This window comes from Desulfosarcina alkanivorans (assembly GCF_009688945.1).
GTDB lineage: Bacteria > Desulfobacterota > Desulfobacteria > Desulfobacterales > Desulfosarcinaceae > Desulfosarcina > Desulfosarcina alkanivorans.
Window position 1 is genome coordinate 5064402 of sequence record NZ_AP021874.1, and the last position, 57671, is coordinate 5122072.

Consider the following 57671-nt stretch of genomic DNA (forward strand, 5'->3'; position numbering starts at 1 on the left):
CGCAATTATGATTTTGACGGGTGAGTTCCGCTGGAGATCAACTGCTCCGGCCGCGCACGTTGACGTTCATGGAATCGTAAGAACGGAATACCAGCCGCTCCCTGGGCAGTCGGTCGGGTGCGATCGGCGGCAGCGGCTCCGCCCGGGCCAGGCCGATCGCTTCGGTGCGATCGGGAATGGCCGCCAGGCCCGATGCTTTTTGCTTTCCGGTGGCCACATCCAGAACCGTTGCGTCGGAGCCATCGGATACCACCGCCAGCGGTAGCGGAGTCGTGCCATAAAGCCGCGCCGCCGAAACGATTTCCCGCTCCCTCGACCCCAGTGACCCGGCGGCGCATTTAACGGCAATCAAAGGCCTGCCGTCGATCTGCACAATCAGGTCCACCGTGGATCGGTACACCTCACCGTCGATATCCACATCAATCGGGGCATCCACCGTCACATCTTCACGCCGGTAGCCTTTTTTTTCAATCAGATAGCGTTCCACCTGCTGGCGATTGGCTTCGGGCCCCACATGGGGTACCGCTTGTCCGGTAATAAAATCGACAATGACGTCTGCATCGGTGTTTTTTTTCATCGGATACTCCCCAGGGCATTGATGGCTTCAATCGGTTGCTGCATTTCACAATCGCCGGCCATTGTCAAACGGTCGTCCGTCGGGACATGGCCGCGATGGTGGTGATCAGGATCACCGTCCCTCCGGCAAGGGTGGGGGGCGACGGTGTTTCGTCCAGCAGCAAATAGGCAAAAACAATCCCATAAACCGGCTCCAGGCAGGCGATTACGGATGCCAGCTGGGCGCGGATAAAGGTGAGCCCGCGAATGAACAGGGCGTGGGACAGGGCCGTGCAGACCACACCCAAAAAGGCCAGCATCGCCCATTGGCCGGCTCCCAGGTGCCCATGGAACCCTGCCAGCATCGGCATCAGCAGCAGGAAAGCAAATCCATTCTGGTAGAAGGCGATAACGACCGGGGGATGTTCCCGGACCCATTTCCGGTTCAACAGGGAAAGGATTGCAAAGGTGAATCCGGAGAGGATCCCCCAGGCGACCCCGGAAAAAATCTGTCCGCCGAAAGGGGACGGGTAGACCATGATGCACACCCCCACCATGACCAGCAGTGCCGTGATCCCGTCGAATGCCCGACGTTTTTCTTTAAACCACCAGGGCTCGATACAGGTGATGAATACCGGAAAGGTGGAAAATGCCAGCAGGCCCACGGCGACGGTGGAGACCTGAATGGCCAGGAAAAAAAATATCCAGTGTACTGCCAAAAGGGCTCCCAGCAGGGCGAAGAGCAAAATAGTTTTGGCGTCCCGGGGCATTTTCCCGGGTCCGGCGACAACCATCACCATGCCCAAGGCTGCCGTGGCGAAACCGGTGCGGCCCAGGACGATGGTCCACGCGGGAAGGTCCAGGTATTTGCCAAACAGTCCGGCAAGGCCGAAAAGCAGCACAGCCGCATGGGTTTCGAGAAGTCCGGTGGTGTTGATGTTTTTCAAGTTGATTCTTTTCTGGAAAGAAGGGACACCATGCGGCTTGTACACCGAACCCAGCCGGCGATCAATGGTTTAATGGCGTTCCCGGATATGCTCCTGCGCTAGTGAGATCAAGAAGAACGCATGCCCGGCCAGCGGCTTGGCCGGGCTGACGAGGAGATCATGCAGCCTGGTTCCGGCCGGCTTTTCGCCGGTGGCCGGTGTCGGGGATATCCTCACCGGCCGAACCGGTTGACAAAAAAACGGGAACCGTAGTATGAAATACCCACATTTCATTTCATATCTAATGGTTAGGCAATGTCGCCGAGATGGTGTCAGCCCCGGTTCTCCGTTGGTTTAAACGGTCAGCCGGAGTGATGCAGATACAGAACAACGCAGGTGACAGACATCAGAATGAACAGGTGGGAATCGCCTTCACCCGAGCACGGCGCCTCCCGTGGAAGACCGGCAGAACTGAACGATCGATTCACCGGCTGGCTGACCATGCCCGATTGATTCCTATCGGTTCAGCCAGCGACTTCCATCATTTCATCGACACGGGTCAATCGATGGATTGGCCCTGTTTCACAACGGGGAGGCCAGACAGCCCATGAGCATACTCTGCAGACGCCTGATCCTTCTCCTGTATTGGTCCGTCGTCCTATTTTTTGCCGCTTCCATTCAAGGGCCTGCGTCGTGGGCAGCCGATCCGCAGCAGACGTCGACCGGCCATCATGAAATTCAGCCTCACGCCGCCGCGAACGCCAAAGGGGACCATCTTGAGGAAGCGGGGCACCGCGATGCTCAGCAGGGGGGGCACCACGGTCATGAGGAACTGGGACCCGTTCTGCCGCTGTGGAGCTGCATCCCTTTCGCCTGCATGCTGCTTTCCATTGCCCTGTTCCCTCTGCTGGCACCGGAATTCTGGCACCATCATTTCGGCAAGGTCTCCGCATTCTGGGCGGTGGTGATGGCCGGACCGTTTCTTTATGCCTACGAGGGCACCGCCCTGTATGAAATCATCCATATTCTTCTTGCCGACTACGTGCCTTTTATCATTCTGCTCTGGTCGCTGTATACCGTATCCGGCGGCATCCTTTTGAAGGGATCGCTTCGGGGCACACCGGTGGTCAACGTGGTCATCCTGACGCTGGGGACCCTGCTGGCTTCGTGGATGGGAACCACAGGGGCGGCCATGTTGCTGATCCGTCCCTTTCTACGGGCCAACGATTTTCGAAAAAATCGTACATTCATGGTGGTTTTTTTTATTTTTCTGGTCGCCAATGTGGGCGGTTCCCTGACCCCGCTGGGAGACCCGCCGCTTTTTCTGGGGTTTTTGCATGGCGTCTCCTTTTTCTGGACGTTTAACATTCTTCCCCACATGCTCCTGGTGGCCGGAATTCTGCTGGTGGTCTATTTTTTCCTGGATCTTTACCATTTCAGGAAGGAAACCGGGCGCGTCCCGGCGGAGGAGGCGGAGAAGACGCCGCTGCGGCTGGAGGGGATCCATAATTTCATCTTTCTGGCCGGCATCATCGGCGCCGTATTGATGAGCGGCATGGCAGACTGGGGGCAGGTCAATGTGATGGGGGTTCACCGCGGTCTCCAGGACTGGGTCCGGGATGGATTGCTGGTTGCCATGGGGGTCCTTTCCATGGCCACCACCCGTGTGGAAATCCGGGAAGACAATGACTTCACCTGGTTTCCCATCATCGAGGTGGCTTACCTGTTCGTGGGGATCTTCATCACCATGATTCCCTGCCTGCTGATCCTCAAAGCAGGTGCCAACGGCCAGCTGGCCTTTTTGATCAATGCCGTCAAGGCCCCGGTCCACTATTTCTGGGTGACCGGCGCCCTCTCCGGTTTTCTGGACAATGCGCCCACCTATCTGACCTTTTTCAATACGGCCCTGGGCAGCCACTATCCGGGGATGGCCGAATCCCAGGCGGTTCCGTTGCTGATGACGGAAAACGCCCTATACCTGAAGGCCATCTCCGCCGGAGCGGTTTTTTTCGGTGCCTGCAGCTATATCGGCAATGCCCCCAACTTCATGGTTCGCTCCATTTCTGAGGAGGCCGGGACGCCCATGCCCAGTTTTTTCGGTTATATCCTGAAATATACCGTTGTTTTTCTGTTGCCGACGTTTGCGGTGGTAACCCTTATTTTCTTTTAGGGACGGGAGATCGACCATGCGATTCGAAACCCTGCTTTTTCACACCCGGTTCAGGGAGCTGGCCTTCAACTCCCTGAAGACCGTTCTCGAATTGAAAGCGGCCGGACTCAAAAAAGTCGTCCTGGCCCACGTGATTCCGCGGGAGGATGTGGCTTTCGTGCCATATGGCGGAATGTTGAAGGAAGACCTGAAACGCATGCGCGAGGAGGCACGAATCAAATTCGAGGACTGGATCCGGACCATCGACGACCCGCAATTGGAATTTCACCAGCGTGTCGTGGTCGGGGCCACCAATGCCCAGATTCTGGACATGGCCAAGGCGGAACGGGCCGACCTGATCATTGTGGGGCGCAAGAAACGATCGACCCTTGAAAAGATATATGTGGGCACCCACGTGCTCGACATCCTGCGCCGCAGCAATGTTCCGGTGCTCATGGGCAAATACATGGTGCCGTACCAATGGCAGGGAGAGTCCCAGATGCGCACCAACGAAGGAATCTGGAAACGCCCGCTGCTGGCATCGGACTGGTCGGAACCTTCCCGGCGGGCCCTCGGCGCAACACTGGCGTTGAAGGGGCTGGTGGAAAAAATTATCGTCATCCATGTACTGGGTGCCCGACGCGTGAAGAATCTGGAGCCGCCGGCAGTCAAACGCCTTGAGGACGAAAGTGACAGGCGCCTCCAATCCTATTGCCGTCAGATTGAGGACGCCGGCATTCAGGGTGAACCCCATCTGGCCATGGGCCGCACGGTTGAAGAGATCCTCCGGATGTCCAGGGACTATGGTGCCACCATGATCGTTTTGGGTCGAACCGGAAAAGACTGGTTCCGTGAGTATTGGCTGGGGGGCGTTTCCCATCGGATCGCCGAGTTGAGTGAGCTGCCGGTATTATTAATTCCTTGAAATAAAAAAAGAAAAGTGTTTCGACCAAGGTTTCCATGATCCGTAAAGTTGAAAATGCCAAAATTGCCATCGTCGGCGGAGGCCGGTTCTGCGACAAACTGCTCCGGCACCTGCTGGGTGATGGTTTCAAGGGCCGGCATCCGGAGGTTCTGGGCGTCGCCGACCTCAACGATCAAGCAGTGGGTATGAACTATGCCCGGTCTCTGGGTATCCACACGTGCAGTGACTACCGTGAAATTTGTCGGCTGGAAGGACTGGAGACCATCATCGAGGTCACATGGGATCTCGACCTGGCCCACATCATATCACAGGCCAAGCCGGCGGCGGTCGAGCTGATCGACCACCAGGATTCCCGGTTTTTGTGGGACCTGCTGCAGCTGGAAACCATCCGGCAGGAGGCCCTGGATTCCCTCGGCACCGAAACGGTTACCGTCGAGACCGTCAAGGATAGAATTCATCAATGCTTTCGAAAAGCCGCGGATATCGTGATGCAGCGCAACCGCCGGTTCAAGCAGATCGAAACGGAACTCTACGAAAAGGAGAAATCCCTTTCCCAGATTATCCAGGGCAGCACCATTCCCACCTTTGTCATCAACCGCGACCATGTGGTGACCCACTGGAACCATGCCGCAGAAGTTCTTACCGGCTACCGTGCCAACGATATGGTCGGCACCCGGGATCACTGGAAACCTTTCCGGAAAAAAGAACGGCCGATCATGGCCGACGTGATTCTTGACCAGCTGGAAACCGGCGAAATCAACCACTACTATGGCTCCAAATGGCAGCCGTCCACGCTGGTGGACGGGGGCTATGAGGCCGAGGAGTTTTTCGGGCATTTAGGCGACGGCGGCCGGTGGCTTTTTTTTACGGCCGCGCCCATCAAGGCGTCGGACGGTACCATCATCGGCGCCATCGAAACGCTCTGGGACAATACCGAAAACCGGCTGGCCGAAGTTGAACGCCGCAATTATACCCGCCGGATCGAAGAGAGTGAAAGAACGCTTTCCCAGATTATCCAGGGCAGCACCATTCCCACCTTTGTGCTCAACCGGGATCACGTGATCACGCACTGGAACCATGCCCTGGAGCGGCTGACCGGCTTCCCCGCAGCCAGGATGGTGGGTACCCGGCACCAGTGGGAACCCTTTTGGGAGAGCGAACGGCCCACCATGGCCGACGTGATCATGGAAGAGCACAGTGAAGCCGAGCTTGGCGGGCTTTATGGCGAGTATTGGCGAAAATCGACCCTCGTCGAAGACGCCTACGAGGCCGAGGTTTTTTTTCCCAAGCTGGGCAAAGCGGGGCGATGGTGCTGGTTTACGGCAACACCCTTGAAAACATCGGATGGCACTGTCGTCGGGGCCATCGAGACATTTTGGGATACCACGGAAAACAAGCGGGCGGAAACGGAAAGCCGCCGGTATGTCAAGGAACTGGAGGAGACCGAGCAGGCCCTTTCCCAGATCATTCAGGGAAGCACGACACCCACGTTCGTCATCAACCGGAACCACATCGTGACCCATTGGAACCACGCTCTGGAACAGCTCACCGGCTATGCCGCCAACGAAATCGTGGGAACCAGCCACCACTGGAAACCGTTCCGAAAAAAAGCGCGCCCCATTATGGCCGACGTGATTCTCGACCAGCTGGAGACCGGTGAAATCAGCCAGTATTACGGGGCCAGATGGCGACCGTCAACCCTGGTCGAAGGGGCCTATGAGGCCGAAGAGTTTTTCGAACATTTAGGGGATAACGGCCGATGGCTGATCTTTACCGCCGCTCCCATAAAGTCCTCGGACGGCACCGTGGTGGGTGCCATCGAAACACTGTGGGACACCACGGACAAAAAACGGATCGAGGCCGAACGCCGCCGGGATCTCATCCGGATCGAAGAGAGCGAGAACCGGCTCACCCAGATTATCCAGGGCAGCACCATTCCCACCTTCATCCTCAATGAGGAGCACGTTATCACCAACTGGAATCATGCCTTGGAAAGGTTGAGCGGCTTCTCGTCCATGAAGATGGTGGGCACCCGCCACCAGTGGGTTCCCTTCTGGGACAAAGAACGGCCCACCATGGCCGACGTCATTCTGGACCAGCGCAGCGAACCGGAACTCTGGGAGCTTTACGGCGGCAAGTGGAAAAAATCGGACTTGATCGACGGTGCCTACGAGGCGGAAGTTTTTTTTCCCAAACTGGGACAGGGGGGCAAGTGGCTCTTTTTTACCGCCGCACCGATCCGGGCCACCGACGGCAGTGTTATCGGCGCCATAGAGACCTTCTGGGACACCACGGAGAAAAAAGAGGCCGAGGCCCAGCGAAGGCGGTATACCCGAGAGGTAGAAGAGAGCCGGCGGGCATTGTCCCAGATCATTCAAGGCAGCACCATTCCCACTTTCGTTCTCAACCAGGATCATGTGGTTACCCATTGGAACCGGGCCGTGGAACAGCTGACCGGGTACCCGGCATCCCAGATGGTCGGCACCAACCACCAGTGGGCCCCTTTCTGGGACAGTGAGCGGTCTACCATGGCCGATGTGATCCTCGACCAGAAGAGCGACCAGGATGTCTGGGAGCTTTACGGCGGCAAATGGAAAAAATCGGACTTGATCGACGGTGCCTACGAAGCGGAGGTCTTTTTCCCAAAACTGGGCAATGGGGGCAAGTGGTGCTGGTTTACCGCGGCCCCCATCAAGGCTGCCGACGGCACCGTGGTGGGAGCCATCGAAACCCTGTGGGACACCACGGACAAAAAAAGGGCCGAATCAGACCGCCGGCAATACACCCGCAAACTGGAGGAGAACCAGCGTACCCTCTCCCAGATCATCCAGGGCAGCACCATTCCGACCTTCGTATTAAACCGGGACCATACGATTACGCACTGGAACCAGGCCCTGGAGAACCTTACCGGCCATCCCTCGTCAGAGATGGTGGGAACCAACCGCCAGTGGGCGCCCTTCTGGAACAGCGAGCGCCCGGCCATGGCCGACCTCATTCTGGACCAGAAGAGCGACCAGGAGATGTGGGACCTGTATGGCGGCAAGTGGAAAAAATCGGCCCTTATCGACGGTGGGTACGAGGCCGAGGTCTTTTTCCCCAGACTGGGCGCCGGCGGCAGATGGTGCTGGTTCACCGCGGCCCCCATCAAGGCGGCCGACGGCACCGTGGTGGGGGCCATCGAAACCCTCCTGGACACCACGGCGGCCAAACAGGCCGAGGATGAGCAGCGCCGGCGCAACCTGGAACTGACCACCTTGTGTTCCATCTACACCGCCCTCAACGCGCCGTTGACCCTGCAAAAGCGCATCGAAGGCGCCGTGTTGGAAATCCGTGATTTCATGAAGGCGGAAAGTGTCTGTCTGTACATGGCTGAAGCGGGGGGGCGGTTCGACCTGCGCTATTTCAACACCTGTTATGCGGATCCGGGATACGGCCAGGCCGGGCCCGAATCGGAAGGGGAAATTATCCGCAAGGTGTCCCGTACCGACAAGCCCGTCATCTATAACGCGGGGGACCACCGGGGGCGTTTTTCGAATGAGGCGGAAATGGAAGGGGCCACCTTCGCCTATATTCCCATCAGCGCCAAGGAGACCAAGGGGCTCGGTGTCATGCGCATCGAAAGGGAGACCGAACGGTTCTCTTCGGAGGAACTGCACCTGCTGGACCTGATGGGCAACCGCATCGGGGCCACCATTGAAAATGCACTCCTGCACGAGGAGATCACCCGAAAATCCAATTTCCAGGCCAAACTGATCAAAAGCGCCAACGACGGGATCATCGCCACGGACGATGACTGGAACACGATCATCTTCAACCCGGCTGCCGAGCGAATTTTCGGATACTCCGCCGATGATGTGGTGCCGAACAAAGATGCCAGGGATTTTTTGCCGCAATGGGTGCAGGAGACGCTTGCCCGGACGGGGCTTGGTGCGGATGTCGATGAACGCTCGCCCTGGGCGGAAACCGAAATCAAGGCCAGTACCGGCGAGTCGATCCCGGTCAGATTCTCCGGGTCGGTCCTGCGGGAAAAGAGAAAAATGATGGGCACCGTGGCTTTTTTTCAGGACCTGCGTGAGATCAAGCGGCTGGAGCGGGATCTGGTGAACAGCGAGCGATTGGCGGCTGTCGGCCAGACCGTTGCCGGCATGGCCCACTGCATCAAAAATATCCTGCATGGTTTCAAGGGCGGCAGCTATCTGGTTGATGTCGGGCTGTCCCGGGACAACACCGAAAAATTGAAAAACGGCTGGGAGATGATTCAGCGCAACATCACCCGGACCTCAGACCTGGTGATGGACCTGCTCTCCTATTCCAAGGAGCGGGAGCCCGAGTACGAGCGCTGCAATCCCAATGATATCGCCGACGATGTCTGTGAGTTGCTCAACACCGTTGCCCTGGATAACGATGTGGCGCTCGTTAAACAGTTTTCCGATGAAATGAAACCGTTTTACATGGACCCGCGCACCGCCCACCGCTGTTTGATGAATCTGGTGACAAATGCCATCGATGCGTGTATCTTTGATCCCGGTGTCGATAAAGCTCACCGGGTGTCGGTGGTCACCGGCATTGAAGCGGACGGTGACCTTCGCTTCGAGGTGAAAGACAACGGGTGCGGCATGACCGAGGAGGTCCGGTCCAAGCTTTTTTCATCTTTTTTCAGTACCAAGGGGGTGAAGGGGACCGGGCTCGGGTTGCTGGTGACGGCCAAATTGGTGGAAGAGCACAAGGGGACCATCGATGTCGTCTCCACGGAAGGCGAGGGGACCGCGTTCATCCTGAGGTTTCCCGCCCAGTTGCCGGACGCGCTCAGCCTGGCCCAAACGACCGGCCCATGATGGGTTTCAATATCGGGGTAAACCTTCAAGGAGGGATAAGATGAGTAAAAAAGTGTTGATCGTTGACGACGACCCGGATGTGCGATTGTTTAACACGACGGTCGTGGAAGAGAGCGGCCACACGCCCGTGGAGGCGGCAAATGGTGAGGAAGGGTTGAAGATCATCCGTAAAGACCCACCGGACCTGGTTGTCCTGGATGTGTTGATGCCCAAACAGAGCGGTATACGGCTCTATCGGGAACTCAAGTCCGATAAAACCCTGATGAAAATTCCCGTGATCATCCTTTCCGGGGTGGCCAAGCGAACCTTTCTGCGTTCGCAAAAGGCGCTTACGGAATTCGGTGACAAGCCGGTGCCCGAGCCGGAAAACTATCTTGAAAAACCGGTGGAGCCGGACGAACTGGCCGCGGAAATCAAGAAGTTTTTGGGATAGCATCCGCTCGGTCGGGAACTGGAATGATCGATACGGCGGGCAAGGATAGGATACCATGGAGATAAAAAAACTACTGTTTGTCACCCGGTTCGACAAGCTCCGTTTCGATGCGTTGCAGTCTCTGATGGACCTGAAGAAGGCCGCCCTGAACCACGTGGTGTTCCTGAATGTCATCGAGCGGGACAAGGTGGCCATGCGGCGGGGCAAAGGCTACGAGAAAAGCGCTGAAATCAGGCTCCGGGAGAAAGCCAACATCCGGTTCATCGACTGGGCGGAAACCCTTTTCGAGCAGGGTATGGAGGTGGGGGTCTACATTGTCGTCGGGAGCTTCGCCGGCCAGGTGATCCAGGCCGCCGAGAAGGAGTCGGTGGACCTTATCGTCCTGAGTCCGGAGAAGAAAGGGCGTATCGAACAGCTCTACTCCGGCTCCGACATCACCGAGATCGTTCACCGGTCCGCGACCCCCGTGCTGGTCTACAAATACCTGTCGCGCAAGGGACCGCTTGCGGAAAATCCTTTTGAAAAACCGCTGCTGGCCACCAACTGGTCCGACGCCAGCCGGCGGGCCATCGATTATCTGAAATCGCTGAAGGCCGTGATTCGGGAGGTCGATGTGGTCCATGTGGCCAGTGAGAGGGATTTAAAGGAAACGTCTGCCATGGGCATCCAGAAAACCCGCAAGGAAAACCGCAGGAAACTGGAGGTCCTGTGTGACGACCTGGAAGATGACGGCATCATGGCCAAATCCCATGTCTATATCGGGGATACGGTTTCGGAGATCGACAAGGCGGCACGGGAATGCCAGTCATCCATGATCATTGCCGGCTCTCCGCGCAAAAGCCTGTGGAAGGAGCGCTGGGGGACGAGTATCAGCAAAGGACTGGCGGAACAGTCGATTTTTCCGGTCCTGCTCATTCCCCCCAAAGAGGGGTAACGGCCGGAGCAGCAGTGGAAAACGATTCTAACCCGCAACGAGATTGAGGAGGCACCTATGGCGGTCATCACCATTTCGAGGCAGTTCGGCGCAGGCGGTATCACCCTTGGCAAAATGGTTTCCGAATCCCTGGGTTACACCTTTGCCGACAGTGACATCATCCAGCGCGTGGCCAAAGAGGCCAATGTCTCCACCAACTGGGTCGAATCCTTTGAAAAAGAGGCCGGCAGCAAGCTGTCCAGAATGATTTCCAGTATGGTCTCCAAGCGGTGGCTGGACCGGGTGCTCGCCGATGAGCGCGGCTATCTGGACGAACAGATCTATCTCGATTACCTGGTGCTGATTATTGCCCAGTTCGCGGATGAAGGCGACGTGGTGATACTGGGGCGGGGGAGCCAGTATATCCTCAACGACCATCCCGATGCCGTCCACATCATGCTGGTGGATGAATTTGAAAACCGGGTCAAGTTCATGATGGAGCGCTATGACATGCCCCGCAAGAAGGCCGAACGGATGGTGGCCAACGAAGACCGCCGGCGGGTGAACCTGTTCAAGCGGCTGGGTAAAAGCGACTTTGAGAATCCACACCTATACCATATGGTGCTGAATATGGGGCGGCTGGATCTCGAAGCAGCCCGGGACATGGTCTGCAAGCTGGTGGAAAAAAAGGCGGCCTCGCTCCCGATCTGATCGATCTCAAAGGATTTCAAACGCTTGCTGTCATAGGGAAACCGTCAGCCGGCGGCATGAATCGTCATTGTCCCCAAGCAAAGCCGGGTTCCGGCTTTGCTTTTTTATAAAACGATGTCATTATTGACATTTTTTGACATTTGCTCTATTTCTGGCCTGCCCGATCGTATTGCCCGGCTTTCATTGAAATGCACGGGGCACAGGTCGATTCGGCATCGGCGGCCAACGGTAATAAAAGGAAATTGTCATTCATATTTTTCGCACCATCAGCCGGATGCGCGCTTTTTCATCCGGCCTGCACCGTTCGGGAAAGACCATCGCCCTGGTACCGACCATGGGATTTTTACACCAGGGACACCTCTCCCTGATGGAAAAAGGCAACGCCCTGGCCGACCATGTGGTGGCCAGTATCTTCGTCAACCCGACCCAGTTTGGTCCCAACGAAGACCTGTCCGCCTATCCCAGAGACGAGGCCCGCGATCTGGAGATGACCCGCCGCACCGGTGTGGATGCGGTTTTTATGCCCGATGTCCAGCAGATTTATCCCCATGGCTTCCAAACGACGGTATCACTGAAGGTTCTGCCCAACCACTTATGCGGCCTTTCGCGTCCGGGCCATTTTGACGGCGTGGCAACGGTGGTTGCCAAACTGCTGGGTATCGTCATGCCCCAGGTGGCCATATTCGGCGAAAAGGATTTCCAGCAACTGGCCATTATCCGCCAGATGGTCCGGGATCTGGATATGGGCATCGATATTGTGGGCGCGCCCATTGTCCGGGAAGCCGACGGGGTTGCCATGAGTTCGCGGAATATGTATCTCAGCGCCGATCAGCGACGATCCGCCAGATGCCTTTATCGGGCACTCAAGGCCGCCCGGCAGGCGGTCGCGGACGGCGAGACGGATGCCGATACCATTATCCGTTCCGCGACTTCACGTATCAGCGCCCATCCGGAAGCGCACATTGACTATATCACCGTTTGCGACCCCCGGACCCTTGACGACATGCCGGTGATCAACGGCCCGGCACTGATGGCCCTGGCAGTTAAAATTGGAGCCGCACGACTCATCGACAACATGATACTCACCCCGTGATTCAACGCGGGTTATTCTTTATGGAAAGAAGGAGACCACCCATGACCAACCGATTTCTGTTTACCTCCGAATCCGTTACCGAAGGCCATCCGGATAAAGTGGCCGATGCCATTTCCGATTCGATATTAGATGCCATCATGGGCCAGGACACCCGCTGCCGCGTGGCCTGTGAGACCCTGGTCACTACCGGCCTGGCCTTTATCGCCGGGGAGATCACGACCGAATGCTACGTGGACATGCCCCAGATCGTCCGGGACACCATCAGGGACATCGGCTACCATTCCTCACAGATGGGATTTGACTGGCGCACCTGTTCGGTCATCACCAGCATCGACCACCAGAGCCCGGACATTGCCCAGGGAGTCAACACCGGCGAGGGGTTGTACAAGGACCAGGGGGCCGGAGACCAGGGGCTGATGTTCGGATTTGCCACCGATGAAACGCCGGAACTGATGCCCATGCCCATCATGTACGCCCACAAGCTGACACGGCGTCTGACCCAGGTGCGCAAAAACGGGGCCATTGACTTTCTGCGGCCCGACGGAAAATCCCAGGTGACCATCGAATACGAGGACGGCCAGCCCAAGCGGGTGGACACCATTGTGGTTTCGAGCCAGCACAAACCCGATGTGACCCATGAAAATTTACGGGAAGCGATCATCGAAGAGGTCATCAAAAAAGTCATTCCCGCCGATATGATCGACGGTGATACCCGCTATTTTATCAATCCCACCGGGCGTTTCGTGGTGGGCGGTCCCATGGGCGACTGCGGGGTTACCGGACGCAAGATTATCGTCGATACTTACGGCGGTCAGGGAAGCCATGGCGGCGGGTGTTTTTCCGGCAAGGATCCCTCCAAGGTGGATCGCAGCGCCTCCTACATGGGGCGGCATGTGGCCAAGAATATTGTGGCGGCCGGCCTGGCAAGAAAATGTGAAGTCCAGATCGCCTACGCCATCGGCGTGGCCGAACCGGTATCGGTGATGATCGACCTCATGCACACGGGAAAGGTGCCCAAGGAACGGGTGGAGGAAATCGTCAAGGAGGTCTTCGACCTCCGGCCCGCGGCCATCATCGAATACCTCGACCTGCTGCGCCCCATCTATAGGAGCACCGCTGCCTACGGCCATTTCGGAAGGACCGAGCCGGAATTTTCCTGGGAGCAGACCAATATGGCCGACATTATCCGTGAAAAGGCGGGCTTGTAATCGACCCAACATGGATTAATATTACCATTTAAAACCAAGGGGGCCGACGGCCCCCCTCATTTATGGAGGAACAGCGATGACACGTGCCGAAAACGTTGTGGCGATTGATGGCCCAGCGGCTTACGATCCGGCCCTGCCCTATAAGGTTGCCGACCTGGCCCTGGCCGACTTTGGCGACAAGGAGATGCAGCTGGCGGAAAACGAAATGCCCGGCCTGATGGCCGTTCGGGAAAAATACGGGCCGCGTGAACCGCTCAAGGGGCTGAAGGTGACCGGCAGTCTGCATATGACCATCCAGACCGCCATGCTTATCGATACCCTCAAGATTCTCGGTGCTGACGTCCGCTGGGCTTCGTGCAATATTTTTTCCACCCAGGATCATGCGGCCGCGGCCATCGCCCGTAAAGGGTCCGCCGCCGTCTTTGCCTGGAAAGGGGAAAATCTGGCGGAGTACTGGTGGTGCACCGAACAGGCGCTGATCTGGCCGGACGGCAGCGGGCCGGACCTGATCGTGGATGACGGCGGTGACGCCACCCTGTTCGTCCACCAGGGCGTGGCAGTGGAGAAAGACCCGTCCCTGCTGGAAAAAACCTACGATTCCGACGACATGCGCCTGTTGATGGCCCGTCTGGAACCCGGTACCGGAAAGGAACACGGGTTCTGGACCCGAATCGCCCGATCCATCAGGGGGGTTTCCGAAGAGACCACCACCGGTGTTCATCGGCTTTACCAGCTGGCCCAGAGCGGCGACCTGCTTTTTCCCGCCTTCAACGTCAACGATTCGGTCACCAAATCCAAATTCGACAATCTGTACGGCTGCCGTGAGTCCCTGGCCGACGGCATCAAGCGGGCCACGGATGTCATGATGGCCGGCAAGGTGGTGGTGGTCTGCGGATACGGTGATGTGGGCAAAGGCTGTGCCCATTCCATGCGCGGTTACGGTGCCCGTGTCCTGGTTACGGAGATCGATCCCATCTGTGCCCTGCAGGCGGCCATGGAGGGCTTCGAGGTGACCACCATGGAAGATGCCGCGTCCCAGGGTGATATCTTCGTGTCGGCCACCGGTTGCTACCAGGTGATCACCGGCGCGCACATGGAGCAGATGAAGGACGAAGCCATCGTCTGCAATATCGGTCATTTCGACAACGAGATCGAGATGGGTTATCTGGAAAAAAGCGCCGACTGCAAAAAAACACCCATCAAGCCCCAGGTGGACAAATGGACCCTCAAATCCGGACGGTCCATCCTTATCCTTGCCGAAGGGCGGCTGGTGAACCTGGGATGTGCCACCGGTCACCCCAGCTTTGTCATGAGCAACAGTTTTACCAACCAGTGCCTGGCCCAGATTGAACTGGCCTCCGGCGCATATGAAAAGAAGGTCTATACCCTGCCGAAAAAACTGGATGAAGAGGTGGCGCGTCTCCACCTGGCCCGGCTGGGTGTGAAGCTGGGAACGCTGACCCAGGTCCAGGCTGACTATCTGGGGGTTCCCGTAGACGGTCCCTTCAAGCCGGACCACTACCGCTATTGATTTTGCGGTTCAATCCAAACGATATGGCGGTGGCATACAGCGGCGCCGGTGGAGGTGAGCAGGGGACCCGTGCTGTGCCGATACGGATCCAGGGACGGGCCCTCGAATAACACGTGGCGTGAAAATCAACGGGGCAGGGACGTCGCCCCCTGCCCTGTGGCGTGTTCAGCCGATATCCGGCTCCTGAGTTGGTCGTCAGTCCTGCGCTGTCGCGCGCATTTCTTCCAGCAGGTTGAATCCCTGATCCACAGCCCCGGTTTCTTCCGGCGTGTCCGCCAGTTCTCTGGCCAGGTTCAGAATTTTCAGTCCGCCATCGATATCCCCCCGATGCCCCTTGACCAGGGCAATGCCGATGTACGCGGGGGCATAGGCATCGTCCAGGATTTTGGCCCGTTCGAATTCGGCGCTGGCGGCGTCAATTTTTCCGCGGGCCAGAAGATTGTGTCCATTTTTTACATGCTGGTCGGGGGTATCCAGCGCCGGTCGGAGAAAAATGGTATCCGGGCCGCAGGCCCCCAAAAGCATCAAGGATAGAACCAGCAGGGCAAGACGGATGCACTTGGCCATGATATCTCCTCGCTTGCGTCCATTCAGGGATCCGGTTTCAGATCCATCACGATGCTTACCCGGCACGCTTTCAAGAAATTCAGATGGACCACCGAACTTCGTAACCGTGCCGCATCGGTTTTAGAGACCACAATGTCCGTTTTTCCCGTAGAACGGGTCCGAAGGGCCTTGATCACCAGGGGGTGGTCCCCCACCCGCTTGTGGCTGCGGGCTGCCGCCAATGTGGTGGCAAAGCCGCTCATGCCGCTGGATACGGCAAATTCCCGGCTGACAAAGGCCGGGCCGTAGACCACTTCTTCGGACTCATCGACGACCACCGGCACCAGGGACGGTGCGGCGCCTATGCCGGTGGCATCGATGATCAGGCCCGTGTAGGGGCCGCCCTCAGCCCCATCCGTCCGTGCTGGCGGCTGATTCGCATCGGGCATGGCAGAGGACATGGTGACCACCGAATCCACCTGGCGGATTTCTTCCGGCAACACGAACTGCCCGAACCCTCCGGTCAGCTTCATGGTCAATTCAATTTCCACCGTCCCGTCGGAAAGGTATTCCTGGCGGGTAATCGGCGCGTTTCGGGCAAGTGCGACCAATCCTTCCTGAAAATCAGGGTTCCGGGCCGCCCGGTCCGCCACCCGGGACACGGCATTGATACGAATGGCGTTTACCGTCTGCAACAGGTTGGACTCGGCCATCCGCCGAGCGGCATCCAGGCGTCCCGACAATTGTCCGGGCAACTCGCTGTCATCACTGTCCACGGGCGCGGCGATACCGTTGACCCGGACGATTCCGATGCTCCAGTTAACGCAGCCGCTGTCCAACTGCTGAATCAGCATGCCGTTGGCGGCCATGCCGGGAGCGGTCCGGGACAACACGAGCAGCAGCGTGAGCCCCACGATAGTAGAAAAGGTAAATTTTGCTTTCAATTCTTGATAGTTAACCCTATGCTATTGACCCACTCGGATTATATATTGTAAGAATCCCGATAAGTCAACAAGGGGCCATTTCCCATCTTGGCAAAGAAAACCCGAGGCATCATGAAACGTTTCGTCGGCGCGCTGGGCAGGAAAACCATTCAATCCGTCAATCGACTGATGGATCTGTGCGCGCTGACTTACCGCCTGGCCGGCATCGCCTTGCCGCTGCCCCGAACCGGCAGGGTCCTGATCAGGCGCGTGGTCGTGGAACAGGTCTATTTTACGGCCGTTCAGGCGTTGCCCGTGATTATTCCGGTGGCGCTGATCATCGGCACCATGATGATCATTCAGTTTTCCCAACTGTCCGGCCAGGTGGATCTGGGCAAGCTGGTGGTGCTGCTGATATTACGGGAAATCGGCCCGCTCATTACCGCCATCATCGTGATCCTGCGCTCCGCCACCGCCGTGACCATCGAGATGTCCTACATGAATGTCCTCAATGAGATAGACGCCCTGGAGATGGCCGGTATCGACCCCCTTCACGCCCTCTGTTTTCCCCGGCTGGTGGGTATCACCTCAGCCATCGTCAGCCTGATCCTGGTGTTTGACCTCATGGCGATCATCGGAGGCTACGCCATCGTCAAGGGGGTCACCATCTTGCCGGTGGAAGGCTTTTTTCAGCAGATTGCCAAAGGGGTCGTGGGGTCTGACATCACCGTCGGAATATTGAAGGGAATTTTTTTCGGGGTCACCATCACCGTGACCTGCCTCTACCACGGACTCTCCCGGAAAAGCCAGATTACCCAGGTGCCGGTGGCCACCTCCCGTGCTGCCGTGGACTGCTTTTTTTACTGCCTGGTGATCAATATTTTCATTTCGTTTATTTTTTATGTGTAAAGGGAGTCGCCCTTGTTGCCGATTATTGAAATTACTGAATTGGCACTGGCGCTGGCGGGCGCACCGGGGCACTTTGCAACGAACCGGCTGGCGATTGCGCAGGGTGACGTGGTCGCCGTTGTATCCGACCCGCCGATCGATTGCCGGCATATGCTGCGCGTTCTGGCCACACTGGATCGGCCGGACCGGGGAACCTACCGGTTTAACGGCGACATGGTGAGCCTGACGGATTACCGGCGAAGTCTGGCCGTCAAGCGCCGGATCGGGTACGTGGCCGCCGATGCGGCCATGATCAGCAACCGGACGCTTTGGGAGAATTTTCTCTTAACCCGGTTTTACTACGAAAACGACCTGACCATCGATATCGATAAAACCACCGAGGCGCTGTGCCGGGATGCCGGTTTGTTTCCCCATCTCCACAGCCGGCCATCCGAGTTGAGTGACAGTGAGCTGTTAAGGGCCATCACGATTCGGGAGATGGGTAAAGAACCTGCGGTGATGCTGATTGACCGGCCTGAAAATTTTTTGGAAATGGTGGACGCCGATGGAATTTTTAACCATCTCAAAAATATGATACAGTCCGGAATGCCGGTGGTTTTTTCTTCTCATAACAGCAAGATGAACGACCTGGCCAACCGCCGCTTGACGCTGGCTGGCGGTGAGATTCGGAAATGGCCCCTCTGATGGTGCGATATCAGCCCACAGCAGACAGGTGACGATCGGATGGAAACCAGCTATTCGCGCGCGGAAAAAAGTGTCGGTCTATTTGTCATCGGCATCGCGGTTTTGATGCTGACCACCGTGGTGATTCTCGGCCGGGGAAAGGACTGGTTTGCCGAGGAAGTGACTTTTTACACCAGCTTCAAGGAGAGCTACAACCTGCAGGTCAATGCGGCAGTCAAGCTTTTCAAGGCCGACATCGGCAAGGTCAAGCGAATCTCGCTGGGTGAGGACAACGTCAATGTTCAGTTGGCCATCCTGGCCAAATACGCTTCCCGCATCCGCCAGGACTCGGTGGCCGTGGTGGACAGTCCCACGCTCATCGGGTCGGAATATATCTCCATCGTCCCCGGCGCGTCCAACTCCCAGAAAATTCCCGTTGGTGGCATGATTCCGTCCATAGAAAAAAAATCCATACCGGATATACTCAAGGAATTCGAAGTTGAAAAAACAGCCATGCTGACCGTTCGGACGATCCAGGACCTCGCTGGGCTGGTGACCCTCATGAAAGACCCGAAGGGTCCGTTGCTGACCACGTTGGCCAATATCAAAAAAACCACCGCCCATCTTGAGCAGATTACCCGTGGCATCGGACAGGGGCAGGGCTCGCTGGGCTCGCTGGTGGCCTCGCGGGAACTGGTTGACGGCGTTTTGTCAAACCTGGAACGGGTCGACGGCCTGCTGGATGATCTGCGGCTCACCGCCGGCAGGGGACCGGTGCTCATGGATCAGGTCAGTGACAATCTGGCCACGATCCGAACCGCCGGCGACGGAGTGGTGGAGAATGTGCGAACCCTGAAGGATATTCTGGAGGACGTCCGGGGCTCCCTTATAACCACCCGGGCCATTTTGGCAAACCTGAAGCAGGGCAGCCAGGACATCCCCCGCGTCACCCTGACCGCCAGGGAGGGAATCCGCGAAATCCGGGAGGGGGTGGAGAATATCGACCGGGTGGTGCAGAGCCTTCAGCGCAATGTGATCATCCGCTCCAATCTGCCCGACGAGCCCTTGTCGATGGACACCGACGCCGGCGTGCGTCCCTGAGACCGCCCCCGGTCTTTCATTCCAAGCTGTCCAGCAGTCCCTTGATGCGCTCACCGGCGGTCATGCCGGATATCCAGGGGTCGGGGATGGCCGCCATGCCGTGGGCGGCCCCAAGCATCATTCCCGCGATCATTCCCCGTGCCGACGAATCCCCGCCGGCCATCACGTTTTCCACCATGGCCGTCTTGAAATCGTCGGCATGGCGCGCGATAAGGTGAATGGCGCCGGGCAGACCCGCTTCAACGCTGCACATCTGACCAAAATCGGCAATGGTGTTCCGGGTGTTCCGGTCACGGCTTTCCAGTCCCATGGCGACCATGGATGCGATGGCACTGTCTGAAAAATGCGTTTCCAGGGTCGCTTCCATGGCCGTGATGGGCGGTGTTCCCCCGAGCACGGCAAATACGGACCGGGCAAAAAATTCGGCGCTCTGGATCACCCGCTCATCCCTGTGGGTGATGGCGGTCTGCCTGCACGCCGATTGGACCAGCTGGTCAAGGTTGTCGGCAAAGATGGATACCAGTGGCGCCATGCGTGCGGCACCGGCCAGGTCATCGGAATCCGAGCCGCTCTCCGTCAGGCTTTTTCCGGCATCCATGTTTTCCAGCGTCGCTTTGGTGGCCTGGTCGAAATAGCCGCCGTAGCCGGAGAAGAAATCCCGCCACTGTCCGGCGAAACGCAGGCCGTCGAATGGGCTGCCGCTATCCAGTGATTTCAGCAACACCAGCATCTGGTCCCCGTAATGGGTGAAATCCCCGGCTTGCTTGCCCTTGTGGTAGGACGTCAGGGGGTCGTGATACCCCTCCACCCGCCCGAATTTTTTATCGATCACCCCGGTGTTATAAACCCAGTGAACGCCAAGGGATAGGGCATCGGCAACAAATGCACCCACCACAGCCGCCTTTTTGTGCGTCGTCATCGGTGTCTCCTTTTTTCGATTGGGATCAGTCAATCCTGAACGATACCATAAACCACCTCAGCGGCATTTTCAAACCATAGCCACGAAAAGCGTCCGGGTCCGCTTTACGTCGAATCCTTTCCGTTTGGCCGCTTGCGCTAAAGTTCTCCGGGGCGCGCGCGATATAAAGGAAGTGGGCGATAGCCCGGGACCGACGTATTAATTTTCAATCCGAACCGGAATGACGATGCCTTTTTTATCCATTGACCAGCTTGAGCAGGGAATGATCCTGGCGGCCGACGTGACGGATACCAACGGTCGCCTTTTACTGTCCAGAGGGCAGCCCATCGCCTCCAAGCACCTGAATATTTTTAAAATGTGGGGTGTTCCCGAAGTGCAGATACAGCATGCCGAAGGGGGCGATCCGGAGGCGGGGCCGACGGTGGATCCGGAGGCGCTGCGGCGGGTGGCCCAGGCACTTCAACCTGTATTTGCCGACAACGACCTCGCCCATCCGGCCGTTGCCGAGATTTTTCGTCAGGCGGTGATACACCGGAGTCGGCGACCCGTCGACCCCAAGCCGGACAGGTGGGCTGCACCGGCCGGCGAGGCCCCTTCACCCGCCGCCGGCCGGGACCTGCGTAAAAAAATCCGCAACCGGGACATCAAACTGCCCGAAGTGCCATCCCTTATTTTCACCCTCAACGATACCATTGCCGATCCCTTTTCATCGGCCGATGATATCGCCCAGGTGATCAGCAAGAGCCCCGGCCTGTCCGCTCTGCTGCTGAGGATCGTCAACAGTGCGTTCTATGGCTTTCCTTCACGGATCGACAGCGTTACCCGTGCCGTTACCATCATCGGGTCCAAAGAGGTCTCGGCCCTGGCCGTGGGCATTACCACCATGGAGATTTTCAAGGACATCCCCAAAGCGGTGTTCGACATGCAGGCCTTCACCCACCACAGCCTGGCCTGCGGGGTGCTGGCCCGCATCCTGGCGGCCGGGGGAAACATCCGAAATACCGAGCAGCTGTTCGTATCGGGATTGCTCCACGACATCGGCAGGATGGTGATTTTCAAATATTTTCCCGGGCAGGCCGGTCTGATGATGTCAGGTGCGTCCCCTGGCAAGTCCTCTCTTTACGATATGGAAAAGGCCGTCCTGGGATTTCGGCACACCGACCTCGCTGCAGATCTTTTTGAAAAATGGAAATTTCCCGTGGCCCTGAGTCAGAACGTGGTTTGTCATCATCGGCCGCTGGCGGCTCAGGACCCGGCAAAAGCGGCCATCATCCACCTTTCGGATATCATTGCCCACAGTCTGGGTGAAGGCAAAAGCGGCGAGTGGCGGGTGCCCGCGCTGGATACGACGGCCTGGGACAAACTGCGGATTTCACCGCAAACCCTTTCCACGATCATTCCCCAGGCGCTTCATCACCTGGGTTTTCTGATGACCATCTTCAACGGCGGTGATTGACATGCCGACAGCAAGCAGCGTCGAAGCACTGAATGCCCGTATCGACCACCTGGAAAAGAACCGGCGCTACATTCAAAATGGGCTTGAGATGGTGCTCTCCCTGGAAGATTTCTATGCGGAAGTCGGTGGGGACAACTACAGCCTCGAGACGCTGCTGCCCGAAGCCAAGCGCCGCATCGACGCGATCTTTCCTTTTGAGGTGCTGGCGTTTTACATGGTGGAGGAATCGGATTTTTCATTCCAGCCGGCCTTCTGTCATCCGCAGGAACTGGCCGATATCGTCCAGCAGGAAGTCGATTTCATGATCGATGAGGGCTATTTTGCCTGGGCGATCCGCGAGCGCCGCGGTGTGGTGCTCTCATCCAAAGACCACTCCCGCCAGTATCTGCTGCACGTGATCGCCAATCACAACCAGGTCAGGGGGATGTTCGGCGGGCTGCTGCCGGCCGGCCGGACCGCGTTGCCCGACACGGCCATGACCCTGCTTTCCATTATCCTGCTGCATGTGGCCAATGCCTCAGAGAGCATGGCTTATACCAGCCTGCTGAAAAACCAGAGCCGGATCCTGGAGCGTCAGGTGGCCGAACGGACCCGGGCGCTGACCTTGTCCCAGCAGGAGCTGCAGCAGGCCATGGAGCGGTCCAACGCCCTGGCCGAAGCCGCACAGGCGGCCAGTCTGGCCAAAGGGGAGTTTCTGGCCAAAATGAGCCATGAGCTGAGAACACCGCTCAACGGAATCATCGGCATGACCGAGGTGGCCCTGTCCACCTCCCTGGACGACAACCAGCGCCGGGTTATCCAGATCATCGGGCGTGAATCCTTCTCATTGCTCCGACAAATCAATGACGTGCTGGATTTTTCCAAAATCGAGTCGGGGAAGATGGAGCTGGAACGGATCGGATTCGATCTTCGCACCCTCATGGAGGAAATCGGGGAGAGCTTTGTTTTCCAGACTTCCGAAAAAGGCGTCGAACTCAACGTTTTTGTCGCGCCATCCCTTCCGACCCAGCTGGTGGGGGACCCGGTGCGTCTCCGCCAGGTCCTGTTCAACCTGGCGGGAAATGCGGTCAAATTCACCCACGAGGGGGAAGTCTGTATTCAAGCCGAATCAGACCGGCAGTCGGGTGATCGTATCGTCATCCGGTTTTCCATCGTGGATACGGGCATCGGCATCGACCCGGAAAAGGTGGCGCGGGTGTTTTCCAGTTTCACCCAGGCCGACGATTCCACCACCCGCCAATTTGGCGGCACCGGTCTGGGAACGACCATCAGCAAGCAGCTGGTTGAACTGATGGGGGGAGAGATCAGTGTCGACAGCCGACCCGGAAAAGGCAGCACCTTCCGGTTTACGGCGGACTTCGGCTTACAGCCCGGCCAGCCGCCGCCGCCGCGAGACGACAGGTTCCGGCCGGCCGCCATGACCCTTCTGTTGGTGGACAATTGCGCCACCACCTGCCGGATACTCTCCGCCTATCTGGGCCACCTGGGTATGTCAGCCGTGACGGCCGCTGACGGAGAAGCCGCGCTGTCGCTGCTGGCCCAAAGGACCGAACAGGGGAGGCCGATCGATGCCATTATCACGGATGCGCGCATGCCGGGCATGAATGGGGTTACGCTCAAAGACCATATCCGGCGAATGCCCCCCTACGAAAAAATACCCATCATGGCCGCCACGAGCCTGAAACAGATGGTGTCCGGAAGGGATTTTCTCTCTCTGGGCTTTGACGGCTCTTTTTCCAAACCGGTCAAGCTCGGGGATCTGAAGGCGGTCCTCGACAAGGTGACGGGGGGCGCACCGGACGATCCGCCGAAAATCAATGCCCCATCGGAACCCACCGCCATCGAAAAAGACAATTACCGGGCTCCCGGGCACAAGGGGCACATTCTGGTGGCTGACGACTACCTGACCAATCAGCAGGTGGCTTTTATGCACCTGACAGCGGCCGGCTTTGCCGTGGACCTGGCGGAAAACGGTCAGCAGGCCGTGGATGCGTTTTCCAAAAAGCCCTACGATCTGATTCTGATGGACATTCAAATGCCGATCCTGAACGGTTTTGACGCCACCGGCAAGATCCGGATGCTGGAGGCCGCCACCGGCAGCGCGCGGCGAACCCCCATCATCGCCCTGACGGCCAACGCCATGAAAGGCGATGAAAAGAAATGCCTGGATGCCGGCATGGACGGCTACCTGACCAAACCGGTTCACCGGCATCAGCTGATCAAGACGGTGGACAATTGGCTTGGCCTCAGCGGCCGGCCGGGCAAGCGGCAACCATCACCGGCATCACAAGGGGCCATGACCTCCGGAACGGCCGACCGGGCCGTCATGGACATCGCCACGGCGGTCGACGAGTTCGGCGATGCGGAGACCGTTAAAATTGTCGCCCGCCAGCTTGTCGAGAACGTGGACCGGCAGCTTCAAACCATCCGGGACGCGATCGCCAGGGGAGACCGGGATCACATTCGAAAAGAGGCCCACGCCATCAAGGGGGGGGCGGCCACCATGGAAGCGGCCGCCCTGTCCGGGGCGGCCTCACATCTGGAAACAATCAGTCCCGAAGGCCCCGCGGCGGCACTTGACGCCGGGTTCGGCGATCTGGAGGCTCAATTTTATCGATTCAGGGAGTTTGTCTCCCAATGGAAAGGGAACGGATCATGAGAATTCTGTTGATTGATGATGAACCCATCGCCTTGACGAAACTGGAACTGATGTTGACCAACGTGGGAAACTGCGACTCGGCGGCCAGCGGTGTTGCGGCCACGGAACGCTTTGTAAAGGCGCTCGGAGACGATCAGCCCTATGACCTGATCACCATTGATATCGAACTGCCGGATATCACCGGTCTGGATCTGTTGAACCGATTCTGCCTGCTGGAAAAAAAGAACGGCATTGCCCCGGCCAAAAAAATCATGGTTACGGCGCACAGCAATGTGGACTATGTGGTCAAGGCCCGGGGGAAATGCGATGCCTTTGTGGTCAAACCGCTGCGCAAAGGGACGCTTCTGGAAAAAATCAACGAGTTGTTCCCGCCTGAACGTCGCCCCTCATGACCGGTCAGACCTGCGGATACCCAGTTCCTCCCTGCAAAAGCGGACACTGCGACGGATGGCGTCGATCTCCATGTCGAGGGCCGCATGCATGTCGTCCAGGGGGGTTTCCAGCTCGGTTTCAATGTTGATTCGATCCATGGGCGAATGGTCCCGGATGTGTTCGTAGGCCCGGCGCATATCGATGTCCCCTTCCCCCACGGCGGCGCCCACCAGCTTGAATCCCCATCGCTGAAATTCAATGCGGTCGTCCCGGAAATGGTTGGTGAAGGCCCGGGGCGCCAGACGTTCGATGGCGGCCATGGGGTCTTCGGTCACGTGCAGGCCGTTGACCGTGTCGATGCAGGCCCCGACCACCGGGCTGTCCACCCGGTCCAGCAGCCATATGATCTCCTCGGAAAAGCTGTCGCAATGGTTTTCCACGGCCAGCCGGATGCCGCAGTCGGATGCCAGCGGCGCCGCCTCCGTCAGCAGGCCGGCCACCATCTTCAGCTCCGCCATGACCTCGGGATGAAAGCGGCTGGCGGCAAAGGGCCGGGGGCGGCGAATGTCCATGCCCACTTTGACGATATCGGCCCCGAGGTGCCGGGCGGTGGTGATGGCCCCGGCCAGGTCATTCTGGACCCCGATCCCGAACCCGCCACGGTCCATGGAGAAATTGTACTCCAGATAGAGCCCGGCGTCCCTGGCTGCCGATCCTGCCTCCTGCAGGTATGTCGGATCCAGCCGTTCCAGCACCCCATCGTCGAGATGAACCCCTTCCAGGTCAAGGTCAACCATGAGGTCGAACAGCTGGAACGTGGACAGTTGGCGGGGCCAGGGGCTGGTGAACCCCGCCCAGGCCTGGCCGATGCCGTGCATGTTCAGGCTGTAAGTGTGAAGGCCAAGTTTCATGGCTGCCGCTCCTTGAGCATCTTTCCCACGACGGTCAGGCCGCCGGTTTACTCTGGGGAACCACGGGCGCCATCGCCGCCAGCTGTTCGACGGGAATGTGGCAGAAAATGCGGTGCTCCCCCTTGACCTTCTGCCACGGAGGCGGCTGCAGGGCACAGATGGCGCCGTTGTCCGGAGCCATCTCACGGCGGGGGCAGCGGGTGTGAAACCGGCATCCCGGCGGGGGGTTCAAGGCGCTGGGCACATCCCCGGAAAGCCTTATCTGGCGCCTTCTGGCGAGGGGGTCAGGGACCGGTACGGAAGAGAGCAGCGCCTCGGTATACGGGTGGTAGGGAGGCGGATAGATCCGGTCAACCGGACCGAACTCCACGATCTGGCCCAGGTACATGACGGCAATATAGTCGGAGATGAAGCGGACCACGGAAAGGTCGTGGGCGATGAAAATCATGGTGGTGCCGAATTCCTCCTTGATTTCATTGAGCAGGTTGAGCACCGCCGCCTGAACGGAAACATCCAGAGCGGACACCGGTTCGTCGCAGATCACCATGTTGGGGTTGCTGGCCAGGGCGCGGGCAATGCCCACGCGCTGTTTCTCGCCGCCGGACAGCTGCCGGGGGTAGCGGTCGTAGTAGTAGCCGGCCAGCTTCACGGACCGCAGCAGACGCTCCACCTCCTGGCGCACCGCCGCCCCCTGGCCCGTTTTGAACCGCCGGATGGGCCGGCCGATCTGCTTGCCGATGGAAAAGGAGGGGTTCAGGGTGGAATCGGGATTCTGAAACACCATCTGAAGCTCTTTGATCAGCGACAGATCCCGCCGGGATACGGGATCGGAGATGTCGAGTCCCATCAGTTGGGCTTTTCCGTCGGTGAGCCGTTCGAGCCCGATGAGCCCCTTGACCAGCGTGCTCTTGCCGCATCCCGACTCACCGACCACCCCCACCGTGCAGCCCTTGCGGATTCGCAGTGAAATGTCGTCTACCGCCTTGACGTAGCGCTTTTCCCCCATGCCGAACAGGCTTTTCAGGGAACTGCTTTCCTGTTCGTAGTAAACCTTCACATTTTCCAGACGGCTCAGCGTCTCCTCGGGAAGTTCGTCCGCATCGTTGTCCGACACGGCCAGGGTCCGGCGCTTTCCGCGGGAATATTCGCTCAGGGAATGCGCCAGCGTCTCTTTTCCCCGGAAGCATCGGGACTGATGGTCCGGGGAGATGTCCACCAGTTCGGGGTGTGACCGGCTGCACTGCTCGTCGGCCCAGTCACAGCGGGGCTGGAAAATGCAGCGGTCGGCGGCACGCTCGGCCGGCGGCGGCACGCGGCCGCGAATGGACCATAACTGGGTATAGGCCAGGTCGTCCGTCAGCCGGGGAATACAGCAGAGCAGGCCTCGGGTGTAGGGGTGGGCCGGTTGGGCGAACATATCGCCGATGGGGCCCTTTTCAACCATCTCACCGGCATACATCACGCACAGCCGGTCGCTGACACGGGCCACCACGCCAAGGTTGTGGGTGATGAAGATGATCCCGGTGTTGAAATCCTTTTTCAGGTCTTCGATGAGATCCAGCACGGCCGCTTCCACGGTGACGTCCAGGGCGGTGGTCGGTTCGTCCATGATCAGCAGGGCCGGGTTGTTGAGCATGGCCATGGCAATCACCACCCGCTGCTGCTGCCCGCCCGAAATCATGTGCGGGTAGCGGTTCATGACGTTGGCCGCATCGGGCATGTATACCCGGTCGAGCATCTGAATGCTGCGCTGCCAGGCCTCATCCAGGGTCATCTCCTGGTGGGTGGTGAGCACTTCGGCAAGCTGCCGGCCGATTTTCAGGGAGGGGTTCAAGGCCTGCATGGGGTCCTGGTAGACCATGGAAATCTGGTTGCCCCGGATGCGGCGGAGTTCCGCTTTGGGGCGCCCCACCAGTTCTTCTCCATTGAAGCGGATGCTCCCGCCCACCACCTTGCCGTTGGTTCCCAGAAAATCGAGGATGCCGAAGGCGATGGTGCTCTTGCCGCAGCCCGATTCGCCCACCAGGCCTACCGTCTCCTGCCGGCCAACGGTAAAGCTCACCCCGCGAACCGCGGGGACGTCACGCTTTCGTGTCTGGTAGGAGATGGCCAGGTCTTTGACTTCCAGGATCGGCGGTGTCGTGGACGGTCCGCTTGGGGTCATGGATCACCTTTCCTTGTAAGAGGGGTTCCACATCTTTCGTGCATATGCCGGAAGAGGCGTTATGGCTTAAACATACAGGTCCCTTGGTCGGCCTACTGGTAGCGCATGGCCTCTTCGCGCAGGCCGTCGGCCAGCAGGTTCAACCCCACGACGAGGGAGGCGATCGCCAGAGACGGCCACAGGGCGGCCCAGGGGCTCCCGATGAGAATGAACTCACGGCCCTTGGCCACCATGGAACCCCAGTCCGGCGATGGCGGCGGCAGGCCGAGACCAAGAAAACCGAGGGTGCCCATGGCAAAGATGGCGTAACCCACCCGCAGCATGGCATCGATGATGATAGGTCCTTTGGCGTTGGGCAGAATTTCCGTGAACATGATGTACACATCGCTCTCGCCCCGGGTCTCCGCCGCCCGGACATAGTCCCGGGTGCGGATGTCCAGCGCCAGGCTTCGCACCAGCCGGGCCACGCCGGGCGTTCCCACAATGGCAATCGCCAGCACCACGTTCACGGCCGAAGCACCGATGGCCGCCACGATGATCAGGTAGAGCAGGATGATGGGCACCGACATCATGGCGTCCAGAAAACGCATGATAATTTCGTCGATCCAGCCCCCCCGGTAGCCGCCCAGAAGTCCCAGCGTGGCGCCGAAGAGCAGAGAGGCAAACACCCCCCACAGGGCGGTTCCACCGGGGAGCCAGAAGCTGTCGGTTACCGGCAGGATGACCAGCACGATGCGGGCGCCGTAGGCCAGGCGCGACCACAGGTCGCGCCCCAATTCATCCGTGCCCAGCGGGTGGCTCCAGGAGGGGCCCTGGTTGGGCGCCTTCCAATCCTGGTCGGTGGGCCCGTAGCTGGTGACATAAGGGGCAAACAAGGCGGTCCCCACCCAGAACATCACCAGAACCAGTCCCACCAGGGCGGTTTTCGAGGCAAAGAGAACGGCCATCCCGTTTCTCAGTTTTTCAAACCGGACCCCGTCTGACGGAGGAGGGGCGTCGCCGTCCGGTTCATCCGTCTTTTGCACGTTTGAATCACTATGCATATCGAATCCTTGGATTGAGGAAGGTGTAGATGATATCGGCCACCAGCTGGGTGGACACCGCCATGAGCACCATGATCATGGTGCCGGCCTCCAGGGCGTTGATGTCCTTGTAAAGCGCTGAATCCAGAAGGTACTGGCCCAGACCCGGGTAGCCGAAGACCACCTCGACGATCACGATGCCGCCCAGCAGCCAGTTGACATGGAGCATGATGACGGTGATGGGGGCGATCAGGGCATTGCGGACGGCGTGGCCGGCCACCACCTTCCAGTAGGGCAGACCCTTGAGGAAGGCGGTGCGGATATACGGCGAGCGCATGACTTCAGACATGCTGGCCCGGGTGATGCGCAGTACATAGCCCAGTTCGATGAGCGTGAGGGTGAGCACGGGCAGCACCAGCATATCCGGTCGCTCCCAGGGCGCCTTTTCACCGAAGACGGTGGCGCCGGGGACCAGCTGGAGCCAGTGGGACACGATGAGGATGAGGAATATACCGGTGGCGAATTCGGGGATTACCGAGAACATCATGCCGCTGATGGATAGAAACCGGTCCTTGATGGATCCTTCCTTGAGGCCGGCAATGATACCCAGGACCAGGGCCAGGGGCATGACGATGACAAAAGCGATGCCGGCCAGCACCAGAGAATTCCTCAGCCGGACGAACATGCTTTTGCCCACCGGCCTTCCGGTTCGCAGGCTGACGCCGGGATCGCCGCGAATGAACCCCTTTTTCAGCGGGATGTACTGGGCGGGGCCGCCGGAGGACTTCATCCACCCCTTGCCCACCACGAAACTCCATACTTCGCGGTCGGCCCCTTTTTCCCAGAGCACGGCGTGGTTCTGCTTGTCTATGCCCCAGAAAATGTGCTTGCCGTTTTTCTGGTCGGTCCAGCGCCCGTTGTCGACCGATTCGGTGACGCTGCCATCCGGTCCGCGAACCAGGGCCACCAGGTCCTCTCCTTTCATGACCCAGCGGACCAGACGGCCGGATTCATCTTCCGCCCACCACTCTTCGTACCCCTTGTCGGTGATGATTTTTTTAAGGGGGAGCCCTACCTTTCTCGATGCGTGCCAGTCGCTTCCCACCAGCCAGTAGAGGTAGCGCTGCCAGGCGGGCTTGTCCAGCCCGATCTGGGCGAGGAAAGAGGCTTCCTGCTCCGGGGTGATGAACGCGCCCAGGATATTTTTGGCCACATTGCCCGGCGATGCTTCGGCAATCAGAAACACCGCCATGGAAACAAGGAACATGGTCAGCAGGAGTAGAAAAAAACGCCTTAGAATAAATTTGGCCATTGAATGAGGTCCCTGTCGTGTTGGTGAAAATGCGATGTCCACGGTGTCGCTGGCGGGGTCGGGGTGGACGGATGACGGGCAGGTGATGGCTGAATCGGACCGCAACGGGGTGATGTCGCCGGGAAACACGGGCGAAATGCGCCGCCGGCCGACGAACCGATGATGATGTCGGCCCGGGATGCAACCGGTTGAGGTGCGTTGAATTCAAGCATTTACAGCAGGGCGCTTTTCCTTGGCGCCGGTGGGAAACCATCGCGGATTTTCAGTCCCGCCTTGTTCCGCGGTGACCCAAACGACGTTTTCCAACCAGCCCTTGATTGGGGCGGAGCGGACAGGATGCCGTCCCCTCCGCCGTGGGGTTCAACTGGTCACAGGCATGCTGCCTAGCTTATCCAGACATCGTCGAGTTTCAGGTAGAGGCTGGGATGGGCTTTGACGCCCTGGACCGGTTTCCTGGAAATGGTCCACACGTTGATCCAGAAGGCATTGCCGATGGAGCCGCGTTCCTGCTGGATTTTTTCCAGCTTGCAGAAGATCTTGCGCCGGGCCTCCACATCGAGGGTGCCGTTGGCCCGGGTCAGCAGTTCGGAATACTCCTTGTCCACCCAGCGGGTTTCGTTCCAGGCGACCGGCTTGCCATTTTCGTCTCCCACATAAGCCAGGTTGGGCACCATCGTGCCGACCGGGCGGTGGGCCCAGGTGGTGATGCCCAGATCGACTTCGGTCCATTTTTCCCAGTACTGGCTGTTGGGCATGGTCTGGATGTTGATCCGGAAACCGGCCGGCGCCGCATCCTGTTTGAGGATTTCGGCGTAGCGCACGATTTCGCTCCAGCCGCTTCCCACGGCCAGATTGACGTCCAGCCCGTTGGGATAGCCGGCCTGTTCGAGCAGCTGTTTGGCCTTCATGGGGTCGTATTCGGGCGTGTCGATGGGGCAGTACTCGGGATGCTTGGGGCTCACATGCACATCCTGGCCTTCCATGCCCTGTCCGAAGTAAGCCAGCGCGAGGATCTTTTCGCGGTGCTGGCACAATTTCAGGGCCGAGCGTACCCGGTTGTCGGACCACGGTTTCATGTCCACCCGCATCCTCAGGATGCGGGTCTGGTTGGTGGTGGCCGCCAGCACGTTGACCCTGGCATCGCCCTTCAGGGCCTGGTAGGCTTCCGTGCCGCCGATATCGCTGAAATCCAGCAGGTCGATCTCGCCGGCCTGGATGGCGGCGATCATGGGGCCCATTTCGGTGCCCATGTCGATAAATTCAAGTTTGTCCAGGTAGGGCAGGGGACTGCCGTCGGCCCCTTTGTTCCAGTAGTCCTTGCGCCGTTTCAACACGCAGCGTTCGCCTTCGAGATAGGTTTCGATGGTGTAGGGGCCGGTGCCATGGGGCGCCTTGATGAAGTCGCCTTCAAAGGTGCGGTGGTTCAGCACCATGGCCGGATAGTGGAACAGGTGCTCGGGTACGGCGATCTCCGGATTTTTCAGGTGGAGCTTGACCTGGTAATCGGACACCTTCTCGATATTGCCGGCATCCAGGTAGCTGAGCATCCCCTTCATGGAAGATCCCACATCCTTGTCCAGCCACTGGTTGAAGGTAAACACCACATCATCGGCATTGAACAGGTCGCCATTGTTGTGTCTGATCCCTTTGCGCAGGTTCAGGGTCCAGGTTTTCAGGTCGTCGCTGGCCTGCCAGTTCTCCAGCAGATAGGGATGGGTGATGTTGTCACCGTCGGTATAGGTCAGGTACTCGGCGACCTGGCGCATCTGGTTGGTGGGCGAGATCCAGGAAAACTGGGCCGGATGGGTGACCTTGTGAACCGGCGAGGCCACCCTCAGGGTTCCCCCCCGCTTGACGGAACCGGCCAGCACCTTTGCCGGGAGGGCCAGGCCGGCCAACTGGGTGGCGGCGGCGGCGGATACGCCCAGGAGGGTGGAAAATCGGATAAATTCCCGTCGGGTCATCTTGCCTTTCTGTAAATCGTTTTTAAGCTCCCTGACTGCTGAATGCATCTTTTCTTTCATGTCTCCTCCTCGCGTGGTTGCGGTACGCAGTTGGTCTGGCCTGATATTCATACCGTGAGTTCTGCAGACATCCTGCCGCTGATAAAAGCTCCGGGTGAAAAGGTTGCATGCTGAAGGTCGGGGGCACGACAACATCCAGATCACACCCGGTGGAAAAACAAATTATTTAATATCACTCAATATTATTGTTATCAATAATAAATCTTAAAAAGGTGCCAACACCATAAATTGATATATCAATCACGGTTGGTCTGCAACGGCGGTTTTAAGCATGCCCAGGCGGCTGTCCACCCCTTCCGGTGGTGGTGAAAACGTATCTTCGAACGCGTACAGATCGCTGCGCATATGGTAGATCACGTAGGAAACGGGGCGGTTGTCGCTATACAGCCGCTGGTGCATGCAAAATACCGGAGCCCCGGTCGGGGAATCCAGCTCCGCAGCCATGGCGGCGTCAAGGCCGGTTGCCTCCAGGCGCTGCCAAACCCGGGAAACGGGCAACCCCAGCTGCATCGCCAACAGGTCATGGACGGATTCCACCGCCAGATCCTCATCGAGGATGGTTGCGCAAAGATCGGCCCGTAAATATCGCAGTTCATGGCAGGCCGGCTGTTCGTCGAGGTAGTGGATCCGGCGGAGGAAAACGGCCTCTTTTCCGGGCAGCTGCGCATCCAGTTCCGGCGGAAGATCGACAATTCCTGCGCGAATCAGCCTGGAACGGGTGCTCACATTGAAGAATCGGGCATTTTCCGAAAAAGGATGGATGCGGAAATAGGCCTGGGTGAAATTGCGTTTTTTCAGGAAGGTCCCCTTGCCCGGAATCCGCCGGGCAACGCCGTCGCGAACCAGTTCGTTCAAGGCTTTGCGGGCGGTCATGCGGCTGACGCCATGGCGCCTGGCCAGTTCATTTTCGGACGGCAGGCGATCATGGAAACGGCGCGACGCCACGCCCTCGATTAGATCATCCTTGATAAGCGCGTATTTGGGTGCCGTTTTTAACATGTAAGTCAGGTTTCACGAATCGTATGAGCACATGGCCATGCACTGGAAGTTGTTCAAAGACATGGCATATCTGGTTGCAAAAGTCGAGGCAAAATCTGCTTGACATTATTGATGGGCATGAATAATAGGGTTGTGCTGTATATACAGGTGAAACCCTCTAAAAACAGGTCTGCCACGTGTATTGAAACCTGAAAACCGCCCCCGGAAATATTAATGCCCGAGGAAATGGAAGGGATTTTGGACCGCAATCGGAAGACGCCATTCGGTGACCTGCTGGAGGTCGATCTGGCTTCGGCCACCTGCGTCCGGCGCCCCTTTCCCGGTGACACGATCCGTCGGTTCCTGGGGGGGCGGGGGTTCAATGTGGGGTACCTGTTCGAGCATCTGCCGGCGGGTGTCGACCCCATGGGACCGGAAAACCTGCTTGTTTTCTCATGCGGCCTGCTGACCGGCACCCGGGCACCCGCGGCCTCCCGCCTTCACATCAACGCCCGGTCGCCCCTCACCGGGCTCATCGGAAGTTCCAATGTGGGCGGCTATGCCGGCGCCTGGCTGCGTTCCACCGGCATCCTCAGCCTGGTGATCCGGGGCCGGGCATCGAAGCCGGTTTACCTGTTCCTTTCCGACGCCGGTGCAGAAATCAGAGATGCCGCCGCCTATTGGGGGCTGGATGCCTTCGACGCCCAGGATCGCATCGCCGCCGATCTGTCCCCCGGCAAATTTCAAATCCTGTCCATCGGCACTGCCGGTGAAACCGGCGCCCGTTTCGCCTGCATCGTTACCGCTAGAGACCATGCGGCCGGCCGAACCGGCCTCGGCGCGGTCATGGGGGCCAAAGGGCTCAAGGCGGTGGTCATCCAAAAGGGAGGTGTCAGGCCCTTCGAGGATCGTCGACCCTTTATCGGCAGCGCGGTGGACGACTATGTCAGGAAGATCAAGGCCTCGCCGGAGTTCGACACCTTCTCGCGCTTCGGCGGCGCCGGGTACATCAAGTGGGCCGACGACATGGGCGTCATGGGGACCCGAAACTACCGGCATCAACGCTTTGAGATGGTCGACGGGGTGGATGGCCGTAAACTCATCGCGGACAAGCTGCACTCCAGCGGCTGCTACCGGTGCCCGGTCCAGTGCAAGGCCGATCTCAAGTTCAAAGAGGGGTCCATGAAGGGGAAAACGGCCACCCGTCCGGAGTTTGAGCCCATGATCAACCTGGGTGCCAAGTGCGGGCTAAGCGACCTGCAGGCCGTGGTACACCTGGACAACCTGTGCACCCGACTGGGACTGGATTCCACCTCGGCGTCCACGGCCATCGCTTTTGCCATGGACCTTTTCGATCGCGGCATCCTCACCACAGCCGATACGAACGGCCTGCGGATCGCATGGGGTGACGCCGCGGCCATGGAGACCCTCCTCCGCCAGATGGCGGCGGGTATCGGACTGGGCGGAATCCTGGCACAGGGGGTCCGCCGGGCCGCCGCCATTTTCGGGGGCGATGCCGGAAAATTCGCCGCCCACGTCAAAGGACTGGAGCTGACCGCCTACCACCCGGCCGGCATGCTGGGCAGTGCCCTGGGGTATGCCGTCTCCAGCCGTGGGGGCGACTACAACAACGTATACGCCTCCATGGAGCACCGCTGGCCGGCGGAAAAGGGCGCCGAGGCCTTCGGTTCTGCCGAGTCGGTAGACAGGCATCGACCCGCCGGCAAGGGGCACCTGGTCCGCCGGGCCGTTCTGGTGAACATCATTGTCGACAGTCTGGGGTTGTGCAAGGTGCCGACCCTGTCGCTCCTGGGCACCTTCGACCTGGAAAACGAAGCCCTGCTGGCCTCGGCCATCACCGGCCTGCCCCTCGATGCCGATGAATTGTTCTGCATCGGGGATCGGGTGGCAGCCATGGAACGCCTGTTCAATCTCAAGCATGTCCCCGACATGGATGAAGACCGCCTCCCCGACATGTTTTTTACCCATGGCGACACGGTACTGACGCCGGCGATCATGGCCCGGATGCTCTCCGAATTCTACGCGGCCATGGGCTGGGATAAACACGGTCGCCCCCTGAAGGAAACCCTGTCCTCCCTGGATATCGACACCATCGCCGCCGAATCCTGAACGGGCCGCGCGGAAGCAGCTATTTGATCAACAGAAAAGGAAACTCGACCATGAACGATCCCTCCAATGCATTCACTCCAAGGCTGACTTTTTTATCGGAAACCGACAAACAGAAAATCTATCATGCGGCCCTTCAGGTACTGGAACACACCGGCATGACGGTGCAGCACGACGATGCTGTCAGACGGCTCAAGGCCGCCGGCTGCCGCCAGGATGCCAGCGGGCTGGTCACCATTCCCGCTGCCCTGGTCGAAAACGCGGTGGCCAGCGCGCCGGCCAACATTCCCATGTTCAACCGCGACGGCGACCACGTGATGGACCTGGGAGGCCGGCGGGCCTATTTCGGCACCGGCTCCGATCTGATGTACCATGTCGACGGCAAGAGCCTCGAACGGACACGTACCCGGCTGGAACACATCTCCCGGGCGGCACGGGTCTGCGACGCCCTGACCAACATCGATTTCATCATGTCCTTTGCCCATCCACACGAAATCGATGCCCAACGCGCCTACCTGGAAAGCTTTGCCGCCATGGCGGCCAATTCGGTTAAACCCATCGTCAACACGGCGGACCGCAGGGACGACCTGTCGGCCATGTGGGAGATTTCCAAAATTATCAGGGGCGGTGAGTCCCAGCTGCGTGAAAAACCATACTGGGTTCAGTATGCTGAGCCCATCAGTCCGCTCAAGCACCCCTTCAAGAGCCTTGACAAGCTGATCTTTTGTGCAGAGACGGGCATGCCGGTGATCTATTCACCGGCCCCCATTGCCGGCTCCACCGCACCCATGACCGTTGCCGGACACGTGGTGCAGGGGCTGGCGGAATGCTTCCTCGGCATGGTGGTCCACCAGCTGACCGCACCGGGCGCCCCTTTTCTCATGGGCATGGGCGCCGCCGTACTGGATATGGCCACCAGTCAGTGCTCCTACAATGCCCCCGAATACCTCATGGCCTACATGACCATGGTGGAGATGAGTCACTATTTCGATATCCCCAACTGGGGCTACGCCGGCACCAGCGATTCCCAGATTCCCGACGGGCAGGCCACCTTCGAGGCCGGGTTGCTCACCTACATGTCCGCCGCCGCCGGTTCCAACCTGAACCACGATGTGGGCTACCTGGACTTCGGCCTGACCGGCAGTCTGGAGATGGTCGTGATCATGGACGAGGTGATCGACCAGATCCGCCGCATCCAGAAAGGGGTCGAGATAGACGAAGACCATCTGGCCGTGGAAGTCATCAGCCAGGGGGGGCGGCAGGGACAGTTTCTCACCCAGCCCCATACTTTGAAGCACCTTCGCACCACCCAGTGGCGACCGAATCTCCTTTGCCGGCATGGCTACGAGCAATGGTCGGCAGAGGGCCGAACCAGCCTCGTGGACCGCGCCCATGATCGCTTGAACCGGATTCTGGGAAGCCACACGGCAAGCCCCATCGATGCAAAGATGGCCGGTGCCATCGACAGGCTGGTTGACGGCTTCAAGTAAAAGCAGCGGTTGTGCAGTCCGTTTGGAAAAACCATAATTGACGGAGACCTACCATGATCCAAGCCTCGCGAACCAAAGCCTGCAGCGTTGGTATGCGTGTCCTCACCGATGACCAGATCTGGGAAATTCGCCAGGCGGCTTTTGAGGTGATCGAAAAATCGGGCTTCAAATGCCTGCATCCCGGTGCCCGGAAAATGCTGGCCGAGGCCGGTGCCATCGTCAAGGATGAACGGGTCAAGATTCCCCGCTACATCGTCGAGGGCTGTCTGAACACGGTTCCTAAAGGGTGGACCATCTATGACCGCAACGGCTGCCGGGCCATGGAGGTGGAGGGCCGCAAGAGCCACTACAGCACCTCAACGGCCAGCCCCAATACCAAAGATGCCCTCACCGGCGAATACCATGAAACCCGGGTGCGGGACATCGCCATCGGCGCCCGGGTGGCCGATGCGCTGCCCAACATTGACTTTGTGATGCCCATGGGGTCCGTCCAGGATGTCGACGGAACGGTTGCCGACCTGCACGAGTTTGAATCGGTGGTTACCAACACCACCAAACCGATGGTTTTCATCGGTTACACACCCACCGGATGCGAATATGTTTTCGAAATGGCGGCGGTGGTGGCCGGCGGGCCGGACCGTCTTCGGGAACGACCGTTTCTTATGCTCTACCCGGAAGCCATTTCACCCTTCGTGTTTCCCCGGGAGGTCGTCGACCGGATTTTCATCGCGGCCGACCGGTTCATGCCCCAGGTGCCCGGGGCCACGGCCCAGCCCGGGGCCACGGCGCCCATGACCCTGGCCGGCACCGTGGTTCAGATCACCGCCGAGTCATTGATCCATATTACCCTGGCCCAGCTGCGCAAGCCCGGATGCCCCGTGTCCATGAGCGGCAATGTGGGCATTCTTGACATGGCTACCGCCCTGATGGCTTTTGGCGCCCCTGAGGGGAGTCTGGGCCTGGCGGCCCAGGCCCAGGTGGCCCAGTCTTTCGGCCTGCCCACATGGGGCCTGGCCGGTGCCACCGACGCCAAACGCCTGGACGCCCAGGCCGGCATCGAGAGCACCTTCGCCATTTTCAGCCAGGCCCTGGCGGGACTGAACCTGATCCACGACGTGGGGTACATGGCCAGCGGAATGGCCTGCTCCTGTGAGCAGCTGGTCATGGGCAACGAAATTATCGGCATGACCAAACGCTTTGTCGACGGCATCACCGTTGATACCGACACGCTTGCCCGTGACGTGATGGACGCCGTGGGGCCGGGGGGCAATTATCTGGCCCAGCGCCACACGGTCGATCATCTTCGCAGGGAGCTGTGGCATGCCCGGTTGCTGGACCGCCAGCCCATCGCGGCCTGGCAGGCGGCCGGCGGCCCCACCATGGAGGACCGGGTCCGCGAAGAGGTGCGTAACATCGTTGACAGCCACCAGCCCGAGCCGATGGACGGCAAGGTTCTCGACGAGCTGGCCCGGCTGAAAAGGGATGGGGAGAAGGAGATCCTGGCACGGCGGGAAAAAGACTGAACGGGCACCTTGGCGCCGCGGGGCTTTCAAGCGGTCGGGGCCGCCACGCAGCGGCTGTGGTGCAGACATTGCGTGGATTCTGTGATATCCAGAGGACCCGGGTCCGGACCGGGGCGGCCTATTCCACTGATGACGGAAAGATATTAAGCCATGACCAAAGACGAGAGAGAACAACTGGCAGGGCTGATCCGTGACCGCATCGACGCGGTCACCGGCGACATCGATGCCTTCAAAGCCGCTTCCATGCCGGTTTCGCCGGATAACGCCATCGGCCGCCTCACGCGCATGGCGGCCATCGACAGCAAGGGCATCAACGAGGCGGCCCTGGCCAAGGCCCGGGCCACCCGGGCCCGGCTGGAAAAGGCCCTGCGGACAATCGATTCGGAAGATTTCGGCCTTTGCCGGGATTGTGAAGAGCCGATTGCCGTTGCCCGGCTGATGGCCATGCCGGAGGCGGCTTTGTGCGTGGCCTGTGCGACCCGGCGTGAATGAACCCCAATGCAGCTGGACCTCAAGGAGCCATTTTGAAAAAATATACCATCGAGGCGATCAGCCGGGCGGTTGGCGGTAAACTGAGCGGCAATCCGACGATTGAGATCACGGGCGTGGAAGAGATCTCCAGGGCCGTGAAAACCCAACTGACCTTTATCGGGCAGAAGAAATACATAAAATTATGGGACCGGTCAGGGGCGTCGGCAGCTATCGTCAACCAGCGTCTGGACGTCGATCCGGGGCAGGGCCGGGCAACCGTCAGCGTTGCCGATGCCGACCTCGCCATGGCCCAGGTCCTCAACCTGTTTGCGCCGGCGCCTCCCGCATGTGAAGCGGGCATCCATCCGGCGGCGGTGGTCGACGCCACGGCCAGCATCGGGCCCGGCGCCGCCATCGGGGCCGGCTGCTACGTCGGGCCCGGTGTGGTTATCGGCGCGGGTTCCACGCTCTATCCCAATGTCACCGTTCTGGACCACACCCGCATCGGCAGCCAGACGGTCGTCTGGTCCGGAACCGTCATCCGGGACCGATGCCTGATCGGCGACCACTGCATCATCCACCCGAACGTGACCATTGGCGCCGACGGTTTTGGTTATCGGCCGTCGCCCGACGGGCGCGGCCTGGTCAAGATTCCCCAAATCGGTACCGTGGAGATTGGAAACGGCGTCGAGATCGGCCCCGGCAGTTGTGTGGACCGGGGAAAGTTCAGTGCCACCACGATCGGCGACGGCACCAAAATCGACAACCTGGTTCAGATTGGCCACAATTGTACCCTGGGCCGATCATGCGTCATGGCGGGCCAGGCCGGCCTGGCCGGGTCCGTTACCCTGGGCGATGGGGTTGTCATGGGAGGCCGTTCGCTGGTCAAAGACCATGTCACCGTCTGCGCCGGAGCACGGATCGGCGGGAGCGCCGGCGTTGTCAGCGATGTGCCCGCGGGGAAAACCGTTCTGGGGCTTCCTGCCGAGGATCATCGGCAGACGCTGCGGATATGGGCCGCCCAGAAACACCTTCCCGATCTGGTTAAACAGCTGATCAGAAAATAGCCGTTCCGTGAGGACGGTTGCCCGCCGGATCCCGGTCCGTTCATTTGGGTACGGATTGCTTCCGGGAGGCGCGGGCCACGGGGTCGATGAAGGAGCAGGGCACGGTGGCGGCGCACTTGCCGCACACATCCGCCAGCCCAAGGTGTTCATGGCGGCGTGCATTTTCCAGCAGCCGGTCGTAGCAGGCGTGGCGGCGAAAGGGGGCCTCTCCGAGCGCCTCGGCCGGGCAGCGGTTTTCGCATTTCCGGCAGGACCCGTCGTATTTGAAGAGGCAGCGTTCCCGGTCGGTTCGCTGCGTCGGCGCGATGCGGGCATCGGTGACCACGCTTCCCAACCGTCCACAGCAGCCCTTGTCCGTAATGAGCATGTGGTGGTGCCCGAAACTGCCGATACCGGCAATATAGGCCACGTGCTTGTGGGACCAGTCGCTCATGAGCTGTTCTTCGTCAAAATTGTGGGTGGCGGGCAGGCGGGTGCCCCGATATCCCGCCAGCTCCAGAAGGGTGTTCATGCGGTCGTTGATGCTGGCAATCAGCCGGTTGGTCTCGATATAGGCGACGGCCCAAGCCTCGGAACTGAACGCGCCGCGGTGGTTGGACCGCGCGATGGCCGGATCGAAGGGGAGAAAGTAGGCGATCACCGTCCGGGCGCCCGGTAAAAGATCCCCGGGCAGGGCATGAGAGGGGCGGATCGCTTCGGGCAACTCGTCGAAGAGCGGATCCCCGGCATCGGCAAACCCCACCAGCGGTGTTTGCCAGGCCGATGCGATGCCGGCCTGCCGGTTGGCTTCATCCACCGCCGCTTCAATGGCCGCGACGATTCCTTTCCTCATGATCCCGTCCCCACGTGCCAATGGGCTGCCTCTTCTTGCATGATCCTGTCCATGATGGCTTTTCGGCTGTTGCGGACCTCTTCAACGATCGCCTTTCTGGCTCCGGCCACATCGTTGGCTGCCAGCCGGTCGATCAGCAGCCTGTGGATGTCTTCCAGATGTTTACCCGCCTTGCGGATCACCATGAAACGGGCCAGCCGCTCGTGGAGGCCCCGCAGGGCCAGGGCCAGTTCCTGGTTGCCGGATGCCTGGGCCAGCAGGTAGTGGAAACGCATGTTTTCATCGGTGTAGCGGGTATAGGCCCGGTCGTCGTCTCCGGTATATCCGGCATGGACTTTTCTAAGGGCCTCCAGTTCGCCTGCTGATATGGCCGCGGCGGCCCGTTCGACGGCGGCCACCTCCAGAATTTCCCTCAGTTCCAGCATGTCCCGCAGTTCCTTGAGGGTGACCTGGGTGATAAAATAACCGGAGCGGGGCTTGATGGTGATCAGGCCCTCCTGGCTGAGCATCTGCAGCGCATCGCGCACCGGCGTCACACTGGTGCCGAACCGGGCCGTCAGGTCATTGATGGCCAGCCGTTCACCGGCCTTGCGATGGCCCAGAATAATTTCACTTCGCAGGGTCGTGTATATCTGGTTTTTGGATGCCCGCGCGGTTTTTTTGGGTGACATCAATGGCTCCTCGGCAAGCTGTTCCCGAAAGATGGTTTTGCTGTCGCATGGTAATGGATCTTTTTAATACCAGTACGGGAAAAAGGTGCAACAATAAAATTGACTTTTGGTTCCCCATAAAATAAAAATTGATATAAGAATAATAATTATTGATATATCAAAATGAGGTGAGCAATGATACCAACCCACGAAAACCGTATGGCCAGTGCCCACTATTCCCGCATGGGGCACCAGGAGTGCGACCGCATCCACATGGCTACGCTGGAAATACTGGAACGGACCGGCGTGGATGTCCACGATGAAAAAGCGCGCCGGATCCTGGTGGCCGGCGGCGCCTCGGTCGACGGCATCCGCATCCGCATCCCCGAAACCATGGTGACCCGGGCCCTGAACCTGGCGCCCCGCCGGCTGACCCTGTACGACCGCAACAAAAAACCCGCCATCCGGGCCTGGGGCCACAATACCTATTACGGCGGGGGCTCGGACTGCCTGACCGTTCTGGATCACCGGACGGGTGAACGCCGCGACCCGCTGCTCGACGACGTGGTCGCCGCGGCCCGGGTGATGGATTCGCTGCCCGAGATCGATTTTGTCATGTCCCTGTTCCTGCCCAAGGATGTGGACCAGCGCATTTACGACCGCTATCAGATGGAGGTGATGCTCAACCACACGACCAAACCGATCGTGTTCGTCTCCCCGGATTTCGAGGGGTGCGTGGCGGCGGTGGAGATGTGCGAGGCCGTGGCCGGCGGTGCCGGCGCCTTCCGGCGCCATCCCTTCGCCACCTGCTACATCAACGTGACATCCGGGCTGGTCGCCAACGAAGAGGCGTTGCAGAAGTGCATCTACCTGGCCGAAAAGGGCCTGCCCCAGCTGTGGATTCCCTTAAATGCCGGCGGAGTGAATTCACCGGCCACCATCGCCGGGTGCATGGCCTCCATGAACGCCGGCATCCTGCTGGGCGTGGTACTGTCCCAACTGGTTCGGGAAGGGGCGCCCATCGCCGTGCCGGGCTGGAACGGCGGACCCTACAACCTGAAGACCATGGTGGGCAACTACGTGCTGGCCGACGAGCAGGGCGTGCCCACCAGCATGGGCAAGCACTACGACCTGCCCGTATTCGGCCTGGGCGGCGCCACCGACGGCAAGGTCCTGGACCACCAGGCCGGCATGGAATGCACCATCAGCCTCATGACCGCCCTGCTCCACGGCGCCAATATCGTCCACGACGTGGGCTTCATGGATTCGGGCCTCCAGGGGTCCCTGCAACTCCAGGTGATGGCCAACGAGACCATCGGCTTCCTGCGGGCCGCCACCCGGGGCGTGGTGGTGGACGATGAAACCCTGGCCCTGGACGCCATCGACGAAGTGGGCCCCACGGGCAGCTTTCTGCAGCATGCCCACACCATGCGCCACTACAAGGAGCCCTTCTACTCGACGCTCTTCGACAAGGGGCCATACTCGCAGTGGGAAAAAAACGGACGCCTGACCCTGGAAGACAAAGCCGCCAAGGTGGTGGACGAGATTATCGAAAAACACACCGTCGCACCCCTGCCGGAAGATGTTCGGCAGAAGATCAAGGCGATTGTCAAGCGGGAGCAGGAGTGGATCGATCGTGCCCATCCATAAATGGTTATTTGGCCCGATATCTGCGTTATGCCAAAAATTTTATCCTCGGAATATCATCAATATGCCTGTGGTAAAATTTTTAGCATGCCTTGGTCTCGACCAAAATCTCTCATTTCTGAACAGACACGACAAGGAATAATCCCTTACGAATTCGATTTGGGAGCTATCTCAACGTTATACAATAATTGTGGTTATTAAGACTGATATGGAAAGTAGTATTGATAAGTAAGAACTCAGAATAATGACGTCGCCTTCGGTTCGGTAAAATTAAAATGCGTAGGAGCGAAGCGACAACAATGCTATTCTGAATGCTTGCGACTGGCTACTGGATTCTTGTTGTTTTTCATCGCAACTCATCTTTTCGATGTTTAGATGTTTAAAGGGAGGCCCTAATCATGTCCGATGACAATCATTTTTTTCTCAGGGATCCCTGGGTTTACGATAAGGATGCATCCCGGCCCGGGCGTGACGATGCCGGCCGCGGCTTCGATACCCGGTCACTGCATGCGGGCTTCGATCCCATGACGGACCAGGACAACTTCAGGTCCTTCACCCCGCCTTTGGTGCAGTCGGTCACCTTTCCCTACGAAACCTTTGACCGGATCCCCTGTCCGGTATACGGCCGCACCCGCACGCCCACCAACACGGTGCTGGAGGATCGCATCGCCTCCCTCGAAGGCGGCGAGGCCTGCCTGACGGCCGGCTCCGGCTCCCAGGCCCTGTTCAACCTGATTTTTACCATCGCCCGGCCCGGGGACAACGTGGTCACCTCCCTGAATGTCTTCGGCGAAGGCTACAAGCAGGCGGCCTCCATTTTCCCGGAACGCTGTCATGTCGACTTCCGTTTCGTGGCGGATCCGGCCGACCCGGCCGCCTGGGACGCGCAAATCGATGGTAAGACCAAGCTGGTGTGGGTGGAAACCCCCTCCAACCCCTGCCTGTTCGTCACCGACGTCCGGGCCGTTGCCGACGTGGCCCACAGCCGGGGGGTACCGCTGATGGTGGACAACACCACGGCCACGGCCGCCCTGCAGCGCCCCCTGGAACTGGGCGCGGACATCGTGCTGCTGTCCATCTCCAAGTTCATGTCCGGCAACGCCACCATCCTCGGCGGCGCCCTGGTGGGGCCGGAACCGCTGATGGAAGACATCCGCTGGAACACCACCGAATTCGTGGGGTCCATCATTCCGCCTGCCGAGGCCTGGAATACCCTGCAGTACCTGGAGACCCTCTCCATGCGCATGCAGCGGCACAGCGCCAATGCCCTGACCGTGGCCCGCTACCTGGACGACCACCCAAAGGTGGAACGGGTCAATTACTCGGGCCTGGACGGTCACCCCCAGCACGCCCTGGCCTGCCGGCAGATGTCCGGGCACAGCGGTCTGCTTTCCTTCGTGGCTCCCGGCGGCAAGGTCGGTGCGGCAACGGTCATGAACCACTTCAAACTGGTGGTTCACGCGGTGACCTTCGGCACCAGCCGCTCCATCTGCATGCACCCGCCCACCATCACCCACGAACACATGACCCCCGACGAGCGCCGGGCGGCCGGCATCGATGACGGCCTGATCCGGTTTTCCGTGGGGCTGGAAAACGCTGAAGACATCATCGCCGACCTGGATCAGGCATTGGCCAGGGTGTAGTTCTCGAATTAAAAAACCCTTCGGGTGCCACTTGCCAGGTACCTGAAGGATCTGTCGATTTTTAGTTTTCCAATTGCGATTGGCCGGCAAGCGAAACCAACACGTTCCAGGCGGTTGGCCGCTGATGCCTACCCGGATTGCCTGCGATCCTCATCGATCACCCGCAACCACTGGCGTTCCACCCAGGCCAGGTGGTTCTCCATGGCCCCGCCTGATCCCGGTACATCCCGGTCACGGATGGCCTCAAAAATGAGACGATGGTGGTCGACCACCACCGATAATTCTTCATATCCCCGGCCCAGACGCGTGTGCACCCGCTCCAGAAATTCATTGGAAATATCGAAGAGGTGCTGCATGATGTGCACCCTGAGAAAATTGCGGGTCGCCCTGGCGACGGCCATATGAAAATCGATGTCATCGGAGATGGAAAAGGCCCCCGTTTTCAAGTCATTTTCCATGTTTTTGATCGGGGCCAGGATGGCGGCGAGATCCTCGTCCGTCCGCCGCTGGGCGGCCAGTCGGGACGCGGCGATTTCAATGTCTTTTCTCATTTCATACAGATAGGGCAGCATGCCGCGGTCTTCTTGAAACACCCGGCAAAGCGGATCGGAAACCAGCGAAGAACCGATATTTTTCACAAACACGCCCTGGCGTTTCCGGATTTCCACGATGCCCAGCGCCTCTAAATGGTTCAGCGCTTCCCTTAAGGTGGGACGTCCCACACCCAGCAATTCCGCAAAAGCCCTTTCGGGCGGCAGTTGTTCGCCGGGCTGAAGTCGGCCTGTTTTTATCAGGGTTTTAACCTGGCCGACAATTTCGTCCGACATCTTTCTGGGTCGAATGCGCTGGTAATTATCTTTATTCATGGCGATCCCTGGTAATACCAATACTATCGTCAAGGTATATTTCATCTGTTTATATAAAGATTGTGAAAAGGGGTCAAGGGGCCTGGTCTTGACACAAAGAACCGGTTCTGATAGCCGTGGTATTACCATGGAGGCAGGATTATCCACCCGTAACCCGATTTGACGCCTCCGACACGCTTTGTCCCTTCGCGCATAAAACGTCAGCCATTTAATACCTTTTCCCCGTCATCGGCGGCGGCGGACATAGACTCGAAGAGAATTACGCCGGTCAGGCTTTTTTTATCGTCGTGACACACCGACCAGCCCAACGTGCAGGAATTAAGTGCGCCTATTCATAAATACGCTGGCATTCGATTGCTGCTGCATCACGGCTCGCGGTGTTGCTCGGCGTGTAAATAGGCTTTGGCTATTCACGCTTCTCGCGCCTTGCGATCCGGGTGCAGCAGCAATATCGGTACTTCTCCGTATTTACGAACAGGTGTACCAAGTGCCACCCAACCCAAGAAGGAGGGGATTATGAAAAAGCATTCGGTTTTCAGCATCGGTCTTTTGCTCATGATCATGGTTTGTCTGTTGGTGGTCGCACCTGCATCTCACGCGGCAAAAACACTAAAAATCGGAATCGTCGACTGCTATTCGGGCCCGGCCAGCACGTACACCAACGACGTACGCGACGCGTTCAACATGGAGGCGGAGAAAATCAATGCCGCTGGCGGGATATTGGGCCGCCAGGTCGAGGTCCTCACCCGGGACAGCAAATTCAAGGTCGATATCGGCCTGTCCGCCGCCAAAGAGTTGATCTACCGTGAGAATGTCGATGTCCTCATGGGGACGATCAACAGCGCCCTGGCCCTGGCGATCTCCGATATGTGCAAAAAAGAGAAGGTCCCTTTTTTCGCCACCTTTTCCAAAAGCGCGAAAATTACCGGGGCCAGGGGACACCGGTATGTTTTCTCGATCACGGAAAATACCGCCCTGGCCGGAAAAGCCGCGGCGGTTGGCCTGGCCAAAAAACCCTACATGAAATACTGGATCGCCGGTGATGATTATGAATACGGGCATGCCATTGCGGACGGTGTGTGGAACAACCTGAAAACGCTGAAACCCGGGGTCGAGCGCCTCGGTGAATCCTGGTGGAAAGTGGGAGAACCCGATTTCACCCCCTATATCACGGCGATTCTTTCCGCCAAACCCGATGCCGTCATCGTCGCTACCGGCGGCCGTGACTGTGTCCCCTTTCTCAAGGCCGCCAAAGCCACCGGTTTCAACGAGCGGGTTCCGTTTTTCATGCACACGGCCACCGAGCTCTCCACCCTTAAACCCCTGGGCCTCGAAGCCCCGGAAGGGGTTATCGGAACCTCCAATTACTTCTTTTATTATCCGGAAACGCCGGCCAACCGGGATTTCGTGAAGAATTTCGAAAACGCTTATCAACGCAAGCCCGCTGTCGGGGCCGTCTACGGTCTGCTCACCGCGCGGTATATTTTTGGTGCCTTCGAAAAAGCGGGGGCAATCGACACGGAAAAATTTATCGACAATGTCGAAGGAATGACCGTCGATAGCCCCATCGGCAAGGTGACCATGCGCGCCTTCGATCATCAGGCCATGCTGCCCATGTACATGGGGGTGACCCGAAAAAAGGCCGGATACGATTTCCTGGTTGCCGACGAGATCATGACCATACCGGGCGACGCGGTCATGCCTTCGATTGAAGAGATCAAAAAGGCCAGAAAGCAATAGCGTTATAGCCATGGAATTGACCGCGAACATAACCCTGGCCGCTCTGCTGCAGCAGGTCCTGGTCGGTCTGAGCCGCACCACGATCCTCTTTATCGTGGCCTCGGGCCTCAGTCTCGTGCTGGGCGTCCTTCGAATCCCGAACGTGGCCCACGGCTCCCTGTACATGACCGGCGCCTTTGTGACCTATACCGTGGCCACGCTGTTCGGCCAGAGTTCCGTTGGGTTCTGGCTGGCTCTGGTCGTCGCCCCGGTGGTGGTCGCCGGGGTAAGTTTTCTGGTGGAGCGGGCGGTGTTCTGTCACCTTTATGAACGTGAGCACATGATGCTCCTGCTGTTCACCTTTGCCTTCTCGCTGGTGATCGGGGATCTGGTCAAGCTGGTCTGGGGATCGGATTACCGCAGCCTGATCGCCCCGCCATTTCTGCAGGGATCATTTTCGGTCTCCGGCTTTCCTTTCCCGCGCTACAACATGTTCCTGCTGATTGTCGGGCCCCTGGTGGCAGCCGGCCTGTGGTTTCTGACCAACCGCACCAAAATCGGAAAAATCGCACGCGCCGCCGCCGTTGACCGGGAGATGGTAGGGGCCATCGGCATCAATGTCAGCTGGGTGTTTGCCGCGGTATTCGTTATCGGCTGCTATCTGGCGGGACTGGGGGGGGCGCTGGTGGCCCCCACCCAGAACATCACCCAGGGCATGGATCACGCCATCATCATCGAGGCCTTTCTGATCGTCATCATCGGGGGGCTCGGCAACATCTGGGGGGCGCTTCTCGGAGCGCTGATTTTCGGCCTGACCGATTCGATCGGGATTCTGATATGGCCCCAGTTTGCCATCGTCTTTCCCTACGTGGCCGTGGTTACCGTACTGCTTTTTCGGCCGAAAGGACTGCTCAAATCAACCTGGTAGAGGGGATCCTTGTATAAAGCCCTGTTCGACATGAAGACAACCTTCATCGGCCTGGTCCTGCTGGCGTTACTCCTGATGCTGCCCCAGTTCCTGCCGCGGTTTTACGTTTACCTGTCGGCGCTGATTTTTGCGATCGCGCTGCTGGCGACCAGCCTCAACCTGGTGCTTGGCTTCGGCGGCATGTACCAGTTTCATCATGCGGTTTTTTACGGATTCGGCGCCTATGCCTTTGCCCTGTTTGCCACCAAATCCGGCCTGCCCCTGTGGCTGGGCTATGCCATCGCCCCGTTTTTTTCGGCTGCCCTGGGGCTGGTGCTGGGGCTGATCACCGTGCGGTTGAACCAGCTTTATTTCGGCATGCTGCAGATTTCACTCGGTTCCCTGGTGTGGGCCATTACCTATCGCTGGTATTCCTTTACCGGCGGGGATGACGGCATTCACGGGATCCCCCTGCCGGACCTGGTCGGATCGTCTGTCGGGGCATACTATTTCAACCTGACCGTCGCCGCGGTCTGCCTGCTGTTGATGTATGCCATCGTCCATTCTCCCTTCGGCCGGGTTTTTCAGGGAATCCGCGACAATCCCGAACGGTGCCGGGCCATCGGGGTCAATGTCCAGCGGCAGCAGCTGGTCGGCCAGACGATCGCCGCATTTTTCGCGGGGGTGGCCGGCACGCTCTTTGTGACCGTCGAAGGATCCGTGTTTCCGGACCTGATGTTCTGGACCCTTTCCCTGGAGATCCTGATCATGTGCCTGCTGGGCGGCTGGTTTATCTTTCTGGGCCCCGCGCTGGGCGCCGCCATAATCATCTGCCTGAGAACGTTCGCAGGGATTTACACGGAATACTGGACCCTGATACTGGGCCTCGTTTTAATGCTGCTCATCTTTTTCCTGCCCGAGGGTGTCCTCGGCCTGTTTCTCCATAAAGCCGGTCCGGCCGCAAGAAGGGAGCGGTAGATGCTGCAGGTCGAAGCCTTAGAGAAATCCTTTGATGGATTCATGGCGGTCAACGGCGCCACGCTCAAGGTCGAAAGGGGTGATGTGGTTGCCGTGATCGGGCCCAACGGCGCCGGCAAAACCACCCTGTTCAACCTGATCACCGGCCAGCTGCCGCCCACCGCCGGAGCCATCTGGTTCAAAAAAGAGAATATCGCCGGCCTGGCGCCCCATCGTGTTTGCCGCAAAGGGATCAGCCGGTCCTATCAGGTGGTCAATATTTTCAACCGCTTGACCCTGTTTGAAAATGTGCAGGTCGCCGTTTTGTCCCGCCGCAGGAAAACCTTCGACCTGTTCAGACCGGCCAAAACCATCGCCGTCGACGAAACCCGGCGTATCCTCGACAGTGTGGGTCTGCTCGACAAATGGGCAATGACCAGCGGCGCCCTGTCCCACGGCGATCAGAAAGTCCTCGAGATCGCCATTGCCCTTGGCAACCGCCCCGAGCTGCTGATCCTCGACGAGCCCACCGCCGGCATGTCACCGGAAGAAACGGCGGTGACGCTCCGGCTGATGAAACGGTTGTCCGGAGAACTGGGGCTGACGATCCTCTTTTGCGAGCACGACATGGGCATGGTGTTCTCCATCGCCACCCAGATCATGGTCATGCAGCAAGGACGTACGATCATCCAGGGGCCGCCGGATGAGGTCCGCAACAACCAGCAGGTTCGTGACGCCTACCTCGGGGGGGCAGACGAATGCTCCGCGTAGAAAACATCCATACCTATTACCATCTGAGCCACATCCTTTTTGACGTCTCCCTCGAAGTGGACCAGGGGGAAATCGTCTGCCTTCTGGGGCGCAACGGGGCGGGCAAAAGTACCACCATGAAAAGCATTATGGGCTTAACGCCCCCTAAAAAAGGATCTATCGAATTCAAAGGCATGGTCTGTACCGGCCAGAAGCCCTACCTGATGGCGCGCATGGGAATCGGCTTCGTTCCCGATGACCGGCGTGTTTTCGCCGACCTTACCGTCGGCGAAAATCTTGACATCTCCGAGCGGAACATCCAGGAAGGCGGGTGGGACAAGGACCGGGTGTATGATTTTTTTCCGGCGTTAGGAAAGATCGACGGCCGGCGGGCCGGTTTTCTCAGTGGCGGTGAACAGCAGATGCTGACCATCGCCCGGGCGCTGATGACCAACCCGGATTTCATTTTGCTCGACGAGCCGACCGAAGGATTGGCCCCCCTGATCGTGAACATGCTGGAATCGCAAATCGCCCGCCTCAAGGAGAGCGGTCTCACCGTTCTTCTGGCGGAGCAGAACCTCGAGGTGGCCCTGCGGCTCAGCGACCGCGGCTACATCATTGACAACGGAGCCATCCGGTATCAAGGGACGAGCGATGATCTGAGATGCAATGAAGCGGTTCGGGACAAATATCTGTGTGTCTGAATTTATTATCTGGAAGTCTATCCCATGCGCGTAACCCTGTTTGTGCAGTGCCTGGTGGACAGTCTCTACCCTGAAGTGGGCGAGGCCATGGTTGCCCTGTTCAACCGGCTCGGCATTTCGGTAAGGGTCCCCACGAACCAGACCTGCTGCGGACAGCCGGCCTTCAATGCCGGGCATCGCAAGGCGGCCGGAAGGGCGGCCAAACGATTTATAACCATTTTCGAGGACGCCGAGGTGATCGTGTGTCCCTCCGGTTCCTGCGTCGCCATGGTCAGGCACCACTATCCGGAACTGTTTGCAAACGATCAAAAATGGCTGGGCCGGGCCGCAGAGGTCGGCCGCAAAACCTTTGAACTCAGCCAGTACCTGGTGGATGTCCTCGGGATCGACGATGTGGGAGCCTGCTACCCCGGCAAGGTGACCTATCACGATTCCTGTCACCTCTTAAGGGGACTGGGGGTGGCCGAACAGCCGCGACGCCTGATACGAAACATCAGGCGTTCGGAACTGGTGGAGATGAACGCGTCCGACCGTTGCTGCGGTTTCGGGGGCACCTTCGCCGTCAACTATCCGGACATATCGGTGGCCATGGTCGACGAAAAAATAAGCAACATCATCGCCTCCGGTGCCGATACCGTTACCGGCTGCGATATCAGCTGCCTGATGAACATTCAGGGAAGACTGAGCCGCATCGGGTCGCCGGTAAAAACCCTGCACCTGGCACAACTGCTGGCCGGTTGACAAGGGGCCGCCCTTGACCGGCAACCGCGGATGTCCGCTGTAATACACACCCCTGTAGAAAAAGGAGCCGATTGAAACCGCGACCATACCCAGTCAGCGCGCAGGCGGCGATAAAGGATCCGGTCCTGCAGGCCGCCCTGGCCAACCTTCAGCAGCGCCTCGGCCAGGGGGCGGCCGCCGGCTACCAGCGATTCCCGGAAGGCCCGGAACTCAGGCTCAAGGGCCATGATATCCGCCTGAACGCCATCGACAACCTGGATATCCTCCTGGAAGCGCTTGCCGATAAAATAGGGCAAAACGGGGGCCATGTCCATTTTGCCCCTGACGCGCAGGCCGCCGTCGACCATTGCATCGCGATTGCCCGTCGTCATGATGTCTCCATGGCCGTCAAGGGCAAGTCGATGCTCACCGAGGAGATCGGGCTCAACCCGGCCCTGGAGGCCGCCGGCATCGAAACGGTGGAGACCGACCTGGGCGAATACATCGTCCAGCTCGCCGGTGAAGCGCCGTCCCATATCATCGCCCCGGCCATCCATAAAAGCCGGGAGGCGGTCGGCCGTCTTTTCAGGGACAAACTGGGCATCCCCTACACGGATGACCCGCCCACCCTGACGCTTGCGGCCAGACGGGCGCTGCGCAAAAAATTCCTGCAGGCGGATATGGGAATTTCGGGATGCAACCTCGCATGTGCCCAGACCGGACACATCACCACCCTTTCCAATGAAGGCAACATCCGGATGGCCACCACCCTGCCGCGGGTCCACGTGGCCTTTATGGGCATGGAAAGAATCGTTGCCGACCTTGCCGACCACGACGTCCTCTTAAGGCTCCTGTCCATGGGCGCGGCAGCACAGGACATGGCCGGCTATGTGAGCTACATCGGCGGCCCGGCTGAAAAAGGGCGGACGGACGGTCCCGACGCATTTCACCTGATCATCGTCGACAACGGCCGCAGCCGGATCCTGGCGGATCCGGACTTCCGGGAAGTGCTCTGCTGCATCCGCTGCGGGGCCTGCCTCAACATGTGCCCGGTATACGGAAAAATCGGCGGGCATGCATACGCGTCCGCCTATTCGGGGCCGGTCGGGGCGGTGGTCACCCCGCTTCTCACCGGCATCAACCGGGCCAGTGACCTCTGCCTGGGAGAGTCCCTGTGCGGGGCCTGCATGCCGGCCTGCCCGGTCAATATCGATCTTCCCCGCATGCTTCTTCTGCTGCGCGCCAAACTGGCCGAAGGGGATGCGTCCTGGGATGTCAGGGTCAGGAGCCGGGCGGAGCAGGCCGCATTCACCGCATGGTCCTACCTGATCCGCAACCGCTTCGTCTACGACCTGTTCCTCAAGGGCGCCGCCATCGGCCAGCGATTGCTGCCCGGAACGCCTTCCATGATCCGTCGCCTCCCCTTTGCCGGCAGGGGCTGGACCCACGGCCGCGACCTGAAGCGGCTGGCCGCCCGCAGTTTCATCCAGCGCTACCGCAACGAAAACGAACGCAGGAGCATGAAATGAGCGCATCCGGGCGGGTTGAATTCATACGGACGATCAGAAGGGCCCTCGACCGCGGCGATTCCGTCCCACGGTCGCTGGATGATATTGTCCCGAATGAGCCGGATACCGATAGTCTCCGGCTTCTTGAAACCATCGCCGGTCGGGACAGGACCGCTCATCTGGCCTTGCTGGATCGGCTCATGGAAGCCGGCCAAGGGGTGAATGTGAGCGTTCTGACCGCAAAAGACGGGCCTGCGGCCGCCTCCGTGATTACCGGGATTGCTGCAGAGAAAAGCGCTGAATGGGGCGACCGCAAGGAGGTGGTGGCATGGGATCACCCGCTGGTTAAGGGCATGGCGCTTCCCGCCTGCCTGGCGCCCCTGGACATTCCGGTCTATTTCCCGGACGCCGGCCCCGTTGCCGCCGGCCGGCAGTCAGCCTTTCGCAGACACGCCGAAGCGGCGTTTATGGGTATTACCTCGGCGGACTATTGTATTGCGGACACGGCAACCCTGACCATGAAAACCCGTCCCGGGCAGCCCCGCTGCGTCTCGTTGCTGCCGTCCATCCATATTGCGGTGATCCGGCTGGACCGGATTCTCACGACCTTCGAGGAACTCTACGCTCTGCTGAAGTGGAGCCCCGCAGAACAGGCCGAAGGCATTACCCGCTGCATGACCTTTATTACCGGTCCCAGTAAAACCGCGGATATCGAGGCCACGCTTGTCCATGGGGTCCACGGGCCGCGGGAGCTGTATGTTTTTGTGCTGACCGGTTGAGCGCATTCGTCTCAAGGGTGTTGCCGCCAGCGCCGGGTAATACGGTTTTTGACAAGGCTGCGTGTTCTGAAGTATCCTCAATCCAACAGGCATAAATGGTATCCCCACCCACACCATTTTGCACCTTGCAATAACATCCATACGGGGTCAAAAGGGGACCGGCATGTTCGCCCGTGATTTCATGGACACCCGTTTTCACACCCTTTTCCCGCAGCAAAGCATCGCCGAGGCGGTCTCCGCCTTTCAAAAGGCCTCGCAGCGCGAAGGGAAAAAAATCTTCGGCATGATGGTCACCGACGGCGACGATCGGCTTGTCGGCATTCTTTCCATGACCGACATCCTGAACTACGTGCAGCCCAAGCATGTGGCCATATTCGGGGAGATGGAGGACCTGGACCCTGCTGAGGTGTACAGGGACCGTCTGGCCACCATCCGGTCGATTCTCGTTGACGACATCATGACCACCGAGGTGGTTACCGTCCGCCCGGACACCCACCTGATGGTCATTGCAGAAATCATGATCAAAAAGCACATCCGTCGCCTTCCGGTCGTGGCGGACCGGACGGTGGTGGGCATCGTCTATGTGTCGGACGTGTTCTATCGATTGATGTCCATGTTTTCCCCGGATATGGGGTGATGGTATGGTTTTTCAGGCAGCCGTAATATTGCCGCACAACATCCGGGAGGGCGCCGGTCATGCCGGTCGTTAATACCCTTGGGGTGTTGAGCGGCATTCCCGTGAGCCGGGCCATGCGGCAGCAGGTCGTCAGCCTTCCCCGTTCGGCCGATATCGGACAGGGCATCCGCACGATGATCCGGTACAAGGTCAATGCCGTGCTGCTCACCGACAGCGGCGCCCCCTGGGGTGTGGTTTCGAAAACGGACCTCATGGGCGCCATGTATGCCGAGCTGCCGACAGCAATGCCACTGGGCGACGTGATGGGCAGCCAGCCGATCGCCTGTTTTCCCGACGATCCGGTGGAAGACGCCCTGGAGATCATGGGGGCCGCCGGTGTGCATCGGCTTTTCGTCACCGGTGCGGACCGGGAGGTGGTGGTCGGTACGGTGGCCTACGCGGACATCGTGGGACTGCTCTACCGCTACTGCCGGGCCTGCGAACGCGGGACCGCCAGGAAAAGGATGCGGCGCGCCGGGGCCGATCCGTCCGCACGCCTCACCGTGAGGGACGTCATGACCCGGACCGTGCGGCGCTGCCGGGACACCGATCCGCTCTTCACGGTCATCGACACCCTGTCCACCCATCACATGGGGGCCGTTCTCGTCCGGGACGAGTCCCGGTCCTCTCTCGGCGTCGTTTCAAAAACAGATCTCATTCTTGCCTACCACCACGGCGTCTCTCCGGAAACCGAAGCACGGGCAGTCATGAACACGCCGGTTCACGCCATGGCGGCCGAAGCGCTTTTGTCAGCGGCACTCCAGCAGATGCTGGTCAGGGACGTCCAACGGCTCTTTGTTTATGACGACGCATCCAGGCCTGATCGTCTCACCGGTGTGCTCGCCCTCTCCGACGCCGCCCGCTTTCGCTCAGGTTCGTGTCGCGCCTGCGCGGCAGGGCGGATCTTGATCCGATAGGGATCGCTCTCGCCGGAAGCGCCTTTTCCGCTGAGTTGATGCTCAAACGCATTCTCGGCGCGCTGCCATTGGAAATCTCAGCGTTTGACAGCGTCCGGATCCCTGATGGGTTCCGGGCCGTTTTTCAGGGCGGTCTGAGAAATGCTTTGATATCATTACGGTTGTATTTTTGGATAACCAGAAGTAGTCTCCGCCGGCATGGAAGTGATTCGCATCTCCCTGGAAATGACCGCCCAGCTGGTGTTCCGGATGGGCACCGTGATGTTTGTCAGCCTGTTCGGGGTGGAGCTGCTGATGCAGCTGGGCGCCATGGCATACCTGCGTCCCGTCGGCAGACCGGTGGCTCGGCTGGCCAACCTGCCGTCGGAAAGCGCCCTGAGTTTCCTGGCGGCGATCGGCTCCATGATCGCCGCCCACACCATGGCCGCCCGTTATCACCGGGACGGGGCGATCACCGCCCGGGAGCTGACCGCCACCGGCGTGCTCAATACGGTGCCGTTTCACTTCAAGGAGACCTTCACCTACCAGCTGCCCGTGGTGCTGCCGCTGCTGGGCCTTGAACTCTGCCTGATCTACATCACCGTTTTCTGGCTGACCGGCCTGATTAAAATCGGTTTCGTCATCGGCTACGGCCGTCTGCGGATACGCACACGGGTCGGGCGCAGGGACGCTTTTGATGGCCTGACGTGCAATCCGGAGGAGACGGACTGCAGCCCGCGTTCCTGGCGACAGGTGCTGGGGGACACCTGGGCCGCCCGCCGCAGCATGTTCGTCAGAATGATCCTGATGCTGGCAACGGTCACCCTCATCGTGCAGCTGCTGGTCCATCAGGGGGCAATGGCGGTGTTCGAAAATTTTATCGTTCCCCTGACCTCGCTCTTCGACCTGCCGTCATCCCTGGTAGGGCCCATCAGCGCCTATCTTTTCAGCCCCACCGTGGGCATCACCTACATGTCGAACCTGCTTGCCCAAGACCGGGTCACCGCGTATCAGACCATTGTCGCCCTGCTGGCCGCCAGTTTGCTCATGATCCCGCTCACGCGCCTGCGCCGGACCCTTCCGCGCTACATCGCCATCTACGGCATGCAGCCGGGTACCCGGATCTGCGCCCTGACCAGCGCTTTCAGCATGCTGTCGAGGGTGATCGTGCTGTGCCTTGTGCTGTTGTTCTTTCGGGGATGACCGCGGTCGGGGAACAGGCGCTGCGCATCACTGCCAGTGCGGAATGTACCGCCGGTACGGCATCGACGAATGGCGGATTGCGTCCGTCATGAAGGGATTTCTCTTATTGTCGCTGGAGAACACCGTCGTCCGGCGATTCGTTCAGGGCACGCCCGCAGCGATCAGCGCGGCGCCGATGGCACCGTTGACCTGGGCCTGGGCAGAGACATGGATGGTTTTGCCGGATTTTTTCTCCAGCGCCCGGACCACGCCGATGTTCTTGGCCACCCCGCCGGTCATCATCACCGGTTCGACGATGCCCACGCGGTTGGCCATGGCGATCACCCGGGAACCGATGGATTCGTGGATGCCGGCAATGATGTTCTCCCGGCGCTCGCCCCCGGCGATCAGGGAGATCACTTCCGACTCGGCAAAGACCGTGCACAGGCTGCTGATGGCCGCCGGCCGGTCCGCCTTCAGGGACAGTTCGCCGAAGGCGTCCAGATCCACTTCCAGGGCCCGGGCCATCACCTCGAGGAAGCGGCCGGTGCCGGCGGCGCATTTGTCGTTCATGGCAAAATCCCTGACCCGGCCGGTGGCGTCCAGGGCGATGGCCTTGCTGTCCTGGCCGCCGATATCGATGACGCAGCGGACTGCCGGGTCCTGAAAATGGGCGCCGGCCGCGTGGCAGGTGATTTCGGTCACGGCTTTATCCGCCAGGTCCACGCTGTTGCGCCCGTAGCCGGTGGCCACGATGCGATCCACCGCATCGGATTGAATCCCCAGTTCGTTCAAAAGGGCAAGGAATACCTTTTCCCCTGCATTGCGGGCGTTGTATCCGGTGAGGATGACCTGTGCTCCCACCAGCCGGCCGTCCTCTACCAGGGCTGCCTTGGCGCTGATGGACCCCACATCGATGCCGACGGTAATCATATGATCGCTCTCCTTGAAATCATTTCGGTTGCTTACGAACCCGTCAACACCTCCATGAACGCATCGATGCGCGTCTCGACCTGGCTTTCGGAAAAGTTGCGGGCATCGGTCATGTCGGCTTCGAGCATCAGGGCGGGGATGCCGCGCTCTTGCTGGACGATGCGCTGGATGTCGTACTGGCCCAGGCTGTATGGCTTGCAGCTGCGGTTGGAATGGATCACCAGGCCGTCGGCGCTGTATTTGTCGATCATGTCGAGGACCATGTCGGCCATCTGATCGGTGCCGATATTGATGTAGATGCGTGAATACCCTTCGGCCATGGAGCCGAAAAAATCGTTTTCATCCAGGTATTCGAGTGTCCCGCACCATGACGAGGTGTAAGTGTC

The 57671-nt window shown here is 59.3% G+C and carries 50 protein-coding genes (2 of these 50 cut by a window edge); 34 read left to right on the plus strand and 16 right to left on the minus strand.

Annotated elements, in window-relative coordinates:
* Positions 1 to 24, plus strand: the 3' portion of a protein-coding gene (locus tag DSCA_RS22235; protein ID WP_155318530.1) for a hypothetical protein. It extends 498 nt beyond the left edge of the window; 24 of the gene's 522 nt are visible here — the last part of the coding sequence; its start codon lies off the left edge, out of view; it ends in the stop codon at positions 22 to 24.
* 13 nt (positions 25 to 37) lie between these two features.
* Here the strand turns inward: DSCA_RS22235 and DSCA_RS22240 are convergent, their stop codons facing one another.
* Positions 38 to 577, minus strand: a complete 540-nt coding sequence (locus DSCA_RS22240; protein ID WP_155318531.1) for a type I restriction enzyme HsdR N-terminal domain-containing protein — start codon at positions 575 to 577, stop codon at positions 38 to 40.
* A 64-nt stretch (positions 578 to 641) separates the two neighbouring features.
* Positions 642 to 1502: a DMT family transporter gene (locus DSCA_RS22245; RefSeq protein WP_155318532.1), complete on the minus strand. Its 861-nt coding sequence runs from the start codon at positions 1500 to 1502 to the stop codon at positions 642 to 644.
* Positions 1503 to 2088: 586 nt separating this feature from the next.
* On the opposite strand from DSCA_RS22245, the gene DSCA_RS22250 reads away from it, so the two are divergent.
* The 9 genes from DSCA_RS22250 to ahcY all read left to right on the plus strand — a co-directional run bounded on the left by DSCA_RS22250 (position 2089) and on the right by ahcY (position 15279).
* Entirely contained in the window at positions 2089 to 3651 is a 1563-nt protein-coding gene (locus DSCA_RS22250) for a sodium:proton antiporter (RefSeq protein ID WP_155318533.1), read from the plus strand.
* A gap of 16 nt (positions 3652 to 3667) precedes the next feature.
* Positions 3668 to 4555 (plus strand): universal stress protein, encoded by an 888-nt coding sequence (locus tag DSCA_RS22255; protein WP_155318534.1) that lies wholly within the window; start codon positions 3668 to 3670, stop codon positions 4553 to 4555.
* 35 nt (positions 4556 to 4590) lie between these two features.
* Positions 4591 to 9390: a PAS domain S-box protein gene (locus DSCA_RS22260; RefSeq protein WP_155318535.1), complete on the plus strand. Its 4800-nt coding sequence runs from the start codon at positions 4591 to 4593 to the stop codon at positions 9388 to 9390.
* Between the two features lie 40 nt (positions 9391 to 9430).
* Positions 9431 to 9823: a response regulator gene (locus DSCA_RS22265; protein WP_155318536.1), complete on the plus strand. Its 393-nt coding sequence runs from the start codon at positions 9431 to 9433 to the stop codon at positions 9821 to 9823.
* Positions 9824 to 9878: 55 nt separating this feature from the next.
* On the plus strand, positions 9879 to 10757 hold the full coding sequence (locus tag DSCA_RS22270) for a universal stress protein (protein WP_155318537.1): 879 nt from the start codon (positions 9879 to 9881) through the stop codon (positions 10755 to 10757).
* Between the two features lie 57 nt (positions 10758 to 10814).
* Complete coding sequence (locus DSCA_RS22275) at positions 10815 to 11447, plus strand: cytidylate kinase-like family protein (protein ID WP_155318538.1); 633 nt, start codon at positions 10815 to 10817, stop codon at positions 11445 to 11447.
* Between the two features lie 253 nt (positions 11448 to 11700).
* On the plus strand, positions 11701 to 12540 hold the full coding sequence (gene panC / locus DSCA_RS22280; RefSeq protein ID WP_331457172.1) for a pantoate--beta-alanine ligase: 840 nt from the start codon (positions 11701 to 11703) through the stop codon (positions 12538 to 12540).
* A 41-nt stretch (positions 12541 to 12581) separates the two neighbouring features.
* A complete protein-coding gene (gene metK / locus DSCA_RS22285) occupies positions 12582 to 13748 on the plus strand; it encodes a methionine adenosyltransferase (protein WP_155318540.1) in 1167 nt (388 codons plus the stop codon).
* Positions 13749 to 13824: 76 nt separating this feature from the next.
* Positions 13825 to 15279 carry an adenosylhomocysteinase gene (ahcY, locus tag DSCA_RS22290; protein ID WP_155318541.1) on the plus strand — a complete coding sequence of 485 codons (1455 nt, stop codon included), beginning with the start codon at positions 13825 to 13827 and terminating at the stop codon, positions 15277 to 15279.
* A gap of 195 nt (positions 15280 to 15474) precedes the next feature.
* On the opposite strand, the gene DSCA_RS22295 is transcribed toward ahcY, so the two are convergent.
* Together DSCA_RS22295 and DSCA_RS22300 are read right to left on the minus strand one after the other, a co-directional pair.
* On the minus strand, positions 15475 to 15846 hold the full coding sequence (locus DSCA_RS22295) for a hypothetical protein (protein ID WP_155318542.1): 372 nt from the start codon (positions 15844 to 15846) through the stop codon (positions 15475 to 15477).
* Between the two features lie 23 nt (positions 15847 to 15869).
* Positions 15870 to 16769 (minus strand): hypothetical protein, encoded by a 900-nt coding sequence (locus tag DSCA_RS22300; RefSeq protein WP_155318543.1) that lies wholly within the window; start codon positions 16767 to 16769, stop codon positions 15870 to 15872.
* A 111-nt stretch (positions 16770 to 16880) separates the two neighbouring features.
* Here DSCA_RS22300 and DSCA_RS22305 point away from each other — a divergent pair, with 111 nt between their 5' ends.
* Genes DSCA_RS22305 through DSCA_RS22315 form a run of 3 tightly spaced genes read left to right on the plus strand, consistent with a single transcriptional unit; the run spans position 16881 to position 19421 of the window.
* Complete coding sequence (locus DSCA_RS22305) at positions 16881 to 17657, plus strand: ABC transporter permease (RefSeq protein WP_155318544.1); 777 nt, start codon at positions 16881 to 16883, stop codon at positions 17655 to 17657.
* 12 nt (positions 17658 to 17669) lie between these two features.
* Positions 17670 to 18341: an ATP-binding cassette domain-containing protein gene (locus DSCA_RS22310; RefSeq protein WP_155318545.1), complete on the plus strand. Its 672-nt coding sequence runs from the start codon at positions 17670 to 17672 to the stop codon at positions 18339 to 18341.
* A gap of 39 nt (positions 18342 to 18380) precedes the next feature.
* On the plus strand, positions 18381 to 19421 hold the full coding sequence (locus DSCA_RS22315; protein WP_155318546.1) for an MlaD family protein: 1041 nt from the start codon (positions 18381 to 18383) through the stop codon (positions 19419 to 19421).
* Between the two features lie 16 nt (positions 19422 to 19437).
* On the opposite strand, the gene DSCA_RS22320 is transcribed toward DSCA_RS22315, so the two are convergent.
* Entirely contained in the window at positions 19438 to 20340 is a 903-nt protein-coding gene (locus DSCA_RS22320; protein ID WP_155318547.1) for an ADP-ribosylglycohydrolase family protein, read from the minus strand.
* Between the two features lie 226 nt (positions 20341 to 20566).
* On the opposite strand from DSCA_RS22320, the gene DSCA_RS22325 reads away from it, so the two are divergent.
* From DSCA_RS22325 to DSCA_RS22335, 3 genes are read left to right on the plus strand one after another with little or no spacing between them, the layout of a single operon-like run.
* A complete protein-coding gene (locus tag DSCA_RS22325; protein ID WP_167527913.1) occupies positions 20567 to 21796 on the plus strand; it encodes an HDOD domain-containing protein in 1230 nt (409 codons plus the stop codon).
* A 1-nt stretch (position 21797) separates the two neighbouring features.
* The gene (locus tag DSCA_RS22330; RefSeq protein WP_155318549.1) at positions 21798 to 24455 is read left to right on the plus strand and encodes a hybrid sensor histidine kinase/response regulator; all 2658 of its coding nucleotides are present in this window, start codon (positions 21798 to 21800) and stop codon (positions 24453 to 24455) included.
* Complete coding sequence (locus DSCA_RS22335; protein WP_167527914.1) at positions 24452 to 24847, plus strand: response regulator; 396 nt, start codon at positions 24452 to 24454, stop codon at positions 24845 to 24847. The genes DSCA_RS22330 and DSCA_RS22335 overlap by 4 nt, the downstream gene beginning before the upstream one ends.
* Here DSCA_RS22335 and DSCA_RS22340 read toward each other — a convergent pair.
* The 6 genes from DSCA_RS22340 to DSCA_RS22365 form a co-directional block, all read right to left on the minus strand.
* Positions 24842 to 25738, minus strand: a complete 897-nt coding sequence (locus tag DSCA_RS22340) for a sugar phosphate isomerase/epimerase family protein (protein ID WP_155318551.1) — start codon at positions 25736 to 25738, stop codon at positions 24842 to 24844. The genes DSCA_RS22335 and DSCA_RS22340 overlap by 6 nt on opposite strands.
* Positions 25739 to 25772: 34 nt before the next feature.
* Positions 25773 to 27902, minus strand: a complete 2130-nt coding sequence (locus DSCA_RS22345; RefSeq protein WP_155318552.1) for a dipeptide ABC transporter ATP-binding protein — start codon at positions 27900 to 27902, stop codon at positions 25773 to 25775.
* A 92-nt stretch (positions 27903 to 27994) separates the two neighbouring features.
* Entirely contained in the window at positions 27995 to 28945 is a 951-nt protein-coding gene (locus DSCA_RS22350) for an ABC transporter permease (protein ID WP_155318553.1), read from the minus strand.
* Complete coding sequence (locus tag DSCA_RS22355; RefSeq protein WP_155318554.1) at positions 28938 to 30236, minus strand: ABC transporter permease; 1299 nt, start codon at positions 30234 to 30236, stop codon at positions 28938 to 28940. Before DSCA_RS22355 ends, DSCA_RS22350 begins: the two co-directional genes overlap by 8 nt.
* 383 nt (positions 30237 to 30619) lie before the next feature.
* Positions 30620 to 32260, minus strand: a complete 1641-nt coding sequence (locus tag DSCA_RS22360) for an ABC transporter substrate-binding protein (RefSeq protein WP_167527915.1) — start codon at positions 32258 to 32260, stop codon at positions 30620 to 30622.
* A 240-nt stretch (positions 32261 to 32500) separates the two neighbouring features.
* Positions 32501 to 33259, minus strand: a complete 759-nt coding sequence (locus DSCA_RS22365) for a GntR family transcriptional regulator (RefSeq protein ID WP_155318556.1) — start codon at positions 33257 to 33259, stop codon at positions 32501 to 32503.
* 213 nt (positions 33260 to 33472) lie between these two features.
* Between DSCA_RS22365 and DSCA_RS22370 the strand changes: the two genes are divergently transcribed.
* The 5 genes from DSCA_RS22370 to lpxD all read left to right on the plus strand — a co-directional run bounded on the left by DSCA_RS22370 (position 33473) and on the right by lpxD (position 39916).
* Positions 33473 to 35368, plus strand: coding sequence for an aldehyde ferredoxin oxidoreductase family protein (locus DSCA_RS22370; RefSeq protein WP_155318557.1), 1896 nt, complete (start codon positions 33473 to 33475; stop codon positions 35366 to 35368).
* A gap of 50 nt (positions 35369 to 35418) precedes the next feature.
* Entirely contained in the window at positions 35419 to 36855 is a 1437-nt protein-coding gene (locus tag DSCA_RS22375; RefSeq protein ID WP_155318558.1) for a trimethylamine methyltransferase family protein, read from the plus strand.
* 53 nt (positions 36856 to 36908) lie between these two features.
* Positions 36909 to 38378, plus strand: a complete 1470-nt coding sequence (locus DSCA_RS22380; protein ID WP_155318559.1) for a trimethylamine methyltransferase family protein — start codon at positions 36909 to 36911, stop codon at positions 38376 to 38378.
* A gap of 150 nt (positions 38379 to 38528) precedes the next feature.
* Positions 38529 to 38870 carry a TraR/DksA family transcriptional regulator gene (locus DSCA_RS22385; RefSeq protein ID WP_155318560.1) on the plus strand — a complete coding sequence of 114 codons (342 nt, stop codon included), beginning with the start codon at positions 38529 to 38531 and terminating at the stop codon, positions 38868 to 38870.
* Between the two features lie 32 nt (positions 38871 to 38902).
* Positions 38903 to 39916 (plus strand): UDP-3-O-(3-hydroxymyristoyl)glucosamine N-acyltransferase, encoded by a 1014-nt coding sequence (lpxD, locus tag DSCA_RS22390; RefSeq protein ID WP_155318561.1) that lies wholly within the window; start codon positions 38903 to 38905, stop codon positions 39914 to 39916.
* Positions 39917 to 39956: 40 nt separating this feature from the next.
* Here lpxD and DSCA_RS22395 read toward each other — a convergent pair whose 3' ends face one another.
* Positions 39957 to 40748: an epoxyqueuosine reductase gene (locus DSCA_RS22395; protein WP_155318562.1), complete on the minus strand. Its 792-nt coding sequence runs from the start codon at positions 40746 to 40748 to the stop codon at positions 39957 to 39959.
* Positions 40745 to 41419 carry a GntR family transcriptional regulator gene (locus DSCA_RS22400; RefSeq protein WP_155318563.1) on the minus strand — a complete coding sequence of 225 codons (675 nt, stop codon included), beginning with the start codon at positions 41417 to 41419 and terminating at the stop codon, positions 40745 to 40747. Before DSCA_RS22400 ends, DSCA_RS22395 begins: the two co-directional genes overlap by 4 nt.
* A gap of 174 nt (positions 41420 to 41593) precedes the next feature.
* On the opposite strand from DSCA_RS22400, the gene DSCA_RS22405 reads away from it, so the two are divergent.
* Positions 41594 to 43048 (plus strand): trimethylamine methyltransferase family protein, encoded by a 1455-nt coding sequence (locus tag DSCA_RS22405; RefSeq protein WP_155318564.1) that lies wholly within the window; start codon positions 41594 to 41596, stop codon positions 43046 to 43048.
* A gap of 395 nt (positions 43049 to 43443) precedes the next feature.
* Positions 43444 to 44688, plus strand: coding sequence for a trans-sulfuration enzyme family protein (locus tag DSCA_RS22410; protein WP_155318565.1), 1245 nt, complete (start codon positions 43444 to 43446; stop codon positions 44686 to 44688).
* Between the two features lie 128 nt (positions 44689 to 44816).
* Here the strand turns inward: DSCA_RS22410 and DSCA_RS22415 are convergent, their stop codons facing one another.
* A complete protein-coding gene (locus DSCA_RS22415; RefSeq protein WP_167527916.1) occupies positions 44817 to 45554 on the minus strand; it encodes a FadR/GntR family transcriptional regulator in 738 nt (245 codons plus the stop codon).
* 516 nt (positions 45555 to 46070) lie between these two features.
* Here DSCA_RS22415 and DSCA_RS22420 point away from each other — a divergent pair.
* The 11 genes from DSCA_RS22420 (at position 46071) to DSCA_RS22470 (ending at position 56373) form a co-directional block, all read left to right on the plus strand.
* Positions 46071 to 47294 (plus strand): ABC transporter substrate-binding protein, encoded by a 1224-nt coding sequence (locus DSCA_RS22420; protein WP_155318567.1) that lies wholly within the window; start codon positions 46071 to 46073, stop codon positions 47292 to 47294.
* Positions 47295 to 47304: 10 nt separating this feature from the next.
* Positions 47305 to 48201, plus strand: a complete 897-nt coding sequence (locus DSCA_RS22425) for a branched-chain amino acid ABC transporter permease (RefSeq protein WP_155318568.1) — start codon at positions 47305 to 47307, stop codon at positions 48199 to 48201.
* A 9-nt stretch (positions 48202 to 48210) separates the two neighbouring features.
* Positions 48211 to 49158, plus strand: a complete 948-nt coding sequence (locus DSCA_RS22430) for a branched-chain amino acid ABC transporter permease (protein WP_197904647.1) — start codon at positions 48211 to 48213, stop codon at positions 49156 to 49158.
* Positions 49159 to 49908, plus strand: a complete 750-nt coding sequence (locus DSCA_RS22435) for an ABC transporter ATP-binding protein (RefSeq protein WP_155318569.1) — start codon at positions 49159 to 49161, stop codon at positions 49906 to 49908. It begins immediately after the preceding gene.
* Positions 49896 to 50591, plus strand: coding sequence for an ABC transporter ATP-binding protein (locus DSCA_RS22440; protein WP_155318570.1), 696 nt, complete (start codon positions 49896 to 49898; stop codon positions 50589 to 50591). Before DSCA_RS22435 ends, DSCA_RS22440 begins: the two co-directional genes overlap by 13 nt.
* Positions 50592 to 50615: 24 nt before the next feature.
* Positions 50616 to 51332, plus strand: a complete 717-nt coding sequence (locus tag DSCA_RS22445) for a (Fe-S)-binding protein (RefSeq protein ID WP_155318571.1) — start codon at positions 50616 to 50618, stop codon at positions 51330 to 51332.
* A 71-nt stretch (positions 51333 to 51403) separates the two neighbouring features.
* Positions 51404 to 52840 (plus strand): LutB/LldF family L-lactate oxidation iron-sulfur protein, encoded by a 1437-nt coding sequence (locus DSCA_RS22450; RefSeq protein WP_155318572.1) that lies wholly within the window; start codon positions 51404 to 51406, stop codon positions 52838 to 52840.
* A complete protein-coding gene (locus tag DSCA_RS22455) occupies positions 52837 to 53598 on the plus strand; it encodes a LutC/YkgG family protein (RefSeq protein WP_155318573.1) in 762 nt (253 codons plus the stop codon). The genes DSCA_RS22450 and DSCA_RS22455 overlap by 4 nt, the downstream gene beginning before the upstream one ends.
* A gap of 163 nt (positions 53599 to 53761) precedes the next feature.
* Positions 53762 to 54235: a CBS domain-containing protein gene (locus DSCA_RS22460; protein WP_155318574.1), complete on the plus strand. Its 474-nt coding sequence runs from the start codon at positions 53762 to 53764 to the stop codon at positions 54233 to 54235.
* A 59-nt stretch (positions 54236 to 54294) separates the two neighbouring features.
* Positions 54295 to 55191 carry a CBS domain-containing protein gene (locus DSCA_RS22465; protein WP_155318575.1) on the plus strand — a complete coding sequence of 299 codons (897 nt, stop codon included), beginning with the start codon at positions 54295 to 54297 and terminating at the stop codon, positions 55189 to 55191.
* A 198-nt stretch (positions 55192 to 55389) separates the two neighbouring features.
* Complete coding sequence (locus tag DSCA_RS22470) at positions 55390 to 56373, plus strand: hypothetical protein (RefSeq protein WP_155318576.1); 984 nt, start codon at positions 55390 to 55392, stop codon at positions 56371 to 56373.
* Between the two features lie 141 nt (positions 56374 to 56514).
* On the opposite strand, the gene DSCA_RS22475 is transcribed toward DSCA_RS22470, so the two are convergent.
* Positions 56515 to 57285 (minus strand): acyl-CoA dehydratase activase, encoded by a 771-nt coding sequence (locus DSCA_RS22475; RefSeq protein ID WP_155318577.1) that lies wholly within the window; start codon positions 57283 to 57285, stop codon positions 56515 to 56517.
* A gap of 32 nt (positions 57286 to 57317) precedes the next feature.
* On the minus strand, positions 57318 to 57671 hold the end of the coding sequence (locus tag DSCA_RS22480) for a 2-hydroxyacyl-CoA dehydratase subunit D (protein WP_155318578.1). The gene runs 888 nt beyond the window's last position; only the last 354 of its 1242 coding nucleotides appear in the window; the start codon falls outside the window, past its right edge; it ends in the stop codon at positions 57318 to 57320.

Bases quoted from the DNA above. Each gene is read 5' to 3' on its own strand.
- DSCA_RS22410 (WP_155318565.1), top strand. From the start codon at position 43,444: ATGTCCGATGACAATCATTTTTTTCTCAGGGATCCCTGGGTTTACGAT.
- DSCA_RS22260 (WP_155318535.1), top strand. From the start codon at position 4,591: ATGATCCGTAAAGTTGAAAATGCCAAAATTGCCATCGTCGGCGGAGGC.
- DSCA_RS22295 (WP_155318542.1), bottom strand. From the start codon at position 15,846: ATGGCCAAGTGCATCCGTCTTGCCCTGCTGGTTCTATCCTTGATGCTT.
- DSCA_RS22240 (WP_155318531.1), bottom strand. From the start codon at position 577: ATGAAAAAAAACACCGATGCAGACGTCATTGTCGATTTTATTACCGGA.
- DSCA_RS22270 (WP_155318537.1), top strand. From the start codon at position 9,879: ATGGAGATAAAAAAACTACTGTTTGTCACCCGGTTCGACAAGCTCCGT.
- ahcY (WP_155318541.1), top strand. From the start codon at position 13,825: ATGACACGTGCCGAAAACGTTGTGGCGATTGATGGCCCAGCGGCTTAC.
- DSCA_RS22415 (WP_167527916.1), bottom strand. From the start codon at position 45,554: ATGAATAAAGATAATTACCAGCGCATTCGACCCAGAAAGATGTCGGAC.
- DSCA_RS22440 (WP_155318570.1), top strand. From the start codon at position 49,896: ATGCTCCGCGTAGAAAACATCCATACCTATTACCATCTGAGCCACATC.
- DSCA_RS22305 (WP_155318544.1), top strand. From the start codon at position 16,881: ATGAAACGTTTCGTCGGCGCGCTGGGCAGGAAAACCATTCAATCCGTC.
- DSCA_RS22375 (WP_155318558.1), top strand. From the start codon at position 35,419: ATGAACGATCCCTCCAATGCATTCACTCCAAGGCTGACTTTTTTATCG.
- DSCA_RS22360 (WP_167527915.1), bottom strand. From the start codon at position 32,260: ATGAAAGAAAAGATGCATTCAGCAGTCAGGGAGCTTAAAAACGATTTA.
- DSCA_RS22385 (WP_155318560.1), top strand. From the start codon at position 38,529: ATGACCAAAGACGAGAGAGAACAACTGGCAGGGCTGATCCGTGACCGC.
- DSCA_RS22405 (WP_155318564.1), top strand. From the start codon at position 41,594: ATGATACCAACCCACGAAAACCGTATGGCCAGTGCCCACTATTCCCGC.
- DSCA_RS22350 (WP_155318553.1), bottom strand. From the start codon at position 28,945: ATGCATAGTGATTCAAACGTGCAAAAGACGGATGAACCGGACGGCGAC.
- DSCA_RS22470 (WP_155318576.1), top strand. From the start codon at position 55,390: ATGGAAGTGATTCGCATCTCCCTGGAAATGACCGCCCAGCTGGTGTTC.
- DSCA_RS22325 (WP_167527913.1), top strand. From the start codon at position 20,567: ATGCCTTTTTTATCCATTGACCAGCTTGAGCAGGGAATGATCCTGGCG.
- DSCA_RS22355 (WP_155318554.1), bottom strand. From the start codon at position 30,236: ATGGCCAAATTTATTCTAAGGCGTTTTTTTCTACTCCTGCTGACCATG.
- DSCA_RS22395 (WP_155318562.1), bottom strand. From the start codon at position 40,748: ATGAGGAAAGGAATCGTCGCGGCCATTGAAGCGGCGGTGGATGAAGCC.
- DSCA_RS22250 (WP_155318533.1), top strand. From the start codon at position 2,089: ATGAGCATACTCTGCAGACGCCTGATCCTTCTCCTGTATTGGTCCGTC.
- DSCA_RS22265 (WP_155318536.1), top strand. From the start codon at position 9,431: ATGAGTAAAAAAGTGTTGATCGTTGACGACGACCCGGATGTGCGATTG.
- DSCA_RS22275 (WP_155318538.1), top strand. From the start codon at position 10,815: ATGGCGGTCATCACCATTTCGAGGCAGTTCGGCGCAGGCGGTATCACC.
- DSCA_RS22400 (WP_155318563.1), bottom strand. From the start codon at position 41,419: ATGTCACCCAAAAAAACCGCGCGGGCATCCAAAAACCAGATATACACG.
- metK (WP_155318540.1), top strand. From the start codon at position 12,582: ATGACCAACCGATTTCTGTTTACCTCCGAATCCGTTACCGAAGGCCAT.
- DSCA_RS22445 (WP_155318571.1), top strand. From the start codon at position 50,616: ATGCGCGTAACCCTGTTTGTGCAGTGCCTGGTGGACAGTCTCTACCCT.
- DSCA_RS22460 (WP_155318574.1), top strand. From the start codon at position 53,762: ATGTTCGCCCGTGATTTCATGGACACCCGTTTTCACACCCTTTTCCCG.
- DSCA_RS22330 (WP_155318549.1), top strand. From the start codon at position 21,798: ATGCCGACAGCAAGCAGCGTCGAAGCACTGAATGCCCGTATCGACCAC.
- DSCA_RS22370 (WP_155318557.1), top strand. From the start codon at position 33,473: ATGCCCGAGGAAATGGAAGGGATTTTGGACCGCAATCGGAAGACGCCA.
- DSCA_RS22380 (WP_155318559.1), top strand. From the start codon at position 36,909: ATGATCCAAGCCTCGCGAACCAAAGCCTGCAGCGTTGGTATGCGTGTC.
- DSCA_RS22475 (WP_155318577.1), bottom strand. From the start codon at position 57,285: ATGATTACCGTCGGCATCGATGTGGGGTCCATCAGCGCCAAGGCAGCC.
- DSCA_RS22465 (WP_155318575.1), top strand. From the start codon at position 54,295: ATGCCGGTCGTTAATACCCTTGGGGTGTTGAGCGGCATTCCCGTGAGC.
- DSCA_RS22320 (WP_155318547.1), bottom strand. From the start codon at position 20,340: ATGACGACGCACAAAAAGGCGGCTGTGGTGGGTGCATTTGTTGCCGAT.
- DSCA_RS22455 (WP_155318573.1), top strand. From the start codon at position 52,837: ATGAGCGCATCCGGGCGGGTTGAATTCATACGGACGATCAGAAGGGCC.
- DSCA_RS22435 (WP_155318569.1), top strand. From the start codon at position 49,159: ATGCTGCAGGTCGAAGCCTTAGAGAAATCCTTTGATGGATTCATGGCG.
- DSCA_RS22420 (WP_155318567.1), top strand. From the start codon at position 46,071: ATGAAAAAGCATTCGGTTTTCAGCATCGGTCTTTTGCTCATGATCATG.
- DSCA_RS22365 (WP_155318556.1), bottom strand. From the start codon at position 33,259: ATGTTAAAAACGGCACCCAAATACGCGCTTATCAAGGATGATCTAATC.
- DSCA_RS22255 (WP_155318534.1), top strand. From the start codon at position 3,668: ATGCGATTCGAAACCCTGCTTTTTCACACCCGGTTCAGGGAGCTGGCC.
- DSCA_RS22425 (WP_155318568.1), top strand. From the start codon at position 47,305: ATGGAATTGACCGCGAACATAACCCTGGCCGCTCTGCTGCAGCAGGTC.
- DSCA_RS22345 (WP_155318552.1), bottom strand. From the start codon at position 27,902: ATGACCCCAAGCGGACCGTCCACGACACCGCCGATCCTGGAAGTCAAA.
- DSCA_RS22315 (WP_155318546.1), top strand. From the start codon at position 18,381: ATGGAAACCAGCTATTCGCGCGCGGAAAAAAGTGTCGGTCTATTTGTC.
- DSCA_RS22340 (WP_155318551.1), bottom strand. From the start codon at position 25,738: ATGAAACTTGGCCTTCACACTTACAGCCTGAACATGCACGGCATCGGC.
- DSCA_RS22335 (WP_167527914.1), top strand. From the start codon at position 24,452: ATGAGAATTCTGTTGATTGATGATGAACCCATCGCCTTGACGAAACTG.